The sequence below is a fragment of the Streptomyces sp. NPDC002138 genome (genome assembly GCF_040296485.1).
GTDB lineage: Bacteria > Actinomycetota > Actinomycetes > Streptomycetales > Streptomycetaceae > Streptomyces.
This window is the reverse complement of record NZ_JBEOXE010000067.1, coordinates 1-40,584: the sequence shown is the minus strand read 5'-3', so window position 1 is coordinate 40,584 and position 40,584 is coordinate 1. Positions and strand designations below refer to the sequence as shown.

31 protein-coding genes are annotated in these 40,584 nt (G+C 72.9%); 14 read left to right on the top strand and 17 right to left on the bottom strand.

Going from position 1 to position 40,584, the window contains the following annotated elements; all coding sequences use genetic code 11:
- Positions 1-607: 607 nt before the first annotated feature.
- Both ABT084_RS31250 and ABT084_RS31245 read left to right on the top strand, forming a co-directional pair.
- Complete coding sequence (locus tag ABT084_RS31250) at positions 608-1,321, top strand: DUF4232 domain-containing protein (protein ID WP_351051080.1); 714 nt, start codon at positions 608-610, stop codon at positions 1,319-1,321.
- Positions 1,318-1,920: an AAA family ATPase gene (locus tag ABT084_RS31245; protein WP_351051085.1), complete on the top strand. Its 603-nt coding sequence runs from the start codon at positions 1,318-1,320 to the stop codon at positions 1,918-1,920. Before ABT084_RS31250 ends, ABT084_RS31245 begins: the two co-directional genes overlap by 4 nt.
- Positions 1,921-1,949: 29 nt before the next feature.
- On the opposite strand, the gene ABT084_RS31240 is transcribed toward ABT084_RS31245, so the two are convergent.
- The 3 genes from ABT084_RS31240 to ABT084_RS31230 all read right to left on the bottom strand — a co-directional run bounded on the left by ABT084_RS31240 (position 1,950) and on the right by ABT084_RS31230 (position 6,610).
- Positions 1,950-4,409, bottom strand: coding sequence for an ABC transporter permease (locus tag ABT084_RS31240; protein WP_351051078.1), 2,460 nt, complete (start codon positions 4,407-4,409; stop codon positions 1,950-1,952).
- The gene (locus ABT084_RS31235; protein ID WP_351051076.1) at positions 4,409-5,353 is read right to left on the bottom strand and encodes an ABC transporter ATP-binding protein; all 945 of its coding nucleotides are present in this window, start codon (positions 5,351-5,353) and stop codon (positions 4,409-4,411) included. The genes ABT084_RS31240 and ABT084_RS31235 overlap by 1 nt, the downstream gene beginning before the upstream one ends.
- A gap of 129 nt (positions 5,354-5,482) precedes the next feature.
- Positions 5,483-6,610 carry a SpoIIE family protein phosphatase gene (locus ABT084_RS31230; RefSeq protein ID WP_351051073.1) on the bottom strand — a complete coding sequence of 376 codons (1,128 nt, stop codon included), beginning with the start codon at positions 6,608-6,610 and terminating at the stop codon, positions 5,483-5,485.
- Between the two features lie 131 nt (positions 6,611-6,741).
- Between ABT084_RS31230 and ABT084_RS31225 the strand changes: the two genes are divergently transcribed.
- A complete protein-coding gene (locus tag ABT084_RS31225) occupies positions 6,742-7,977 on the top strand; it encodes a GNAT family N-acetyltransferase (protein WP_351051072.1) in 1,236 nt (411 codons plus the stop codon).
- Between the two features lie 85 nt (positions 7,978-8,062).
- On the opposite strand, the gene ABT084_RS31220 is transcribed toward ABT084_RS31225, so the two are convergent.
- Together ABT084_RS31220 and ABT084_RS31215 are read right to left on the bottom strand one after the other, a co-directional pair.
- Positions 8,063-8,878, bottom strand: coding sequence for an Fpg/Nei family DNA glycosylase (locus ABT084_RS31220; protein WP_351051069.1), 816 nt, complete (start codon positions 8,876-8,878; stop codon positions 8,063-8,065).
- Positions 8,879-9,018: 140 nt separating this feature from the next.
- Complete coding sequence (locus tag ABT084_RS31215) at positions 9,019-9,504, bottom strand: ribose-5-phosphate isomerase (RefSeq protein ID WP_351051066.1); 486 nt, start codon at positions 9,502-9,504, stop codon at positions 9,019-9,021.
- A 241-nt stretch (positions 9,505-9,745) separates the two neighbouring features.
- On the opposite strand from ABT084_RS31215, the gene ABT084_RS31210 reads away from it, so the two are divergent.
- The gene (locus tag ABT084_RS31210) at positions 9,746-11,242 is read left to right on the top strand and encodes an amino acid permease (RefSeq protein ID WP_351051063.1); all 1,497 of its coding nucleotides are present in this window, start codon (positions 9,746-9,748) and stop codon (positions 11,240-11,242) included.
- A gap of 115 nt (positions 11,243-11,357) precedes the next feature.
- On the opposite strand, the gene ABT084_RS31205 is transcribed toward ABT084_RS31210, so the two are convergent.
- A complete protein-coding gene (locus ABT084_RS31205) occupies positions 11,358-11,948 on the bottom strand; it encodes a biotin transporter BioY (protein WP_351051061.1) in 591 nt (196 codons plus the stop codon).
- Between the two features lie 240 nt (positions 11,949-12,188).
- On the opposite strand from ABT084_RS31205, the gene ABT084_RS31200 reads away from it, so the two are divergent.
- From ABT084_RS31200 to ABT084_RS31190, 3 genes are all read left to right on the top strand, one after another.
- A complete protein-coding gene (locus ABT084_RS31200) occupies positions 12,189-13,580 on the top strand; it encodes an amino acid permease (RefSeq protein WP_351051058.1) in 1,392 nt (463 codons plus the stop codon).
- A gap of 114 nt (positions 13,581-13,694) precedes the next feature.
- Positions 13,695-15,149: an amino acid permease gene (locus tag ABT084_RS31195; RefSeq protein WP_502969235.1), complete on the top strand. Its 1,455-nt coding sequence runs from the start codon at positions 13,695-13,697 to the stop codon at positions 15,147-15,149.
- A gap of 176 nt (positions 15,150-15,325) precedes the next feature.
- A complete protein-coding gene (locus ABT084_RS31190) occupies positions 15,326-15,982 on the top strand; it encodes a superoxide dismutase (protein ID WP_351051055.1) in 657 nt (218 codons plus the stop codon).
- 120 nt (positions 15,983-16,102) lie between these two features.
- Here ABT084_RS31190 and ABT084_RS31185 read toward each other — a convergent pair whose 3' ends face one another.
- Entirely contained in the window at positions 16,103-16,750 is a 648-nt protein-coding gene (locus ABT084_RS31185) for a mycothiol-dependent nitroreductase Rv2466c family protein (RefSeq protein ID WP_351051053.1), read from the bottom strand.
- A 141-nt stretch (positions 16,751-16,891) separates the two neighbouring features.
- Between ABT084_RS31185 and pepN (ABT084_RS31180) the strand changes: the two genes are divergently transcribed.
- The gene (pepN, locus tag ABT084_RS31180) at positions 16,892-19,444 is read left to right on the top strand and encodes an aminopeptidase N (protein ID WP_351051050.1); all 2,553 of its coding nucleotides are present in this window, start codon (positions 16,892-16,894) and stop codon (positions 19,442-19,444) included.
- 423 nt (positions 19,445-19,867) lie between these two features.
- Positions 19,868-20,827: a putative endonuclease domain-containing protein gene (locus tag ABT084_RS31175; RefSeq protein ID WP_351051048.1), complete on the top strand. Its 960-nt coding sequence runs from the start codon at positions 19,868-19,870 to the stop codon at positions 20,825-20,827.
- On the opposite strand, the gene ABT084_RS31170 is transcribed toward ABT084_RS31175, so the two are convergent.
- A complete protein-coding gene (locus ABT084_RS31170) occupies positions 20,803-21,753 on the bottom strand; it encodes a pyridoxamine 5'-phosphate oxidase family protein (RefSeq protein WP_351051046.1) in 951 nt (316 codons plus the stop codon). The two genes, ABT084_RS31175 and ABT084_RS31170, sit on opposite strands and share 25 nt — an antisense overlap.
- A 14-nt stretch (positions 21,754-21,767) precedes the next feature.
- The gene (locus ABT084_RS31165; protein ID WP_351051043.1) at positions 21,768-22,235 is read right to left on the bottom strand and encodes a VOC family protein; all 468 of its coding nucleotides are present in this window, start codon (positions 22,233-22,235) and stop codon (positions 21,768-21,770) included.
- Positions 22,236-22,365: 130 nt separating this feature from the next.
- Between ABT084_RS31165 and ABT084_RS31160 the strand changes: the two genes are divergently transcribed.
- Both ABT084_RS31160 and ABT084_RS31155 read left to right on the top strand, forming a co-directional pair.
- Positions 22,366-22,932: a CGNR zinc finger domain-containing protein gene (locus ABT084_RS31160; RefSeq protein ID WP_351051042.1), complete on the top strand. Its 567-nt coding sequence runs from the start codon at positions 22,366-22,368 to the stop codon at positions 22,930-22,932.
- 274 nt (positions 22,933-23,206) lie between these two features.
- Complete coding sequence (locus tag ABT084_RS31155) at positions 23,207-26,530, top strand: S8 family serine peptidase (RefSeq protein ID WP_351051039.1); 3,324 nt, start codon at positions 23,207-23,209, stop codon at positions 26,528-26,530.
- 95 nt (positions 26,531-26,625) lie between these two features.
- On the opposite strand, the gene ABT084_RS31150 is transcribed toward ABT084_RS31155, so the two are convergent.
- The gene (locus ABT084_RS31150; RefSeq protein ID WP_351051036.1) at positions 26,626-28,110 is read right to left on the bottom strand and encodes a M28 family metallopeptidase; all 1,485 of its coding nucleotides are present in this window, start codon (positions 28,108-28,110) and stop codon (positions 26,626-26,628) included.
- Positions 28,111-28,409: 299 nt separating this feature from the next.
- On the opposite strand from ABT084_RS31150, the gene ABT084_RS31145 reads away from it, so the two are divergent.
- Both ABT084_RS31145 and pepN (ABT084_RS31140) read left to right on the top strand, forming a co-directional pair.
- The gene (locus ABT084_RS31145; RefSeq protein ID WP_351051033.1) at positions 28,410-29,438 is read left to right on the top strand and encodes an aspartate-semialdehyde dehydrogenase; all 1,029 of its coding nucleotides are present in this window, start codon (positions 28,410-28,412) and stop codon (positions 29,436-29,438) included.
- A gap of 151 nt (positions 29,439-29,589) precedes the next feature.
- Complete coding sequence (gene pepN, locus ABT084_RS31140; RefSeq protein WP_351051030.1) at positions 29,590-32,193, top strand: aminopeptidase N; 2,604 nt, start codon at positions 29,590-29,592, stop codon at positions 32,191-32,193.
- Positions 32,194-32,779: 586 nt separating this feature from the next.
- Here the strand turns inward: pepN (ABT084_RS31140) and ABT084_RS31135 are convergent.
- The 4 genes from ABT084_RS31135 to ABT084_RS31120 all read right to left on the bottom strand — a co-directional run bounded on the left by ABT084_RS31135 (position 32,780) and on the right by ABT084_RS31120 (position 37,008).
- On the bottom strand, positions 32,780-33,691 hold the full coding sequence (locus ABT084_RS31135; RefSeq protein WP_351051027.1) for a LysR family transcriptional regulator: 912 nt from the start codon (positions 33,689-33,691) through the stop codon (positions 32,780-32,782).
- A 10-nt stretch (positions 33,692-33,701) separates the two neighbouring features.
- Complete coding sequence (locus ABT084_RS31130; protein ID WP_351051024.1) at positions 33,702-34,616, bottom strand: DMT family transporter; 915 nt, start codon at positions 34,614-34,616, stop codon at positions 33,702-33,704.
- A 62-nt stretch (positions 34,617-34,678) separates the two neighbouring features.
- A complete protein-coding gene (locus ABT084_RS31125; RefSeq protein ID WP_351051021.1) occupies positions 34,679-35,629 on the bottom strand; it encodes an EamA family transporter in 951 nt (316 codons plus the stop codon).
- Positions 35,630-35,703: 74 nt separating this feature from the next.
- Positions 35,704-37,008, bottom strand: a complete 1,305-nt coding sequence (locus tag ABT084_RS31120; RefSeq protein ID WP_351051018.1) for an MFS transporter — start codon at positions 37,006-37,008, stop codon at positions 35,704-35,706.
- Between the two features lie 104 nt (positions 37,009-37,112).
- On the opposite strand from ABT084_RS31120, the gene ABT084_RS31115 reads away from it, so the two are divergent.
- Positions 37,113-37,601, top strand: a complete 489-nt coding sequence (locus ABT084_RS31115; RefSeq protein WP_351051015.1) for a MarR family winged helix-turn-helix transcriptional regulator — start codon at positions 37,113-37,115, stop codon at positions 37,599-37,601.
- Positions 37,602-37,749: 148 nt separating this feature from the next.
- Here the strand turns inward: ABT084_RS31115 and ABT084_RS31110 are convergent, their stop codons facing one another.
- The 3 genes from ABT084_RS31110 to ABT084_RS31100 are packed head-to-tail and all read right to left on the bottom strand — an operon-like array spanning position 37,750 to position 40,326.
- Positions 37,750-37,992, bottom strand: coding sequence for a hypothetical protein (locus tag ABT084_RS31110; RefSeq protein ID WP_351051013.1), 243 nt, complete (start codon positions 37,990-37,992; stop codon positions 37,750-37,752).
- A gap of 20 nt (positions 37,993-38,012) precedes the next feature.
- Positions 38,013-40,067, bottom strand: a complete 2,055-nt coding sequence (gene malQ / locus ABT084_RS31105) for a 4-alpha-glucanotransferase (RefSeq protein ID WP_351051010.1) — start codon at positions 40,065-40,067, stop codon at positions 38,013-38,015.
- A 13-nt stretch (positions 40,068-40,080) separates the two neighbouring features.
- Positions 40,081-40,326: a hypothetical protein gene (locus ABT084_RS31100; protein WP_351051008.1), complete on the bottom strand. Its 246-nt coding sequence runs from the start codon at positions 40,324-40,326 to the stop codon at positions 40,081-40,083.
- Positions 40,327-40,584 lie beyond the last annotated feature (258 nt).

Here is a 40,584-nt window from a genome sequence, read left to right as displayed (position 1 = left end):
TGGTTTTTTCTGTGTTTTGTGTTCTGTCGTGTGCTCTTCCGCCCCGGGGGGGGGGGGGGGGGGGGGGGGGCCCCGGCGGTGGCTGGTGTTGCCTCCGGCGGCGCCTCAAACGCCGGCGAGGCTGGATTCACCGGCGAAGCCGGAGGCGCAAGCGGGGCCGGCCGGGCCGGAGGCGGGGGCCGCCACGGGGCTGGAAGGGGTAGACACCGGCGCTGGCTGATGGTGCCTCCGGCCGCGCCTCAAACGCCGGCGAGGCTGGATTCACCGACGAAGCCGGAGGCGCAAGCGGGGCCGGCCGGGCCGAAGGAAAGGGCCGCCACGGGGCTGGATGGGGTAGCACCGGCGGTGGCTGGTGTTGCCTCCGGCGGCGCCTCAAACGCCGGCGAGGCTGGATTCACCGGCGAAGCCGGATGCGCGAGCGGGGCCGGATTTGCCGACGAAGCCGGAGGCGCAAGCGGGGCTGGCCGGGCCGGATGCGGGGGGCCGCCGCGGGGCCTCGGCGGAGGACGGCTGGGTGCCGTTCCGGCAGCGCCCCGGCGCCGGGCTGGGGAGTGGTCCGGGGGTGGGTCGGCGGCCGGGGTGGGGAGGGGCGTCGTAGGGTCGCGGGATGACGGGGAACGTGGGGCGGGGCATGGCGGGGTGGCAGTGGTGGGGACGGGGGGTGGTGCTGGCGGTCGGGATCGTGGGGGTACTGGGGGGCGGGCTGGTCGGGTGTGACACGCCTCCGCCGCCCGCGGCGGCGCCCGGGCCGACCGGGCGGCCGGTGCTGGAGGTGCCCCGGCCCGGCGGTACGCCCACGGGCCCGGGCCCGGAGGGGGCGACGCGGCGGCCGGACCGTGGTCCGACGGATGTCCCGCCGCCGGAGGCCGACCCCGGCGGGGCGTGCCCCGAGGGCGGGGTGCGGATCACCGAGGAGCCGGGTGACGCGGCGATGGGGCTGCGGGCCGGCGGCCTGCGGCTGGTCAACTGCTCCGCCGAGCCCTACCGGTTGGACGGCTACCCGGAGCTCCGGGTGCTCGACGCGCAGGCACGGCCCGTGCAGGTGGCGGTGGTGCACGGCGCGGACGGGATCACCACGGGCGTTCCGAACGTGGACCGGCCCCCGCAGCCCGTGACCCTGATGCCCGGGGATCCGGCGGTCTTCCCGCTGCTGTGGCGGAACACGGTCACGGACGGGCCCGCGGTGGAGGGCTGGTACGTCGAGGTGGTGCCGCGGCCGGGGGCCGCCCCCGTCCGGCTGCGGCTCGTGGAGTCCCTCGACCTCGGGACCACCGGGAAGCTCGCCATCGGCCCGTGGCAGACCCCGCGGACCGCGCCGTGATCATCTGGCTCAACGGCCCCTTCGGCGGCGGGAAGACGCAGACCGCGCACGAGCTGCTGCGGCGGCTGCCCGGCAGCGTGCTGTGCGATCCCGAGCACATCGGCTTCGGGCTGCACCGCACGCTGCCGCCCGCGCTGCGCGGGGACTTCCAGGACCTCCCCGCCTGGCGCCGGGGCGTCTTCGAGGTGCTGGACCTGGCCGCCACGCACCACCCGGGGGTGGTGCTGGTCCCGATGACCGTCACCGATCCGCGCTACTTCGCCGAGACGGTCGGCCGGCTGCGCGAACGCGGCCACGAGCTGCGGCACTTCGCCCTGCTAGCCGAGCGCGCGACCGTGCTCCGGCGGCTGCGCGAGCGCGGCCTGGGCCGCGGGCTGAAGCGCGAGAGCTTCGCCGTCTCGCGCCTCGACGGCGCCCTGGAGGCCCTGCGCGCACCGGAGTTCGCGGAGCACCTGTGGACGGACCGGCTGCCGGTGTCCGGGGTCGCCGACCGGATCGCGGCGAGCGCGGGCCTGACCCTGACCCCGGACACGGACGGTCCGCTGCGCGGACGGCTCCGGCGCGCGCTGGTCGGCGTACGGCACATCCGTTTCGACTAGCCCGACGCCACGCCCTACGACGCCACGCCCTACGGCCGCGCCGTGAAGCGGCTCAGAGCGTGCCGGGCCGGGAGGGCCGTGGCCGTCAGGGTGAGGGCGAGCGCGCCGGCCGCGAAGGAGCCGTAGACCAGCGGCGGGACGTACGGGCTCTCGCCGGTGAGCGCCTTCGCCATCGGGATCAGGGTGGCGGCGGCGATGGCGGAGCCGAGGACCAGGCCCGCTCCGCCGACCAGGAGGGCTTCCCAGCGGATCATGCGGAGCACCTGGCGGCGGGTGGAGCCGACCAGGCGCAGCAGGGTCAGTTCGCGACGCCGGTCCAGGACGGTCATGGCGAGGGTGTTCGCGGCGGCGAGGGCGGCGAATCCGCCGAGGACGGTCGCCATGACGTTGTTCGCCCAGGCGTTGAGCTTCCGGTCCAGGCCCTGGGCGGTGGCCCAGCCGCTCTTGTCGGTGACCGTGCCCCCGAGTCCGGCGAGGCCGGGCGAGGCGCCGCGGACGAGCAGTTCGGTGGCGGCGGGCGCCGTGCGGTGTCCGGCGAGGTCGGCGGCCGGGAGGGTGACCTCCCCGAAGCCGAGGCCCCGGGTGTAGACGGCGACGATCTCGGGGGTGACCCGGACTCCGTCGGGCAGCCGCAGTTCCATCCGGCCGCCCAGGCGCGCCCCGGTGGCTTCGGCGAGGCCCTGGTCGACGGCGATGGTGCCCGGCCGCAGCGCGGCGAGGGAGCCCGCGCGGACGCCGAGGTCCTGGACGGGGGTGAGGTCGGCGCCGGTGACCTGCGCCGGGGCGCTGCGCAGTTCGGCTCCGGCACCGGAGCCGGAGCCGGTGGGCACGAGGACGGAGGTGTGGCCGAGGGCGACGGCCGCGGTGACCCCGGGCAGGGCGGCGGCGCGGGCCGCCGCGTCGGAGGGGAGGCCGCCGGATCCGGCCGGGGCGATGACGACGTGGTCGGCGAGCAGACCCGCGGCCTGCTGGTGGCCGGTGGCCCGGTCCGCGGTGGTCTGCAGGAAGACCAGGGTGGAGGAGAAGGCGACGGCCAGCACGATGGGGGTGAGGGCGGAGGCCAGCCTGCGGGCGTGGGTACGGGAGTTGGCGGCGGCGAGCGCGCCCGCCGGGCCGGCGGCGCGCAGCGGGGCGCCGAGGACGGTGGCGCAGGCGCGGGCGATCAGCGGTCCGAGCAGGGCCACGGCGAGCATGAAGAGCATGACGACGCCGGGTCCGGCGGTGGCCGCGGCCGTCACGGAGCCGCCGGCGGCGAGGCCCGCGCAGGTGAATCCGCCCGCCAGGGCGAGGACGCCGAGCGGGGTGCGGATCCACCCCGGGCGCAGCCGTTCCACCGCGGCTTCGGCGAGGGCGGCGCCGGGGCGGATCTTCGCCGGGCGGCGGGCGGCGGACCAGCCCGCGAAGAGGGCGGTGGCGAGCCCGATGGCGACGGCGGAGACGAGCGGGATCCAGGAGACGGAGAGGGAGACGGGGTCCGGGACGGCGCCCTTCTCCTTGAGCGCGCCGAACCACCAGTTCGCCAGCGCGATGCCGGGTACGCAGCCCAGCGCGCCCGCGGCGGGGGCGACGAGCAGGGCCTCGGTGGCGACGGAGCGGCGGATCTGGCGCGGGGTGGCTCCGATGGCGCGCAGCAGGGCGTATTCGCGGGAGCGCTGGCCGACGGAGAGGGCGACGGATCCGGTGGCGGTGAAGACGGCGACCATGCCCGCGATGCCGCCGAAGGAGCCGCCGAGCCCGATCAGGACCTCCTTGGCCCGGGCGATGCCCGGGTCCTGGACGCGGGCGTCCCCGGTGAGGACGCGGGCCCGGTCGCCGACGGCGGCGCGGGCCCGGTCGGCCAGGGCGGCCCGGGCCGCGGCGTCCGCGCCGGGCGCCGGCAGCAGGGCGATGGCGTCGAGGGCCCGGGGGTGGCCCGAGAGGGCGCGGGCCTGGTCGTCGGAGAACCAGGCGCCGGGGGCGTCCGTACGTCCGGACACCCGGAATTCCCGCTTCCCGGCCGGGGTGTCGAGGGTGACCCGCTCGGGGCCGCCGGTGGCGCCGCCGAGGACGACCTCGCCGGCGCCGGGCGCACGGCCCGCGGCGAGCCGGGTGCCGGTGAAGGCCGAGGAGCCCCAGCCGTACGCCGTGACCTGGCCGGCGTCGGAGCGTACGGGGAACGCCACGTCGGGCACGGCCCGCCCCAGCGGGGCGAGCTTCGCCAGCAGTTCGGCGTCCACCCGGGCCAGGTCCGGGACCGGGACGGAGATCTCCTCGGCGTCTTCCCCGCGCCCGGCGGTCATGCGGATCCGCTGGTCGGCGGCGATGACGACGGGGGCGTCGGCGTACCGGGTGGGCGGGGCGGATGCGCGCAGGCCGGTCTCCAGCAGGATGCCGCAGGCGGAGACGATGGCGACGGTCATGAGCAGGGCGAGGAAGGTGCCCGCGAAGGCGGCGGGGCGGAAGCGCACCGCCGCCCGCGCGAGGCCGTTGGGCCGGGACGGGCGGAACATCAGGCGGCCGCTCCCGCGTACGCCGTGGCGGCGGGGACGGTCGGGCGGGCGGTGAGCGCGGCCATCCGGGCCGCGATGGCCCGGGGGGAGCTGCGCGGCAGCCGGTCGGCGATCAGGCCGTCGGCGAGGAAGAGCACCTGGTCGGCGTGGGCGGCGGCGGCCGGGTCGTGGGTGACCATGACCACGGTCGCGCCGAGGCTGTCCACCGCGCCCCGGAGCAGGCCGAGGACCTCGGTCGCGGTGGTGGTGTCCAGGGCGCCGGTGGGCTCGTCGGCGAAGACCACGTCGGGGCGGGTGACCAGGGCGCGGGCGATGGCGACGCGCTGCTGCTGGCCGCCGGAGAGTTCGCCGGGGCGGCGGTGGCCCTTGCCTTCGAGGCCGACCTGGGCGAGGAGGGCCGCGGCGCGGGCGGCGCCGCCCGCGCCCGCCCGGCCGCCGGCGAGGCGCAGCGGGAGCAGGACGTTCTGCTCGACGGTGAGCGAGGGCAGCAGGTTGAAGGCCTGGAAGATGAAGCCGAGTCGGCTGCGGCGCAGTTCGGTGAGCTGGTTCTCGTTCATGCCGGTGATCTCGGTGCCGCCGAGGCGGACGGAGCCGGAGCTGGGGTGGTCCAGTCCGGCGGCGCACTGCAGGAAGGTGGACTTGCCGGAGCCGGAGGGGCCCATCACGGCGGTGAAGCTGCCGCGCGGCAGGCTGAGGTCGATGCCGCGCAGGGCGTGGACGGTGGCCGCGCCCCGTCCGTAGGAGCGGCGTACGTCGCTCAGCTCGACGGCGGCGGTGGGCGCGGCGGCGCCGTGTCCCGGGCCGTGTCCCGGGCCGTGTCCCGGGCCGAGCCCGGAGCCGGGGCCGGTCGCGGTCCACGCGTCGCTCCCGCCGTGCCCGCCCTGCCCGCCCTGCCGGAGCTGCCGGAGCTGCTCCCGCTGCTGCTTGCCGCGCCCGAACCCCATGGTGTGCCGCCTTCCGCGTCGCCGTTCCTGCTCGTGACCTTGACGCTACGGAGGGGCCAGGGGCCCGGGCCATGGTGGAAACGGGCCGGTCAGGGGTGGGGTAAACCCCACCCGCGGTGTTCGGGACGGTCAGAGGGAGCGGCGGATCAGCAGCAGCGCGCGGTCGTCGTTGACGTCCTTGGCGACCTTCTCGATCAGGTGCCAGGTCGCGCCCTCCCAGCCGGAGGCGACGTAGCGGTCGGCCTCGCCGGTGAGCCGGTCGATGCCCTCGCTGATGTCGCGGTCGGCGGTCTCGACGAGCCCGTCGGTGAAGAGCATCAGGACGTCGCCGCGGCGGAGGTTGCCGTGCGCGGGCTCGAATTCGGCTCCGTCGTAGACGCCGAGGAGCGGTCCGTCGCCGCTCTTCTCCTGCCAGCGGCCGGTGCCCGCGGAGAGCTGGAGGGCGGGCAGGTGCCCGGCCGAGAGGAGGTCGTAGTCCCCGGTCTCCAGGTCGAGGACGAGGTGGATGGAGGTGGCGAAGCCCTCGTCCCAGTCCTGGCGCAGCAGGTAGCCGTTGGCGGCGGGCAGGAAGTCCCGCGGGGGCAGGGAGCCGAGCAGGCCGCCGAAGGCGCCGGAGAGGAGCAGGGCGCGCGAGCCCGCGTCCATGCCCTTGCCGGAGACGTCGGTGAGGACGACTTCGAGGGTGCGGCCGCCGTTGGTCCGGGCGGCCACCACGAAGTCGCCGGAGAAGGACTGGCCGCCCGCGGGGCGCAGGGCCATCTCGCGGTGCCAGCCGCGCGGCAGGGCGGGGAGCTTGCTCTGCACGCGGATGCGTTCGCGCAGGTCGAAGAGCATGGTGCCGCCGCGTCTCCAGGGCACGCCGACGCGGTTGCGGAACTGGGCGATGACCAGGCCGAAGAATCCGCAGGCGGCGACGACGAGGATGGTGCCGGGGGTGACCCGCGCGGGTCCCTGGGTATAGGGACCGAGGACCAGGGCCTCGACGATCAGCGCGGTCGCGGAGGCGGCGTAGAGGGCGAGCAGGCTGGCGGGGCGCAGCAGCAGGCCGCCCGCCACGATGGGCAGGACGAGCGCCGACGGCGAGAACCAGACGGGCAGCAGGAGCGTGCCCCAGGTGATGGCCGGGACGGTCAGGATCAGGCCGCCGAAGGCCAGCCAGTCGGAGGCGTCGCCGCGGAAGTAGTCGACGGCGGATTTGCGCAGGGCGGTGCGGACCCGGTGCGACGTCTTCCGCAGCCGTGCCGTGAGGGTCTCCATCCGTGCTCCGCCCATTGTCCGGGACCCTATCCATCCTGGCTGTGGGCGCGCAGGGGTACCCCCCGACCGCATGATGATTTCGGGATCAAATCCGGTCGACCGGCATGGATCACCCTGGTAGGCATGGCCTCATGGCTCATGACATACGGGTACTGCGGCCCGAAGAGTGGGATGTCTGGTACGACCTGCTGGAGCTGGCGTTCGGCGGTGCGCCCCAGGTCGCGGAGGCGCGCGCGCTCGAACGGTTTCTGACGGAGACCGAGCGTTCGCTGGGGGTGTGGGACGGGGAGAGCTGGGTCGGGGCGGCGAGTGCCTACAGCTTCCGGGTCTCGGTGCCCGGCGGGGCGCTGGTGCCCGCGGCGGGCGTGACCTTGGTGGGCGTGGCGCCGACGCACCGGCGCCGGGGCGTGCTCACCGCCCTCATGCGCCGGCAACTGGACGACATCCGGTCGGGTGGCGAGCCGGTCGCCGTGCTGACGGCCTCGGATCCCGCGATCTACGGGCGGTTCGGCTACGGCACCGCGACGTACGAGATGACCGTGGACGTCGACACGACGCGGGTCCGGCTCCGGCCACCGCCGGGGACGGAGAGCGTCCGGATCCGCCTGGTGGATCCGGAGCGGGCGCTGGCCGCCTGCGAGGCCGTGTACGCGGAGCTGGTGCCCTCGCGGCCCGGGATGACGGCGCGGCAGCCGGGCTGGGAGCGGCTTGCGCTGCTGGATCCGGAGTCGCGGCGCGCGGGCCGGTCGCCGCTGAAGTGCGTGCTGGCGGAGCGGGAGGCGGACGGGAAGGTGGTGGGGTACGCCCGCTACCGGGTGCGGCCGGAGTGGGAGCCGAGCGGTTCGGCCGGCGCGGTGGAGGTCCAGGACCTCGACGCGCTGGAGCCGGCGGCGTACGCGGCGCTGTGGGAGTACGTCTTCGGGATCGACCTGACCTGGTCGGTACGGGCGACCAGGCGACCGGTGGACGATCCGCTGCTGCACCTGGTCAGTGACGTGCGCCGGGCGCGGGCGCGCACCCGGGACTCGATGCACGTGCGCCTGGTGGAGCTCGGGGCGGCCCTGGAGGCCCGGACGTACGGGGCTCCGGTCGATGTGGTGTTCGAGGTGGAGGACGCCTTCTGTCCCTGGAACGCCGGGCGCTGGCGGCTGACCGGTGACACCGAGGGGGCGTCCTGCGTGCGGACCGGGGATCCGGCGGAGCTGGCCCTGTCGGTGGGCGAGCTGGGCTCTGCCTACCTGGGCGGGGTCACCCTGGCGTCACTCGCGGGCGCGGGCCGGATCACGGAGCTGCGCCCGGGCGCCCTGCGGGAGGCCAACCGGGCCTTCGCCTCGGACCTGGCGCCCTGGCTGCCGCACGGGTTCTAGTGCCGCGTCAGGCAACGTTTACCCGTCAAGGACCGGGCGTCGCGACGGGGCGAACATTGCCTGACGCGGCACTGGCGGCCGGGCCTCAGCGGGGCTGACAGCCCGGGCACCAGAAGAGGTTGCGGGCGGCGAGGTCCGCGGTGCGGATCTCGCCGCCGCACAGCAGGCAGGGCAGGTGCGCGCGGCGGTAGACGTAGACCTCGCCGCCGTGGTCGTCCACGCGCGGCGGGCGGCCCATGGCCTCGGGGGTGTGTTCCGGGCGGACGGTGTCGATGCGGCCCAGCCGGACCCCCTCGCGCATCAGCGCGGCGAGGTCGAGCCACATCGCGTCCCACTCGGCGCGCGTGACGTCCCGGCCGAGCCGGTAGGGGTCGATGCCGTGCCGGAAGAGGACCTCGGCGCGGTAGACGTTGCCGATGCCCGCCACGATCTTCTGGTCCATGAGGAGCGCCGCGATCGTGGTGCGGGAGCGGGAGATCCGCGCCCAGGCCCGGTCGGGGTCGTCGGCCGGGCGCAGCGGGTCGGGGCCGAGGCGCTCGTGTATCGCCCGCTTCTCGGCGCCGGTGATCAGCGCGCAGGTGGTGGGTCCGCGCAGGTCGGCGTACTGCTCCCGGCCGACGAGGCGCAGGCGCACGGTGTCCGTGGCGGGCGGGGCGGGGACGGGGCCGAAGCCGTACTTTCCGAAGAGGCCGAGGTGGATGTGGATCCAGTCCCCGGCGGGGCCGTCGAAGCCGAGGAAGAGGTGCTTGCCGTGGGCCTCGGCGGTGTCGAGTTCCCGGCCGTCCAGCAGGGCCGCGCTCTCGGCGAAGCGGCCCTGGGGGCTGCTGACGCGCAGGGGCCGGCCGGCGAAGCGCTCGGCGTGGTCCTGGGCGAGGCGGTGGATCGTATGCCCCTCGGGCACGGCGCTGCTCCTGGTGCGTTCGGGTCCGGTGGGTCCAAGGCCGGTGGGTCCGGGTCCGGGTCCGGCGGGTCCGGACGCGACGGTGCCGCCGGGGGGTCCCGGCGGCACGGTCGTACGGCGTCGCGTGCGGGGCGGGGGTGTCAGCCCTGCGGGTGGTGGGCCGGGATCGGCGGCAGTTCGCCGGTGGTCTCGTAGGCGGAGAGCATCTCGATCCGGCGGGTGTGGCGCGCCTCGTCGGAGTACGGGGTCGCCAGGAAGATCTCGACGAACTTCGTCGACTCCTCGACGCTGTGCATGCGCCCGCCGATGGAGATGACGTTGGCGTTGTTGTGCTCGCGGCCGAGGGCGGCGGTCTGCTCGCTCCAGGCCAGCGCGGCGCGGACGCCCTTGACCTTGTTGGCGGCGATGGCCTCGCCGTTGCCGGAGCCGCCGATCACGATGCCGAGGCCGTCCGGGTCCGCGGCGGTCTTCTCCGCGGCGCGCAGGCAGAACGGCGGGTAGTCGTCCTGGGCGTCGTAGATGTGGGGACCGCAGTCGACGACTTCGTGGCCCTGGGCCGTGAGCCACTCGACGAGGTGGTTCTTGAGTTCGTAGCCGGCATGGTCGGAGCCGAGGTAGACGCGCATGGGCACGAGTGTGACACGGGGGTCCCGGACGGCACGCAAGGGGTGCCGGTTCGATGTCGCGTAAGTCACTTCTAAAGCTCAAGTAAACCCAAAGGACGCAGTTGGGACGGGGTGAAACGGGTCGGGACCTTGGTCCGGTCCCTTCGTCCTCCGGACACGATCCGGATTCAGGTCTTCCGTCCTGCGTTCATCCCGGGTTTGAATGCCGGGGCTCGCAACCCGAGAACCTAAGGATTCGTCCATGAGCAGCACGACGACCCTTCAGAAGTCAGGCGGCCCCACCGGTGAACCCGGTGGCGCCCAGCCCTCCGACGGTCTGAAGGCCGGTCTCAAGAACCGCCACCTGTCCATGATCGCCATTGGCGGCGTCATCGGCGCCGGCCTGTTCGTCGGCTCCGGCGGCGGCATCGCCAAGGCCGGTCCCGCCATCCTGATCTCCTACGCGCTGGTCGGCGCGATGGTGGTCTTCGTGATGCGGATGCTCGGTGAGATGGCCGCGGCCAGCCCGAACTCCGGCTCCTTCTCCGCTTACGCCGACCGCGCGCTCGGCCGCTGGGCCGGTTTCTCCATCGGCTGGCTGTACTGGTTCTTCTGGGTCGTCGTCCTGGCCGTGGAGGCCACGGCCGGCGCGAGCATCCTCGAAAGCTGGGTCCCGGCCGTCCCGCAGTGGGCCTGGGCGCTGATCGTGATGGTCGTGCTGACCGTCACCAACCTCGGCTCCGTCGCCTCGTACGGCGAGTTCGAGTTCTGGTTCGCGGGCATCAAGGTCGTCGCCATCGGCGGCTTCGTGATCGTCGGCATGCTGGCCGTCTTCGGCGTGCTGCCGGGCTCGGACAACCCGGGCGCGGGCTTCGCGCACCTGACCGACACCGGCGGGTTCATGCCCAACGGCGTCGGGTCGGTCCTGACCGGTGTCCTGATGGTCGTCTTCTCCTTCATGGGCAGCGAGATCGTCACCCTCGCCGCCGGTGAGTCCGAGGACCCGCGCCGCGCGGTCACCAAGGCCACCAACTCGGTGATCTGGCGGATCGGCATCTTCTACCTCGGCTCGATCTTCATCGTGCTGACCCTGCTGCCGTGGAACGACAAGTCGATCACCGAGAAGGGCTCGTACGTCGCCGCCCTCGACTCGATCGGCATCGCCCACGCGGGCCAGATCATGAACGTGATCGTCCTGACGGCCGTGCTGTCCTGCCTGAACTCGGGCCTGTACACCGCTTCCCGCATGGCGTTCTCGCTGGGCGAGCGCGGTGACGCCCCCAAGGTCTTCGCGAAGGTCTCCAAGAACGGCGTCCCGGTCGCCGCGATCCTGGGCTCGGTGGTCTTCGGCTTCATCGCCGTCTACTTCAACTACGCCTTCAAGGACACCGTCTTCAACTTCCTCCTCAACTCCTCCGGCGCCATCGCGCTCTTCGTCTGGCTGGCGATCTGCTTCACCCAGCTGCGGATGCGCGCGATCCTGCTCCGCGAGGCGCCGGAGAAGCTGACGGTGAAGATGTGGTTCTTCCCGTACCTGACCTGGCTGACCGCCGCGATGATCAGCTTCGTCCTCGTCTACATGCTCTTCGACGACGACAACCGCGAGGTGGTCCTGCTCTCGCTGCTGGTCGCGGGCGTGGTCCTGGCCATCGGCACGGCGCTCGACGTCGTCCGCCGCAGGGACGCGCGCAAGAACGCGCTCACCGGCGCGGGCGAGGGTGAGGGCGACACCGTCCTCGAGGACGCCGCGAGCGTCTGACCGTACCGACACGCACGACCGGCACGCACGACCGATACGCACGGCGGCCCCGGACCACCCAGTGGTCCGGGGCCGCCGTGCGTCGCGTGCGGGTCAGCCGTGCCTCGCGCGGCGGTCAGCCGCGGCCGGCCAGCTTCCAGGCCGCCGGGAGCAGCCCCATCGCGAGGGCCGCCTTGAGCGCGTCACCGATCAGGAACGGGGTCAGGCCGGCGGCGACGGCCGCGCCGAGGGACATCCCGGTGGACAGGGCCAGGTACGGCACGCCCACCGCGTAGATCACCGCGGAGCCCGCCACCATCGTCAGGGCGGTGCGGGGCACCGAGCGGTCGGCGCCGCGGCGCGCGAGGGCTCCGACGACGGTCGCGGCGAGCAGCATGCCCAGCACGTAGCCGAAGGAGGCGCCGCCCGCCCCCGAGGTGCCGTTCGCGAACCAGGGCATCCCGGCCATGCCGACCAGGGCGTAGAGCGCGAGCGAGAGGAAGCCGCGGCGGGCGCCGAAGGCGGTGCCGACGAGCAGCGCCGCGAAGGTCTGCCCGGTGACCGGGACGGGCGAGCCGGGGACCGGTACGGCGATCTGCGCGGCGAGGCCGGTCAGCGCGGCTCCGCCGACGACGAGCGCGAGGTCGCGCACCCGGCTCGCGGGGAGCAGGTCGGCGAGGACGGCACCGGGCCGGAAGGCGGCGGTCGTGACGGAAGCGGTGCTCATCGGGACTCCGGAGGGGTCGGGTACTGCGGGAACGGCGGGACAAGGTGACGTTAGCCCCGGGACCCCGGGCCGTCCGGCGTCGCGCGGGGACAAAGCCGTGATCCCCCGCTTGGTGGGGAATCCACAAAGATCGGACTCCGGAACACCCCTCCACGGGGTGAAGTGACCTGGATCACCAAGGAATTTGGCCAGAAGTCAGCCGTTTTGCCTCGCCCCGCCCGGCTCGGGGACACTGTGGGGATGTCACAAGCACCCCTGCCGGATCTCGCTCAGGAGCCGGAACCTCTCGGCCACGGGCTCAAGCAGCGCCACCTGACCATGCTGGGCCTCGGCGGCGTGATCGGCGCCGGGCTCTTCGTCGGTTCGGGCGCGGGCATCACCATCGCGGGTCCCGCGATCGTCGTCTCGTACCTGCTCGCGGGCGCCCTCGCGATGCTGGTCATGCGGATGCTCGGCGAGATGTCGGCCGCCATGCCCGCCTCGGGTTCGTTCTCGGTGCACGCCGAGCGGGCGCTGGGCCGCTGGGCCGGCTTCTCCGTGGGCTGGCTGTACTGGTTCCTGCTGGTCGTGGTCCTGGCGGTGGAGGCGACCGCCGCGGCGAAGATCGCGAACGGCTGGGTGCCGGGGATCGCGCAGTGGGCCTGGGTGCTGATCTTCATGGTGGTCTTCACCGTGACCAACCTGGCGGCCGTGCGGAACTTCGGCGAGTTCGAGTTCTGGTTCGCCGCGCTCAAGGTCGGCGCGATCGTGCTGTTCCTGGTGCTGTCGACCCTGGCGGTCTTCGGCGTGCTGCCGGACACCGATCCGGTGGGCCTGGCCAATCTGACCGGCCAGGGCGGCTTCGCGCCCAACGGCTTCAGCGGGGTGGTCGCGGGCATGCTCGCCGTCGTCTTCGCCTTCGGCGGCCTGGAGGTCGTCACCATCGCCGCGGCCGAGTCCGACGACCCGGCCCGCTCGGTGGCGCGCGCGGTGCGCAGCGCGGTGTGGCGCATCCTCTTCTTCTACGTGGGCTCGATGCTGGTCATCGTGACCCTGCTGCCGTGGAGGTCGATGAAGGCGGGCGAGAGCCCGTACGTGGCCGTCCTCGACTCGATCGGCATCCCCGGGGCCGGGCAGATCATGAACATCGTGGTGTTCGTGGCGCTGCTGTCGGCGCTGAACGCCAACCTGTACGGCTCCTCCCGCATGGTGTTCTCGCTGGCCGAGCGCGGCGAGGCGCCGAAGTCGCTGCTCGCGGTGTCCGGTGGCGGGGTGCCGCGCCGCGCGGTGTTCGCGTCGGTGGCCTTCGGCTTCGTCTCGGTGCTGCTGAACCTGCTGTGGCCCGACACGGTCTTCCTCTACATGCTCAACGCGGTCGGCGCGGTGCTGCTGTTCGTGTGGGCGCTGATCGCCGTCTCGCAGCTGCGGCTGCGGCCCCGGATCGAGCGCGAGATGCCCGAGAAGCTGACGCTGCGGATGTGGTGCTTCCCGTACCTGACCTGGGTGGCGCTGGCCGGGATGGCGGCGGTGCTGGTGCTGATGCTCTTCGACGACTCGGCGCGCCCGCAGTTGCTGTGGTCGGGCGGTGCGGCGGTCGTGGTGCTGCTGGTGGCGTGGGTCCGGGAGCTGCGGTCCGCCCCTGCGGGCGGATGATCACTTCGCGTGAAGAAGTCGTCCGCATACTGGACGGGGAACGTCCGATAAACGGACGGTAGGCAAACTGGCACACCTCACCCCGTCCACCCGCACACCGGACAGGCACACCCCATGAGCCAGCACACCGCCACACCTTCCGAGCAGCAGGAGCAGCAGGAGCAGCAGCGGCCGCGCCGGCGGCAGGACCAGGAGCCCGCGGGCGACACCGGGTCCTCCCCCCTCGGCAACGGCCTCAAGCAGCGCCACCTCTCGATGATCGCCCTCGGCGGAGTCATCGGAGCCGGTCTCTTCGTGGGCTCCGGCGCGGGCATCGCCGCCGCCGGACCCTCGATCGTGCTCGCCTACGCGGTGTCCGGCCTGCTCGTGATGTTCGTGATGCGGATGCTCGGCGAGATGTCCGCGGCCAACCCCGCCTCCGGCTCCTTCTCGGTGCACGCCGAGCGCGCGATCGGCCCGTGGGCCGGTTTCACCGCGGGCTGGATGTTCTGGATCCTGCTGTGCGTCGGGGTGGCCATCGAGGCCATCGGCGCGGCGCACATCGTGACGGGCTGGCTGCCGGGCACCCCCTCGTGGATGTGGGTGCTGATCTTCATGGCGGTGTTCTGCGGCTCCAACCTGGGCGCCGTGGCGAATTTCGGCGAGTTCGAGTTCTGGTTCTCCGCGCTCAAGATCGGCGCCATCGCGCTGTTCCTGGGCCTTGGCGTGCTGGCCGTCCTCGGCGTGCTGCCCGGCACCTCCTCCCCCGGCGCGGCGAACCTGCTGCACGACGGCGGCTTCCTGCCCAACGGCGTGGACGGGCTGCTCGTCGGCCTGCTGGCCTCGGTCGTCGCCTACGGCGGCCTGGAGACGGTGACCATCGCCGCCGCCGAGTCCGAGGACCCGGTCCGGGGCGTCGCCAAGGCGGTCAGGACCACCATGTGGCGGATCGCGATCGTCTACGTCGGCTCGATGCTGGTCATCGTCACCCTGCTGCCGTGGAACGACCCGGCCGTCAGCGAGCAGGGGCCGTACGCCGCCACGCTGAACCACCTGGGCATCCCCGGCGCGGGCCAGATCATGAACGTGGTCATCCTGATCGCGCTGCTGTCCGCGATGAACGCCAACATCTACGGCTCCTCGCGCATGGCCTACTCCCTGGTCGCGCGCGGCCAGGGCCCCAAGGCGCTGGGCAAGCTGACCCGACGGGTGCCGCGCCGCGCGGTCCTCGCCTCCTCCGGCTTCGGCTTCGTCACCGTGCTGCTGTCCTACTGGTACCCGGAGACCCTGTTCGCCTGGCTGCTGAACATGGTCGGCGGAGTGATCCTCGTGGTCTGGGGCTTCATCGCCGTCTCCCAGTTCGCGCTGCGCCGCCGGATGGAGCGCGAGGAACCGCGGAAGCTCGTCGTCCGGATGTGGGGCTTCCCGTACCTGACCTGGGTGGCCCTGGCCGGGGTGGCCGGGGTCCTGGTGCTGATGGCCATGGACGGGGACACCCGCGTCCAGGTGCTCTTCACCGGCGGCCTGGCGGTCGCCCTCGCGGTCACCGGGTACGTCCGCCAGCGTGCGGCGGCGCGCGCGGCGGGGTGACGCACCCTCACACACCGCCCGGAGGCCGGGTCCCCGTACACACGGGGGCCCGGCCTCCGGCGCGTCCCGGTCCCGGACACGGCGAGGCGACCCTTGGCCGGCCACGGAAATAGATGCTGCTAGCGTGCAGTTGCGCAAGTGTTGCAATAAGAACGCTGAGGGGACCGGATACCCGCATGGCCATCTACACGCTTCCCGAGCTGCCCTACGACTACGCGGCGCTCGAGCCGGTGATCAACCCGCAGATCATCGAGCTGCACCACGACAAGCACCACGCCGCGTACGTCGCGGGCGCCAACACCACGCTGGAGCAGCTGGCGGAGGCGCGCGACAAGGAGAACTGGGGCGCGCTGAACGGGCTGGAGAAGAACCTCGCGTTCCACCTCTCCGGCCACATCCTGCACAGCATCTACTGGCACAACATGGCGAACCCGAAGACGGACGAGGGCGGCGGCGTCCCGGACGAGAAGGACGGCCTGGGCGAGCTCGCGGACGCCATCACCGAGTCCTTCGGTTCGTTCGAGAAGTTCCGCAAGCAGCTGACCTTCGCGGCCTCGGCCACGCAGGGCTCCGGCTGGGGCGTGCTCGCGTACGAGCCCGTCAGCGGCCGTCTGATCGTCGAGCAGGTCTACGACCACCAGGGCAACGTGGGCCAGGGCTCGGTGCCGATCCTGGTCTTCGACGCCTGGGAGCACGCCTTCTACCTGCAGTACAAGAACCAGAAGGTGGACTTCATCGAGGCAATGTGGAAGGTCGTCAACTGGCAGGACGTGGCCGCGCGCCACGCCGACGCCAAGGCCAACACGCCGCTGCTGATCCCCGCCAAGGGCTGATCGGCCACTGAGCCGCCCGCCTCGTGATCGTCTTCTCAGCCTTCACCTGCGGGCGTTCCACCGGAGGGCCCCCACGAGGACGTGACTCGCGGGGGCCCTCCGGCTCGTTGCGCGAACTCCTTATGCGAAGTTCGGGCCGACCGTACGGGTCCGCTTGATCTCGAAGAAGCCGGGCGTGGAGGCCACCAGCAGGGTGCCGTCCCACAGCCGGGCCGCGGCCTCGCCGCGCGGGGCCGGGGTGACGACCGGGCCGAAGAAGGCCACGTCCTCGCCGTCGGCGCCGGGCACCGAGATGACCGGGGTGCCGACCTCCTGGCCGACCCGGTCTATGCCGTTGTTGTGCGAGGCGCGCAGGATCTCGTCGAACTCGTCGGAGTCGGCGTACTCGATCAGCTCGGCGGGGAGGCCGACGTCGGCGAGGGCGGCGGCGATGGTCTCGCGGCCCGCGCCCTCGGCCTGGTTGTGGAAGCGGGTGCCCAGCGCCGTGTACAGCTTGCCGGTGACCTCGCTGCCGTGCTTCTGCTGCGCCGCGACGACGACGCGGACCGGCTCCAGGCCCTTGGGGCCGAGCAGGTCGCGGTAGCGCTCGGGCAGCTCCTCGAGCTTGTTCTCGTTCAGCACCGCGAGGCTCATGACGTGCCAGCGCACCTCGATGTCGCGGACCTTCTCGACCTCCAGCATCCAGCGGGAGGTCATCCAGGCCCAGGGGCACAGCGGGTCGAACCAGAAATCGACCGGGGTCTTCTCGGGCACCTGGGTGTCGGGCATGACTCTCCTCGCGGCAACGGGACTCGGGACACATGGGGGCGCACCGGGGGCGCGCACACGGTCGCCAACCGCCCGGTGGCCCCCCGCATTCCCCGTGGGAGGATTCGAACCGAAAACGTGAACACGCACGAAGGAGTGCCGGTGTCCGGTGAAAACCTGTCCCGCGACGAGGCCCGCGAGCGGGCCGAGCTGCTGTCCGTCCAGGGGTACGAGGTGGTCCTCGACCTGCGGTCCGCCGTGGACGAGAACGAACCGGACGAGGGGCCACGGACCTTCCGCTCGGTGACGACGATCCGCTTCCGCTCCGCCGTCCCGGGCGCCGCCACCTTCGCGGACCTGATCGCCCCCTCGGTGAACGCGGTCACGCTCAACGGCGCCGCGCTCGACCCGGCCGCCGTGTTCGACGGCTCGCGGATCGCGCTGGCGGACCTGGCCGCCGAGAACATCCTGGTCGTGGACGCGAACTGCGCGTACAGCCGGACCGGCGAGGGCATGCACCGCTTCGTCGACCCGGAGGACGGCGAGGTCTACCTCTACACCCAGTACGAGCCGGCCGACGCCCGGCGGGTGTACGCGAACTTCGAACAGCCCGACCTGAAGGCCCCGTACCGCTTCGAGGTGACGGCGCCCGAGGGCTGGCAGGTGTGGAGCAACGGCGTCGAGGAGTCCCGCGAGGGAGACACCCGCCGCTTCGCGGAGACCGCGCCGATCTCGACGTACATCACCTGCGTGGTCGCGGGCCCCTACCACTACGTCACGGACACCTACACCCGCGGCGACCTGACGATCCCGCTCGGCGCGATGTGCCGCAAGGGACTGGCCAAGCACTTCGACGCGGACGACGTCTTCCTCGTCACCAAGCAGGGTTTCGACTTCTTCCACGAGCACTTCGACTACCCGTACCCGTTCGGCAAGTACGACCAGGCCTTCGTGCCGGAGTACAACCTGGGCGCCATGGAGAACCCGGGGATGGTGACCTTCCGCGAGGAGTACATCTTCCGCGGCAAGGTCACCAAGGCCTCCTACGAGCGGCGCGCGAACGTCATCCTGCACGAGATGGCGCACATGTGGTTCGGCGACCTGGTCACCATGAAGTGGTGGGACGACCTGTGGCTGAAGGAGTCCTTCGCGGACTTCATGGGCACCTTCTCGATGGTCGAGGCGACCCGCTTCGACAACGGCTGGGTCACCTTCGCCAACAACCGCAAGGCCTGGGCCTACCGCGCCGACCAGCTGCCCTCCACGCACCCCATCACGGCCGACATCCGTGACCTGGAGGACGCGAAGCTCAACTTCGACGGCATCACCTACGCCAAGGGCGCGGCGGTGCTCAAGCAGCTCGTCGCCTACGTCGGGCGGGATGCGTTCCTGGAGGGCGCACGCCGCTACTTCAAGGCGAACGCGTACGGGAACACCACGCTCGACGACCTGCTCTCGGTCCTGGCCGAGGTCTCCGGCCGGGACATGGCCGAGTGGTCGCGGGCCTGGCTCCAGACGGCCGGCGTGAACGCGCTGACCCCGCTGGTGACCTACGACGCGGCCGGGCGGATCACCGAGCTCGCCGTGCTCCAGGAGGGCGACGAGCTGCGGCCGCACCGGGTGGCGGTCGGCCTGTACCGGCTGGAGGCCGGCGCACTGGTCCGCTACGCGCGCACCGAGGCCGATGTCGCGGGCGCGCGCACGGTCGTCCCGGAGCTGGCGGGGGGCGAGCGGCCCGATCTGGTCCTGGTCAACGACGACGACCTCACGTACTGCAAGATCCGCTTCGACGAGGGGTCGCTGGCCACGCTGCGCACGCACCTCGGTGAGCTGAAGGACCCGCTGGCGCGGGCGATGTGCTGGTCGGCGCTGTGGAACCTGACGCGCGACGCGCTGATGCCCGCGCGGGACTTCCTCGCGCTGGTGGTGGCCCACGCGGGCCGCGAGACGGACGTCGGCGTGCTCCAGATGCTGCACGCGCAGGCGCAGAGCGCGGTCACGCACTACGGCGCCCCGGAGTGGCGCGAGGAGGGCGGCCGGGTACTGGCGGCCTGCGCGCTGCGGGAGCTGCGGCTGGCCGAGCCGGGGTCCGAGCACCAGCTGACCTGGGCCCGCTTCTTCGCGGCGGGCGCGACCACCGAGGGCGACTTCCAGCTGCTGATGGGGCTGCTGGACGGGTCCGCCCGGATCGACGGCCTGGAGGTGGACCAGGAGCTGCGCTGGGACTTCCTGCTGCCGCTGAGCGCGCACGGCGCGGTGGACGAGGGCGTCCTGGCCGCCGAACTGGCCCGGGACGACACGGCGTCGGGCAGGCGGCACTCGGTGCGGTGCCTGGCGGCGCGGCCGTCGGAGGCCGTCAAGGCGCAGGCGTGGGCCGTGGTCGTGGAGTCGGACGCGCTGTCGAACGCGCTGGTGGAGGCGACGATCTCGGGGATGCAGCAGTCTTCGCAGCGGGAGTTGCTCGCGCCGTACGTTTCGCGGTACTTCGAGGCGATCGAGCGGGTGTGGAGCGAGCGGTCGATCCAGATCGGGATGGACGTGGTGCGGGGGCTGTTCCCCTCGCTGCAGGACTCCGACGCGACGCTGGCGGCCGCCGACGCGTGGCTGTCCGCTCGCGCGGACGCGGCGCCGGCGCTGCGGCGGCTGGTCCTGGAGTCCCGCGACGACCTGGCCCGAGCCCTCCGAGGCCAATCCTGCGACGCCACCTCCTCCTGACCCGGCCAGCACGCCTCAAACCCCGGCGAGGCTGAACCCGCTGCGTCGCAGCGGCACATCCAGCCTCGCCGGCGTTTGAGGCGCCACCGGAGGCAACACCCGCCCCGCGCCCCCCTCAAGACGCCCTCAAACGCCGGGCGGGCTGGAATCGTGCCCGGGGCCGCCGCGCAGCGGCACATCCAGCCTCGCCGGCGTTTGAGGCGCCACCGGAGGCAACACCCGCCCCGGGCTCCGCTCAGGACGCCCTCGGACACCGGGTCGGCTGGAGTTGGCCGGACCGGCTCAAGACGCGGGCGCCGAGCTCCGCTGGGCGGGGGCTCTATCGACAGTCGAACGCTCGTACTTTAGCCCGGGCTTGTCCCGGTTTGTCGACAGGCGTGTAACAGCGGTTAGCGCGGGCCCAGGATGCGGAATCCCCGGCTCATGAACCACAACACGCCCCTCCCCCTCCGCCACCTCACCGGCACCCGCCCCCGCGTCCTGACCCTCGCCCAGCTCCGCGAGCACGGCGTCACCGCCTCCGACGCCGCCGGCAAGCCCTGGCAGCAGATCCTGCCCGGGGTGTTCCTGCTCCACTCGGGGCCCGCGACCAGCGAGGAGCGACTGCACGCGGCGCTGCTGTACGCGGCCCGCCGCGGCGGCGAGGCCATGATCACGGGCCTGGCCGCGCTGGCCCTGTACCGGTTCACCTCCGCACCCACCCTCCTCGCACTGCCCCAGATCGACGTCCTGGTCCCCGGCACCCGCAGGCTCCGCTCCACCGGCTGCGTCCGCGTGGTCCGCGCGCACACCCCGCCCCGCTCCCAGGAGGTCACCGGGCTCCCGGTGGCGCCGGTGGCCCGCGCGGTGGCCGACGCCGTCGCGCAGCTCTCGGACGCCCAGACCGTACGGCGCCTGCTGAGTGAGGCCGTGCGCGCCGGCCACTGCGAACCGGCCGCGCTGGTGCGGGAGCTGACGGTGGCCCGGCTGCTGAACCGCCCGCACGTCGTGGACGCCGTGGAGTCGCTGCTGGCCGAGGGCCGGGCCATCGCCGAGGACCGGCTGTACGACCTCGTGCGCCTGCACGGCCTGCCCGAGCCGGTGTGGAACGTGGACCTGAGGGTCCCCGGCGGCCCGCACCTGGGCGGGGTCGACGCCTACTGGCCCGACCAGGCGGTCGCGGTGGAGCTGGACACCCGGGCCCCGCGCCAGGGCGAGGACGAGCAGTGGTCGGAGTGCGCGCGCAAGCGGGACGCCCTGGAGCGGCTCGGGGTGACCGTCCTGCACATCACCCCGCGCAAGCTGCGGGACTACGCCGAGCAGCAGGCGGCGGTCGTCCGGACCGCCCTGACGGCGTCCGGCGACCGCGAGCCCGCCGCCTACCTCGTCGTGCTCCCCCGGTGATCCCCGCCCGGCGCGGCGGCGACCGGAGGGTTGGCCGGGGAGTACTCCGGCCCGCTCCACCGCAGCCGGCCCGGGTGACGGCTCTCGATGACCGCCTCCACGGTGAACCGGACGGTCCGGCTCCCGTCGGCCGCGTACTCGGTCTGGGCCCGCCCGCTGAGCTGGAGGAGCGCGCCGCTCTCCCAGTGCGGGAAGAGCAGCCCGGCCCGCGGGTCGGTGGCGAGGTTGCCCAGGGTCAGGAACATCGCGTTGCCCGGATAGTCCGGCCAGGACAGCTCGTACGGCGAGCGCACCTCGACGAAACCCGGGAAGCCGCCCCGGTGACTGGCCTCGACCCCGCCGTCGGCGGTGGTGGCGATGAAGAAGGTGTCGGCGGCCCGGACGTACCCCTCCTGCCCGGGGGTGAGCGATCCCCCGCGCCGCACGACACCGGCGCCCTCCGGCTCCAGCGCCAGCGGCTGCCGCTTCTGGAGGTACTTGGGGCAGTTGGAGAACACCTGCTCGGCCTCGACGCTGAACCGGCCCGCCGCGCCCGACGCGCCCGCCGCGCTCCCCCCACCCCCTCCCGCGTCCACGACCCCGTTCAGCCGCATCCGGCGCCGCGTCCGCGGGTCCAGCGCGATGGTGCCCACGGCGGTCCCCGGGGCCGCGAGCACCCCGGCGAGCGGATCCCCCTCGGGCACCCCGCCGCTCACCGTGATCCGGTGGGCCCCGGTGGCCCGTACGAAGCCGGGCGGCCCGGTGAGCTGCGAGGCCCACAGCCGGCCCCCCTCGTCGGCCGCGCCGACCACCAGGAAGGGCTGCTGGGCCAGGAACGCGGCCGCGATGTCGCGGATGCCGCTGCCGACGGAGCGCCCGACATGCTCGGCGGCCTCCCGGACGCCGACGCGCCGCTGCACGGCCAGAGAACCTCGGCGGTACGTCACCTCGCCACCTCCCTCTAGAAGAAACCGCAGGTCGGAGCACCAGTGGTGGGCGCCGGAGCGCCCTCCGCACCGGTCGGGACGGAGATCTCCAGCCGGGTGCCGTCGGGGTCGTGGAAGAAGATCCCGCCGGAGGCCCCGCCCTCCCGGTGGGCGACGACCCCTTCGTAGGCGAACTCGACGCCGAGCGCGCGCAGCCGCTCCTCGTACGCCCGTACGTCCTCGATCGTCCCCGCCGACAGGGCCAGGTGGTGCAGCCCGGCGGCGGCCGGGGCGAAGGGGCCCGTCGCCTGCTCCCACAGCGTGAGGACGAGGGCGCCGTCCTGGCCGAGGAAGGCGTAGCGGCGGTCCGCTTCCTTGCCCTCGCCGAGCGGTTCGAAGCCGAGCACGTCCCGGTAGAAGCCGAGCGAGCGGCCCAGATCGGTGACGTTGAGGCCGATGTGGCCGGTGCTGAGCGTGCCGAGCGTGCTGCTGACCGTCGTCATGTGCTGACCCTTTCCAGTGGCTAACCTTCTAAATCAAAGTTAAAGGTTAGAGATCGAGGAGTCAACCGGTCACGTACTCTTGAGGGGTTAGCTCGTGAGCCCGGCATTCGAAAGTCCCCCTGGAGCAGGCATGACGACGACGGACCCGCGGCCGCTGACCGGGGAACCGATCGCCCTGGACCTGCTGAACACCCGCTGGATGCAGGACGGGGTGCTCACCGACCTCTTCGCCGGGGCCGGGGCGGCCGGACTGACCCGGGTGGAGGGCGTGGCCGTCTGGCTGCGGTCCGTCGGGCTCGACGACCGGTTCCGGGCGGACGCGCCGACCCTGATCCACCTGCTGACCGCGCGCGAGGCACTGGCCCGCGCCCTCTCCGACCCGGCCGACGAGGGGGCGCGCGCCCTGGTCGACGCGGTGCTCGAACACGGGCGGATCCGGGCGACACTGACCGCCGAGGGTCCCGGCGAGCGGGCCGAATTCGCCGACCCGGCCTGGGGGCCGGCCTGGACGGCCGCCCGCGGCTACCTCGACCTGCTGGCCTCCGGGCCCGACCGGATCCGTACCTGCGCCTCGGAGACCTGCGTGCTGCGCTTCTTCGACGTCTCGCGCAACGGCACCCGGCGCTGGTGCTCGATGACCGCCTGCGGCAACCGGGCGAAGGCTTCTCGTCATTACGCGCGCACGCGCGAGCGCTAGAAGCGCGAAAACTGTCACACCCGCGGCGCGGCGACATGGCCGCAGTGCGCTGACATCCAGTCAGCGAGTCTACAAATCGCCTCTTCGGCACCCTCCATTCACCCCCTCTTGCCCGGCTATGCACTCGATGGCGCATACCCCACGGTGGCGAATATCCGCCATGACAGGTCACGGTCAATGACAACCCTCCCCAAACAGCTGTCACTTGCGCCAAGCTGACCGGTCATCCGGCACCGAAATCCGGACCGTTTCTTTCACTTATCCAGGGATGCTGATGACCCTCGAATCCCCCGGCTCCATATCCGGCACGCGACGCGTCGCACGCGTCGCGGCCGCCGCGGGCCTGGTGGCCGCCCTCGCGGCCACCGGTGCAGTGCCCGTGTTCGCTGCGGGTGGCACCGTCGACCCGGCCGCTACCGCCGCGGTCAAGTCCGCAGACCAGAAGCTCGGTTCCGCGGACGCCGAGCTGCTGCAGCAGGCTCAGGCCAAGGGCGAGAAGACCGTCACCGTGATGGTGGCGACCGCGCCCGGCGAGACCAAGCAGGTGGCCCAGCAGCTGGACGCCGTACAGGGCGCCTCCGTGGGCCAGACGTACGACAAGCTCGGCTACGTGCGCGCCACCCTGCCGACCGACAAGGCGGACGCGGCCCTCAAGGCCGCCGCGAAGCTCTCGACCGTGCACGGCATCGACCTGCGGCACGAGATCGAGCTGCCGGACCCGCGTCCCGATGCCAAGCAGGAGAACGCGGCCGCGAAGAAGACGGCCGCCGAGACCTACCCGGGGCCCGGCAAGGACACCCCCGCGAAGAACCCGTACAACCCGTCCTTCGAGACGGGCGCGGTCGACTTCGTGCAGCAGAACCCGCAGGCCGACGGCCGCGGCGTGACCATCGGCATCCTGGACTCCGGCGTCGACCTCGGCCACCCGGCGCTCCAGAAGACCACCACCGGCGAGCGCAAGATCGTCGACTGGGTGACGGCGACCGACCCGATCGCGGACAACGACGCGACCTGGCGTCCGCAGATCACCCCGGTCACCGCCACCGGCGGCACCTTCACCGCGGGCGGCCAGAGCTGGAAGGCCCCCGAGGGTTCCTTCCAGTGGAGCCGTTTCAGCGAGTCGATCACCGCTTCCGGTGACGAGAAGGGTGACGTCAACCGCGACGGCGACACCACCGACAAGTTCGGCATGCTGTACGACCCGGTGGCCGGCACCGTCCGCGTCGACACCGACCAGGACGGCGACTTCACCAACAACGAGCCGATGAAGCCGTACAAGGACGGCTACCAGGTCGGCTACTTCGGCACGGACAACCCGGCGACCGACGTGGTGGAGCGGATCCCGTTCACCATCGAGATCCGCAAGGACGTCCCGATGGACCCGTACGGCGGGGACTGGGTCGGCAAGAAGGCCGACTTCGTCAACATCGGCATCATCGAGTCCGAGCACGGCACCCACGTCGCGGGCATCACCGCGGCGAACAGCCTGTTCGGCGGCAAGATGAACGGTGAGGCCCCCGGCGCGAAGCTCGTCTCCTCGCGCGCCTGCTCCTGGTCCGGCGGCTGCACCAACATCGCGCTGACCGAGGGCATGATCGACCTCGTCGTCAACCGCCACGTGGACATCGTCAACATGTCCATCGGTGGTCTCCCGGCGCTGAACGACGGCAACAACGCGCGTTCGGAGCTGTACGGCCGCCTGATCGACACCTACGGCGTCCAGCTCGTCATCTCGGCGGGCAACGAGGGCCCGGGCGTCAACACCATCGGTGACCCCGGCCTCGCCGACAAGGTCGTCAGCGTGGGTGCCGCGGTCTCCAAGGAGACCTGGGCCGCCAACTACGGCTCCGGCGTGACCAAGAAGTACGCGCTCTTCCCGTTCTCCTCGCGCGGTCCGCGTGAGGACGGCGGCCTGACGCCGACCATCACCGCCCCGGGTGCGGCCATCAACACCACCCAGACGTGGCTGCCCGGCTCCCCGGTGAAGGAGGCCGGCTACACCCTGCCGGCCGGTTACTCGATGCTCCAGGGCACCTCGATGTCCTCGCCGCAGGCGACGGGCGCCAGCGCCCTGCTGATCTCGGCCGCCAAGCAGCAGAACATCGCGCTGACCCCGGCGAGCCTGCGCATCGCGCTCTCCAGCACCGCCAAGAAGATCGACGGAGCCTCCGCGATCGACCAGGGTGCCGGTCTGATCAACATCGGCGAGGCGTGGGAGTCCATCCAGCGCGGCCCGAAGGCCAACGACTTCACCGTCAAGGCTCCGGTCGACACCGCGATCGACCAGCTCCTGAAGACCCCGGGCTTCGGCACCGGCCTCTATGACCGCGAGGGCGGCATCAAGGTCGGCCAGAAGAAGGTCTACGACGTCGTCGTCACCCGCACCACCGGCGTCAAGTACGGCACCCGCCACAACCTGAGCTGGCGCAACAACGACGGCACCTTCAAGGTGGTCGGCGGCTACGACTACGTCACCCTGCCGCTGAACAAGCCCGTCACCATCAAGGTCGAGGCCAACCCGAAGACGGCCGGCGCGCACAGCGGCATCCTGCAGCTGGACGACGAGACCACCGAGGGCATCGACAAGCAGATCATGACGACCGTCGTCGCGGCGACCCCGCTGGCGAAGCCGTCCTTCGGCCTCTCGGACACCTCTTCGGTGCAGCGCAACAGCACCAAGTCGTACTTCGTCACCGTGCCGCAGGGCGCGAAGACCCTCGAGGTCGCCCTCGGCGGTCTCGCGGCGGGCAGCCAGACGCGCTTCATCTCGATCCACCCGTACGGTGTGGGCGTCGAGGACAGCGCGACCACCCAGTGCTACCCGAACTACGACAACCCGGCCAACAAGTGCCGTCCCGACGTGCGTTCGTACGCGGCCCCGACGCCCGGCGTCTGGGAGATCGAGGTCGAGGCGCGCCGTACGTCGCCGCTGCTCGACAACCCGTTCAAGCTGGACGTCAGCGTCCTGGGCGCGGGCTTCGACCCGGCGGTCAAGGTCCTCCCCGAGGTCAAGCAGGGCACCCCGGCCCCGGTCCAGTGGACCATCAAGAACGAGGCCGCGGCCATCACCGGCGGCAACCTCAAGGGCGGCCCGCTCGGTTCCGCGAAGGTCGCCAAGCCGACCATCAAGGCCGGCGAGACCCAGACCTCGACCGTCACCATCGGTGAGGGCGTCTCCCGTCTGGACATCGCCATCGGCAACGTCTCCGACGCGGCCGCCGACCTGGACCTCGAAGTCCAGCTGGGCGGCGTCAAGGTCGGCTCCTCCGCCGACGGTGACTCCGAGGAGTCGGTGAGCCTGGCCAACCCGGCCGCCGGTACCTACACGATCATCGTCACCGGTTACGCCGTTCCGTCCGGCACCACGACGTACGACTACCGCGACGTGTTCTTCTCCTCCGCCCTGGGCTCGGTCCAGGTCGACGAGGCCGCCAAGGTGAACCTCGCCACCGGCGCCTCGGCGAACGTCTCGGCGAACGTCCTGGTCTCCGCCGCGGCCCCCGAGGGCCGTCAGTTCTTCGGCCAGGTCCAGCTGCTGAACGCCCGCGGCACCGCCGCCGGCACCGGCAGCGTGCAGATCGAGAAGGTCCTCCCGTAAGGGTCGGCCTGATCGCCTGATCACGGCATGACGGAGGGGCGGTGCTCATCGAGCACCGCCCCTCCCCCGTTCCCCCGGTCACGGCTTCCCGTCGGTCACTTGCCGATCGGGCGCAGGTCCTGGGCGTAGGTGCCCACCGCGTACGCGATGACGTCCAGGTTGGTGTCGAAGGCCTTCAGGTCCAGGTTCTTCAGGGTGTCCCCGGCCGCGTGGTAGTTGGGGTCGTACGGGGCCCCGGCCGTCCCCCCGTACCGCTTGGCCTGCTCGGCGGTCTTGATGCCCTCGGCCCCCGTGAAGGTGCCGCCCGCCGGGATGCCGTTCGCGATGAACGGGCCGTAGTCGGAGCGGCCGTCGAAGTCGCTGCCCTCGTGGGGCTGCTTCTTCTTGTCGAGGAAGCCGTTGATGAGTGCCTCGATCTGTGCGGACCCGGCCGGGCCCGCGCCCTCGCCGGTCTTGTCGGAGTCGTCGCCGTCGTAGACGAACTGGACCGGGTTCGGCGAGGCGATCATGTCGAAGTTCAGATAGAGCGCGATGTCCTTCTTCTGCTTCTCGGACAGCTGCGCCACGTAGTGCTCGGAGCCCAGCAGGCCCAGCTCCTCCGCGGACCACCAGGTGAAGCGGACCTTGTTCGCGGTCCCCTTGCCCTTCTTGTTGGCGCCCTCGTCCGCCAGCTTGAGCGCGACCTCCAGCAGACCGGCCGAGCCGGAGCCGTTGTCGTTGATGCCCGGGCCCTCGGGGACCGAGTCCAGGTGGGAGCCGACGGTGACCACCTTGTCGGCGCGGCCGCCGCGGGTCTCGGCGATCACATTGCGGGTGGTCTTCTTCACGTGCTCCTGGTCGAGGTCCAGGCGCACCGACACCTCGCCCTTGGCGGCGGCCGCGGCCAGCGCCTCGCCGTCGGCGAGGGTGATGCCCGCGCTCGGGATGACGCCCTCGGCGGGCGAGGAGAACCCGCCGCGGACCGGGGTGGTGCCGCTGTGGTTGTAGACGATGACGCCGATCGCACCGGCCGCGGCGGCGGCCTTCTGCTTCTCGACGAAGGTGCAGCTGCCCCGCTTGACCAGGGCGATCTTCCCGGTGAAGGCCCCGGCCGGGTAGTCGGCCGCGTCACAGCCGGGGGTCTCGTCGACCCGCGCGAGGGCCAGCGGGGCGCTCAGGCCGCCCGCCGGGGTGGACGTGGTGAAGGTGAAGGCGGCGGTGGCCAGCTCGCGGGTGTCCGGGCCGAGGACGGTGGTCCGCTCGGTCCTGGTGTGCGCCTCGAAGATGTCGAAGTCCTGGTAGGAGACCTGGTACCCGGCCTTCTTCAGGGTGTCGTGGACGTAGGCGGCGGAGGCCGCGTGGCCCGGCGAGCCCGCGGCCCGGTTGCCGCCGTTGGCGTCGGCGATCTGCTGGAACTTCGCCAGGTGGCGGTAGGCCCCGCGGGCGGTGACCTCCTCGACCAGTTCCCTGGCGAGCTTCCCGTCCCGCGAGGGGGCGGCGTCGGCCGGGGCGGCGGCCAGCAGGAGCGGAGCGGCGACGGCGGCGGCCGCGAGGGCGGCGAGCGCCGGTATGGACCGGCGGCGGTGGCGGTGGGCGCGCACGGGGGTTCCTCCCGGGTGTGGGGCGAGGGGCCGCGGACGATCCGCGGCAGGTCCGCGGCGCGTCCGCGGTACGGACGGACGTGTCCGGATATCGGTCACGACAGACCGGACCGTAGTCACTCGGGATCCGGCGAAACGGACACCGGAGGGCTCCGCAACACAGCCGCCACGCACTCGTCACGGGGGTACACATTCCGGACACCGTCCGTTCCTCGGACAATGGATTGGACAAGGCTCGTGGGGTCGAACGCATGATGGCTTCACGCGCGCCCGCGTCGTACGTACCAAGAGGAGTCACCGTGAGGGTCGGAATCGTCGGAGCCACCGGACAGGTCGGCGGAGTCATGCGCGGCATCCTCGCCGAGCGGAAGTTCCCGGTGGACGAGCTGCGGCTGTTCGCCTCGGCCCGCTCCGCGGGCACGGTCCTGGAGTGGGAGGGCCGGGAGATCACCATCGAGGACGCCTCCACGGCCGACTACAGCGGCCTGGACATCGTGCTGTTCTCGGCGGGCGGCTCGACCTCCAGGGCCCTGGCCGAGAAGGTCGCCTCGCAGGGCGCCGTCGTGATCGACAACTCCTCCGCCTGGCGCCGTGACCCCGAGGTCCCGCTCGTGGTGTCCGAGGTCAACCCGCACGCGATCAAGAACCGCCCCAAGGGCATCATCGCGAACCCGAACTGCACCACGATGGCCGCCATGCCGGTGCTGCGCCCGCTGCACGACGAGGCCGGTCTGACCGCGCTGATCGCCACGACCTACCAGGCCGTGTCCGGCTCCGGCCTGGCCGGTGTCGCCGAGCTGCGCACCCAGGCGTGCGCGGTCGCCGAGCACGCCGACCAGCTCGCGTTCGACGGCGACGCGGTCGAGTTCCCCGCCCCGGCGGTCTACCAGCGCCCGATCGCCTTCAACGTGGTCCCCCTCGCGGGCTCGATCGTCGACGACGGCTCCTTCGAGACCGACGAGGAGCAGAAGCTCCGCCACGAGTCCCGCAAGATCCTGGAGATCCCGGAGCTCAAGGTCTCCGGCACCTGCGTGCGCGTCCCGGTCTTCTCGGGCCACTCCCTCCAGGTCAACGTCCGCTTCGCGCGTCCGATCAGCGTCGAGCGCGCCTACGAGCTGCTCAAGGACGCCCCGGGCGTCGAGCTCTCGGAGATCCCGACCCCGCTCCAGGCGGCCGGCAAGGACGCCTCGTACGTCGGCCGCATCCGCGCCGACGAGACCGTGGACAACGGCCTCGCGCTCTTCCTCTCGAACGACAACCTCCGCAAGGGCGCCGCGCTGAACGCGATCCAGATCGCCGAGCTGGTGGCCGAGGAGCTGCGCGGCTGATCCCGGCCGGACACCCGGGGGCGGCGCCGCGCGGGTGCCGCCCCCGGGTGCGTCGCGGGCCCGTGGATTTCGCCCGTGGATTACTCCGACGCGGTGGCGCGGCCCGCATGGAAGGATGGCCGGGCAACGTCACCATCAAAGGAGATGCCGCGTGCCTGGCACGAATCTGACCCGTGAAGAGGCGCAGCAGCGCGCGAAGCTGCTGACCGTCGACGCGTACGAGATCGACCTCGACCTGAGCGGCGCACAGGAGGGCGGCACCTTCCGGTCCGCGACCACCGTGCGCTTCCAGGCCTCCGAGGCCGGCGCGGAGACCTTCATCGACCTGGTCGCTCCGGCCGTGCACGAGGTGGTCCTGAACGGCAAGGCCGTGGACGTCGCCTCCGCCTTCCGGGATTCCCGGATCGCGCTGACGCACCTGCAGGCCGGGGCGAACGAGCTGCTGGTCGTCGCCGACTGCGCCTACACCAACACCGGTGAGGGCCTGCACCGCTTCGTCGACCCGGTCGACGAGCAGGCTTACCTGTACACCCAGTTCGAGGTCCCGGACGCCCGCCGCGTCTTCGCGAGCTTCGAGCAGCCCGACCTGAAGGCGACCTTCCAGTTCACCGTGACTGCCCCCGAGGGCTGGACCGTGATCTCGAACTCCCCGCGGGACATTTCCGAGGGGGCCGAGGCCGCGGACGTCAAGGACAACGTCTGGCGCTTCGAGCCGACCCCGCGGATCTCCACCTACATCACCGCGCTGATCGTCGGCCCGTACCACGCGGTCCACAGCTCCTACGAGGGCGCCGACGGCCAGTCCGTCCCGCTCGGCATCTACTGCCGCCCCTCGCTCGCCGAGTTCCTGGACGCGGACGCGATCTTCGACGTGACCCGGCAGGGCTTCCGCTGGTTCCAGGAGAAGTTCGCCTACGACTACCCCTTCGCGAAGTACGACCAGCTCTTCGTGCCGGAGTTCAACGCGGGCGCGATGGAGAACGCGGGCGCGGTCACCATCCGCGACCAGTACGTCTTCCGCTCGAAGGTGACGGACGCGGCGTACGAGCTGCGCGCCGAGACGATCCTGCACGAGCTGGCGCACATGTGGTTCGGCGACCTGGTCACCATGGAGTGGTGGAACGACCTGTGGCTGAACGAGTCGTTCGCGACCTACACCTCGATCGCCTGCCAGGCCTACGCCGAGGACTCGAAGTGGCCGCACGCCTGGACGTCCTTCGCGAACTCGATGAAGACCTGGGCGTACCGGCAGGACCAGCTGCCCTCGACGCACCCGATCATGGCCGACATCCGTGACCTGGACGACGTGCTCGTCAACTTCGACGGGATCACCTACGCCAAGGGCGCCTCGGTGCTCAAGCAGCTCGTCGCCTACGTCGGCATGGACGAGTTCTTCAAGGGCGTGCAGGCGTACTTCAAGGCGCACGCCTTCGGCAACACGCGCCTGTCCGACCTGCTGGGCGCCCTGGAGGAGACCTCCGGCCGCGACCTGACGACCTGGTCGAAGGCGTGGCTGGAGACGGCCGGCATCAACGTCCTGCGCCCGCACATCGAGACGGACGAGCAGGGCGTCATCACCGCCTTCGCGGTGCGCCAGGAGGCCCCGGCACTGCCCGCGGGCGCCAAGGGCGAGCCGGTCCTGCGCCCGCACCGGATCGCGGTCGGCTTCTACTCGATCGACGAGGCCAGCGGGAAGCTGCTGCGCGAGCGGCGCGTGGAGCTGGACGTGGCCGCCGCCGAGCTGACGGACGTACCGGAACTGACCGGACAGCGGCGTCCCGACGTCATCCTGCTCAACGACGACGACCTGTCGTACGCCAAGGTCCGCCTCGACGAGCACTCGCTCGCCACGGTCACCGCGCACCTCGGTGACTTCGAGGCGTCGCTGCCGCGCGCGCTGTGCTGGTCCGCGGCCTGGGACATGACACGTGACGGCGAGCTGGCCACCCGCGACTACCTCTCCCTCGTCCTGTCGGGCATCGGCAAGGAGTCGGACATCGGCGTCGTGCAGTCGCTGCACCGCCAGGTGAAGCTGGCCATCGACCTGTACGCCGACCCGGCGTGGCGCGAGGAGGGCCTGGCGGCCTGGACCGAGGCCACCCTGGAGCACCTGCGCGCGGCCCCGGCCGGCAGCGACCACCAGCTCGCGTGGGCCCGCGCCTTCGCGGCGACGGCCCGCACCGAGGGCCAGCTGACCTTCCTGGCCGCGCTGCTGGACGGCACGGCGGAGATCGGCGGCCTGGAGGTCGACACCGAGCTGCGCTGGGCGTTCCTGGAGCGGCTGGTCGTGACGGGCGTCCTCGGCGAGGCGGCCATCGCGGCGGAGCTGGAGCGGGACAAGACGGCGGCGGGCGAGCGCCACGCGGCGACCGCGCGGGCCGCGCGTCCCACCGCCGAGGCGAAGGCCGAGGCCTGGGCCTCGGTCGTGGAGTCCGGGGACCTGCCGAACGCGGTGCAGGAGGCCGTGATCGGGGGCTTCGTGCAGACGGACCAGCGGGAGCTGCTGGCGCCGTACGCCGAGAAGTACTTCGCGGCGGTCAAGGGCGTGTGGGACTCCCGCAGCCACGAGATCGCGCAGCAGATCGCGGTGGGGCTGTACCCGGCGCTCCTCGTCTCCCAGCAGACGCTGGACGCGACGGACGCGTGGCTCGGATCGGCCGAGCCGAACGCTGCGCTGCGGCGGCTGGTGTCGGAGTCGCGCTCCGGTGTGGAGCGCGCCCTCCGCGCCCAGGCGGCCGACGCGGCCTCGGCCTGACCCTCCTCCCGGGGCTCCGCCCCGGCCCCCCGCGCCTCAAACGCCGGCGAGGCTGTCTCCCAGCCCACCCGGCCTTTGAGGCGCGGGCCACCCACCAACCGCCGCCTCCGGCGGGCCCTCAATCGCCGGGCAGGCTGAAATCGACCCCCGCCTCAGCCGCACGGGCAGCCCTCTCCCCCCGGGGACGGCAATCTCAGCCCGCCGGCGATGAGCCGCCGGCCCGGGCAGGATTCGACCCCGGGAACGGCAACCTCAGCCCCGCCGGCAATCGAGCCGCGGGCCCGAGCAGGATTCGACCCCGGGAACGGCAATCTCAGCCCCGCCGGCGATTGAGGCGCGGGTCCGGGCAGAGCCCGGGACGACCGGCCGAGTCCGCCGAACAACCGCCGCCTCCGGCGGGCCCTCAATCGCCGGGCAGGCTGAAATCGACCCCCGCCTCAGCCGCACGGGCAGCCCTCTCCCCCCGGGGACGGCAATCTCAGCCCGCCAGCGATGAGGCGCGGGTCCGGGCAGGATTCGGCCCCGGGAACGGCAACCCCAGCCCCGCCGGCGATTGAGGCGCGGGGCGGGGCGGAGCCCGGGACGGTCAGCCGCGCACCGGCTGTGGGGCCGCCTCGCGGAGGGCCGTGAGGACGCGGGCCACCGCGGGGGTGGCTTCCGCACCGCGGCGGAGGGCCGCGATCACGTGCCGCGCGGGCCGGTCGGCCTCCAGCACCCGCACCGCGACCTCGTACGCCCGCCGGGTCACCGCCATCCTCGGCACCAGCGCCACCCCCATGCCCGCCTCCACCATGGCGAGGATCGCCGTCCACCCGGCGGCCGAGTGGGCCTGTTCCGGCACGAAGCCCGCCGCCTCGCACGCGGTGCGGGTGATCTCCGACCAGGGCCCGCTGCCGCCGAAGATCCACCGCTCGCCCGAGAGGTCCGCGAGCCGCAGCCCCGGCGCGCCGGCCAGCGGGTGGTCCGCGGGGAGGGCCACGTCCAGGGGGTCCGCGAAGAGCGGGATCCGGGTGAAGCGCGGGTCGCGGGCGGTCGGGGCGTGCGCCGCCAGGGACAGGGCCAGGTCCACCGACCCGGCGGAGAGCAGCTCGTACGCCTCCGCGGCCTCCGCCTCCCGCACCCGGACCTCGATCCCCGGATGACTGGTCCGCAGCGCGGCGACGGCCGGGACCACGAGCGCGGGGACGGCGGTGGAGAAGGCGCCCACGCGGACCTCGCCCGCCTCCCCCGCGAGGTAGCCGGCCAGCTCGGCGTCGGCCCGTTCCAGCTGGGCGAAGACGGCCTCGGTGTGCCGCAGGACCAGGTGCGCGGCGTCGGTGAGCCGCACCCGGCGCCCCTGCGCCTCCAGCAGGACCACACCGAGCTGCTTGGCGAGGTTGGTCAGCTGCTGCGAAACGGCCGAGGGCGTCATGGTCAGCGCCTCGGCCGTCGCGGTCACGGTCCCCTGTTCGGCCAGGGTCCGCAGGATCCGCAGCTTCTTGATGTCCCAGTCGTGCATGGGACCGAACCTACCGGCGGGCACCCAGGGTCACACCGCCCAGGATCAGGCCCATGCACAGCAGCTTGGTCGGGCCGGTCTGTTCGCCGATGAGCAGGAAGCCGAGGATCGCGACGAAGACCGGCTGGAGGTAGTAGACGATGCCCGCGCGGGCCGCGCCGATCATCGAGACGGCCTTGTTCCAGGCGAAGAAGGCGACGGCGGAGGAGAAGATCCCGGCGTAGAGCAGCGGGCCGACCGTGCCGACGCCGACCTCGAAGCCGCCCTGGACGCAGACGGAGACCGCGTAGACCGGGGCGAGCATCAGGGCGCCCAGCACGAAGGTGGTCAGCAGGAAGGCGGGCCCGCTGATCTCGGCGGGCTTGCGGCGCAGCAGGGCGCTGTACGAGGCGAAGGACAGGGCGGCGGCGAACATCCACAGGTCACCGGCGGCGAAGGCGAAGCCGAGCGAGCCGTCGCCGACGAGGAGCAGCACGCCGAAGGCGGCGAGCAGCAGGCCGCCGGTGCGGCGCGGGCCGAGCTTCTCGCCGCCGATGCGGGAGTAGACGGCCATGACGACCGGGGAGGCCGCCATGATCATGCCCATGGTGCCGGCCGGGGTGGTCAGTCCGGCCTGGTGGACCAGGGTGTTGTACATCGCGATGCCGAGCAGCGAGGCGAGCGAGACGTAGCCGAGGTGGCCGCGGATCAGGGCCCGCTGCTGCCAGGCCTGGCGGGCGGCGAAGGGGGCGACGGCGAGGATCGCGATGAGCCAGCGCCAGAAGACGGCCTGGACGGGCGGGACGGATCCCGCCATGTCGCGGGTGGCGACGAAGCTGCCGGACCAGACGACCGTGGCGGTCAGGGCGAGGAGCACGCCGAGCCCGGCGGCGCCCTTCGTGCCGCTGCTCTGCCGGGCCTTCGAAGCGGTGCGGACGCGGTCCATGACGGCCACTGTGTGTCTCCCCCTGGGTGTGTGTTCCGGATGCTCCGGTGAGTGTCGTGGTGCTACCGTCGCACCTGGCCATTGCCCAGGTCCATCGAAAAGTTTCGATCGTTTCGTTCAGTATTAGTGAACGATCCGGCGCCCTTGCGCGGGCCGCGCGGCGGCCGGGCCGGAAGCTGTCCCGCGACCGTCGCCGTGAAGGCGATCGCCATCCCGGCCACCTGCACCGGCGAGAGCGCCTGTCCCAGGGCGGCCCAGCCGATGACGGCGGCGGTGAGCGGGGACAGCGGGCCGAGCAGGGTCACGGAGGTGGCGGTGAGGCGGCCGATCCCGCGGAACCAGAGCCAGTACGCGATGCCCGTGTTGATCAGCATCATGTAGCCGTAGCCGAGGAAGGCCTTGCCGTCGAGGGCCGGCGGGGTGCCTTCGACCAGCGCGGCGACGGGCAGGAGCAGCAGCCCGCCCGCGGTCAGCTGCCAGCCCGTCAGGGCCAGCGGGCCGACGCCCTCGGGGCGGCCCCAGCGCTTGGTCATGACCGTGCCGGCCGCCATCGAGGCGGAGGAGGCGAGGCCGGCGAGTACGCCGATCAGGTCGAGCGCGGCTCCCGCCTTGAGCACGACCATGCTGACCCCGAAGGCGCCCACGATCGCGGCGAGCAGGGCCTTGGTACTGGCCCGCTCGCCCAGCAGCAGGGCGGAGAGCCCGATGACCACCAGCGGCCCCATCGACCCCAGGACGGCGGCGACGCCGCCGGGCAGCCGGTAGGCGGTGAGGAACAGCAGCGGGAAGAAGGCGCCGATGTTCAGCGCGCCCAGCACGGCGGACTTCCACCACCACTCCCCCTTGGGCAGCACCCGGGCGACGGCTATGAGCAGCAGCCCGGCGGGCAGGGCCCGCATGACCCCGGTGAACAGGGGCCGGTCGGGGGGCAGTAGTTCGGTGGCGACGGCGTAGGTGGAGCCCCAGGAGATCGGGGCGAGGGCGGTCAGGGCGACGGTGGCGAGGCGCTTCATGGCAGGACTCCTCGGGCGAGGTGCGGGGTGGGGACGTACGGGCGTACGGGCGTCGGGCGGGCGGGGTGCGGGGCTCAGGCGGCGACGGGCGCGGAGGCCGGCGCGTCGGCGGCGGGGGCCGGGACCGGGGGCTCGGCGTACACGGCTTCGGCGGGCAGGTGCCGCTCCAGGCGGAGCAGGGCTGCGGCGGCGCCGAGCGCGGCGACGGCGAGGACGGCCCACGGCAGCCGGCCGTCGACGTCCAGCAGGGCGGTGAAGAGCGACGGCGCCAGGGCGCCGGCGAGGGAGTACGACAGCTGGTAGGTGGCGAGGTAGCGGCCGCGCACGGCCTCCGGGGCGGCGGAGACCGAGAGGGCGCCGCCGGAGGGGCTGTGGACCAGCTCGCCCACGGTGTAGACGACCACGATCGCCATGAGGGCGATCAGCAGGCCGGTCGAGCCGGGGCGGACGGTACCGAGCACGATCTGGCCGGTGAAGGCGGCGGCGAAGAGCAGGGCCCCGAGGGCGGCGGAGCGGGTCCGGCGGGCGCCGGAGCGGCGCACCCGGCTCGCGATCAGGACACCCGCCCCGGCGCACAGCACGGTGTTGAGGGTGAAGGCGGCGCCGGTGAGCGAGTCGGGGCCGCGCAGCCAGGTGGCGATGTACAGCGGGAAGAGGACCGAGAGGGCCGAGTAGCCGAGCGCGGTCAGGAAGTTGGCGGCGGTCAGGCCGAGGAAGGGGCGGTCGCGCAGCACCATCCGGTACCCGGCGGCCGGGCGCCCCGCGGCCCGCTCGGGCGCCGCGCCGAGGCCGCGGACCGGGCGGACCCGGCTGACGAGCAGTCCGGCCACCGCGAAGGCGAAGGCGTTGGCCCAGGCGGTCCAGGAGAAGCCGCCCGCGCCCCACAGGGCCAGCACGCCGGAGACGATCATCGCTCCGGCGCCCATCCCGGCGTTCTGCAGGGCCCGCAGGGAGGCCTGGAGCCGGTCCCGGGCCCCGCCGCGCGCCACCTCGCCGATCAGCGACTGCTGGACGAGGGCGAAGGAGCGGTCGGCGAGGGCGGTGAACAGGGCGACGGCGGCGAAGGCGGACAGGGAGGTCGCGAGGGGGTAGAGCAGGAAGCCGAGCGTGCGGACCGCGTAGAGGACCAGGACGACCGGCTTGGCGCCGAACCGGTCGACGGCCACGCCCGCCAGCGGCATCAGGGCCAGCCCCGCGAGACCGGTGACGGTGAGCACCATCCCGACGGCGGCGAAGGAGAGGCCGGTGACGTGACGGAAGAAGACCAGCGTGAACGGTATGTACATACCGATCCCGACCGCGTTGATCCCCGCCGCCACGAGCAGCTCCCGCTCTCCCGCGATCCGCTCCACCGCCACCCGCTGCCGCTTCGCCGACATGTCCGCTCCCCCAAGTAGGTTGATAGGAAGTAGCTTACCCCTAAGCTACTTTCCGTCAAGCAACTTTCTTGCGATCTACCGACAGGACTCGGGATACTCCGCACATGAGCGAAAAGGACGCGGTCGACGCAATAACCGACCAGTGGCACGCGGTCCGCCCGGAGCTGGACACGACCCCCATGGCCGTCTTCGGCCGGATCTACCGGATCAGCAAGGCGATGGGCGACGCCATGGACCGGACGTACGCCCGCTACGGCATCTCCCGCGGGGAGTTCGACGTCGTCGCCACCCTGCGCCGGTCCGGCGAGCCCTACACCCTCTCGCCGCGCCAGCTCTCGGCCACGCTCATGCTCACCACGGGCGGCATGACCGGGCGGCTGGACAAGCTGGAGAAGGCCGGGCTGCTGCGCCGCAGCCCCGACCCGCACGACCGGCGGGGGCTCCAGGTGACCGTCACCGAGCGCGGCCTCGCCCTCATCGACGAGGCGGTCACCGCCGGGCTGGAGGTCCAGCGCGCGGGACTGGGCGGGCTGGACGAGGAAGAGGTCACCCTCCTCACGGCGCTGCTGCGCAAGCTGCTCGGCGGCCTCTGAGGGGCCGCCGGGAGAAACGCGCGCGCCGGACACGCGAAAAGGGCGCCGGAGGTCCGCGTCACGACCGGTACGTCACGCATCACGCGTCATGTACCGGTCTGCGGACCTCCGGCGCCCCGGAAGTCGTGAGGGGTCCGACCCCGCGGGGTCAGCCCCGCTGGTCCTGCGGCTTGCGCGACTTGTCGCCGACCATCACGAGACCGGCGATGACCAGGAACAGCACGATCGGCGCGCCCACGAACAGGCCCAGCGTCTGGGCAATGCTCAGGCCCTTGCCCGGGTCGTCACCGTCGTCGCGGGCCGCCGCGAGCGCGGGAGACGTCATCAGCAGCATCATCAGCGTCGTTCCGGCCGTGACGGCGCCGGCGCGCAGAGCGTTCTTCTTGTCCACGGTGCAAACGTAGCGAACACCTAAACAGGGCGCGCGCCCGGGGGTGCCGTTCGGGGGTGCGCGCCCTCCCGCACCGCGCTCAGCAGGGCGTTCGCCCGCGGCGAGGCGGTCAGCCGCTCCAGCGTCAGCGGCCGCCCGGCCGCGTCGGCCACCGGCAGCCGCCAGTTGGGGTACTGGTCCCAGGTCCCGGGGAGGTTCTGCGGCCGCCGGTCCCCGACCGCGTCCGGCAGCCATACGCCGACCAGCCGGGCCGGGGTGCGCAGCAGGAACCCGTACAGGGCCCGGACGGCGGCCTCCTCGCCCTTGGTGTCCAGGCCGAGCCGGTCCAGCACGGCCAGCCACTCCTCCGTGTCGGCCGCGTCCTCGGCCCGCTCCCGCTCCGCCGGGCGGGTCAGCAGGCCCAGCCGGTCGCGCAGTTCGACGTGGGCGCCGGCCAGTTTGGCGGCGGTGGGCGGCAGATCGTGGGTGGTGGCCGTGGCCAGGCAGTCCGCGCGCCACCGCGCCGGGGGCAACGGCGCCCCGGTGCCCGACCAGTCCCGCTCGAACCACAGCACCGAGGTGCCGAGCACCCCGCGCCGGGCGAGCGCCTCGCGGACCCCGGGCTCCACGGTCCCGAGGTCCTCGCCGATGACCAGCGCCCCGGCCCGGTGGGCCTCCAGGACCAGGACCGCGAGCATGGCCTCGCCGTCGTACGAGACGTACGTGCCCTCCGCGGGCGGGGTGTCCCGGGGGATCCACCACAGCCGGAACAGGCCCATGACGTGGTCGATCCGCAGCGCCCCGGCATAGCGGAACACCCCGCGCAGCAGGTCCCGCAGGGGGGCGTAACCGGACGCGGCGAGCCGGTCCGGGCGCCAGGGGGGCAGCCCCCAGTCCTGCCCGCGCGCGTTGAACGCGTCGGGCGGGGCGCCGACGCAGGCGCCGGTGGCGTACGTACCGGGCGCGGCCCAGACGTCGGCGCCCTCGGGGTGCGCCCCGACGGCGAGGTCGTGCACGATGCCCACGGCCATGCCCGCCTCGCGCGCGCCCCGCTGGGCGGCGGCGAGCTGAGCGTCGGTCAGCCAGGCGAGCCAGCAGTGGAACGCGAGGTCCGCGGGCGCCGCCTCGGCTCCCTCGGGCCAGGCCGCGGCGTCGGCCCCGTACCGCTCGGCCAGCGCGCACCAGGCGGTGTGCCGGGCCAGCGCGGGCCCCCCGGCGGCGCGGAACGCGGCGAGGGCCGCCTCGCGGTCCGGGGTGCGCGGGACGGCGTACAGCAGCTCCAGGGCCTCCCGCTTCAGGGCCCAGACCGCGTCCCGGTCGATCAGCGCGTCCTTCTCCAGCACCCCGCGGCGCAGCTCCGCGCCCCGGGCGGCCAGCGCGGCCAGGGCCGCCGGGTCCGGGTGCGCGGCGTATTCGGGTACGTCCTCGATCCGCAGGTGGACCGGGTCCGGGAAGCGGCGCGAGGAGGGGCGGTAGGGCGAGGGGTCGGTCGGGGTGCCGGGGACGGCCGCGTGCAGCGGGTTGACCTGGATGAATCCGGCGCCGTGGGTCCGCCCGGCCCAGCGCGCGAGTCCCGCGAGGTCACCGAGGTCGCCCATGCCCCAGGAGTCCCGCGACAGCAGGGAGTAGAGCTGCACCAGGAGTCCGTGGGTGCGCTCCGGCGCCGCCGGGGCCCGGTCCGGGGCCACGATCAGGGTGGCTTCGCCGGTCCGGCCGTCGGGCCGGGTCACCGTGATCCGGTGCACTCCGAGCGGCAGTCCGGCGGCCGGGAGCGGTCCCCGCGGGCCGGTCTCCCACGCCACGGGGTCGCCTTCCTCCGGAACCAGCCGGATCCCGGTGCCCGGCGGCAGCGCGGCGAGGGCCGGGGGCGGCGCCGAGCCCGCCCAGTGGACCAGGGTGACCGGCAGCAGCCGCTCGGCCGCCTCCCGTTCGGCGCGCGCGAGCTGGTCCCGTACGTCCTGCGGGGTGCCCGCGGCCACGCCCAGCAGGGCGAGCACGGCCACGACGGTCCGCTCCGGCACCGGGACGGTCACGCCCGCCGAGGGGTGGTAGGCGGTGGCGACTCCGTGGTGGGCGGCGAGCCGGGCCAGGTCCATGCGTATCCCTCGGCTAACCCGCGGCGGCGGCGGGGGTGGTCGGCTCGCTGGTCAGCGGAGCCTCGTCGGTGAGCGGCGGTTCACTGGTGAGCGGTGCGTGGGCGGTGTCGGCGAGCGGGGACTCGCTGGTGAGCGGGCCCGCGGCAGCGCCTTCGGTGACGGAGAGCCGCCGGGGCAGGTGGGCGAGCAGCGGTACGGCGCGGGCGGCGGCCTGTTTGGAGCGGGCGGGGTGGGCGGGACGGGCGGTGGGGGTGTTCACGGCGGTACTCCTCATGTGCTGATGCTGACGACGCGCGAGCCGGGCTCGTTACGGGGAACACCGCAGCCCTACCCATCCGGCGGTGCCGCATTCCTGGCCGTTCCGGGTCAGAACGCCCGGCTCCGGCGGAACCCGAGCCTCCGCACGCCGCGCGGCACTCGTGCGCGGGCACGGCGCACGGCGCACGGCGCACGGCGCACGGCGCACGAAAGCCGCGCGCCCGGGTCCCGGGCGCGCGGTGGTGGCCGCGACGGGCGG

Excerpts from the sequence above, each read along its gene's own strand:
- ABT084_RS31250 (WP_351051080.1), top strand. The coding sequence starts at position 608 with ATGACGGGGAACGTGGGGCGGGGCATGGCGGGGTGGCAGTGGTGGGGA.
- ABT084_RS31240 (WP_351051078.1), bottom strand. The coding sequence starts at position 4,409 with ATGTTCCGCCCGTCCCGGCCCAACGGCCTCGCGCGGGCGGCGGTGCGC.
- ABT084_RS31235 (WP_351051076.1), bottom strand. The coding sequence starts at position 5,353 with ATGGGGTTCGGGCGCGGCAAGCAGCAGCGGGAGCAGCTCCGGCAGCTC.
- ABT084_RS31230 (WP_351051073.1), bottom strand. The coding sequence starts at position 6,610 with ATGGAGACCCTCACGGCACGGCTGCGGAAGACGTCGCACCGGGTCCGC.
- ABT084_RS31225 (WP_351051072.1), top strand. The coding sequence starts at position 6,742 with ATGGCTCATGACATACGGGTACTGCGGCCCGAAGAGTGGGATGTCTGG.
- ABT084_RS31215 (WP_351051066.1), bottom strand. The coding sequence starts at position 9,504 with ATGCGCGTCTACCTCGGCTCCGACCATGCCGGCTACGAACTCAAGAAC.
- ABT084_RS31210 (WP_351051063.1), top strand. The coding sequence starts at position 9,746 with ATGAGCAGCACGACGACCCTTCAGAAGTCAGGCGGCCCCACCGGTGAA.
- ABT084_RS31205 (WP_351051061.1), bottom strand. The coding sequence starts at position 11,948 with ATGAGCACCGCTTCCGTCACGACCGCCGCCTTCCGGCCCGGTGCCGTC.
- ABT084_RS31200 (WP_351051058.1), top strand. The coding sequence starts at position 12,189 with ATGTCACAAGCACCCCTGCCGGATCTCGCTCAGGAGCCGGAACCTCTC.
- ABT084_RS31195 (WP_502969235.1), top strand. The coding sequence starts at position 13,695 with ATGAGCCAGCACACCGCCACACCTTCCGAGCAGCAGGAGCAGCAGGAG.
- ABT084_RS31190 (WP_351051055.1), top strand. The coding sequence starts at position 15,326 with ATGGCCATCTACACGCTTCCCGAGCTGCCCTACGACTACGCGGCGCTC.
- ABT084_RS31185 (WP_351051053.1), bottom strand. The coding sequence starts at position 16,750 with ATGCCCGACACCCAGGTGCCCGAGAAGACCCCGGTCGATTTCTGGTTC.
- ABT084_RS31175 (WP_351051048.1), top strand. The coding sequence starts at position 19,868 with ATGAACCACAACACGCCCCTCCCCCTCCGCCACCTCACCGGCACCCGC.
- ABT084_RS31165 (WP_351051043.1), bottom strand. The coding sequence starts at position 22,235 with ATGACGACGGTCAGCAGCACGCTCGGCACGCTCAGCACCGGCCACATC.
- ABT084_RS31160 (WP_351051042.1), top strand. The coding sequence starts at position 22,366 with ATGACGACGACGGACCCGCGGCCGCTGACCGGGGAACCGATCGCCCTG.
- ABT084_RS31155 (WP_351051039.1), top strand. The coding sequence starts at position 23,207 with ATGACCCTCGAATCCCCCGGCTCCATATCCGGCACGCGACGCGTCGCA.
- ABT084_RS31135 (WP_351051027.1), bottom strand. The coding sequence starts at position 33,691 with ATGCACGACTGGGACATCAAGAAGCTGCGGATCCTGCGGACCCTGGCC.
- ABT084_RS31130 (WP_351051024.1), bottom strand. The coding sequence starts at position 34,616 with ATGGACCGCGTCCGCACCGCTTCGAAGGCCCGGCAGAGCAGCGGCACG.
- ABT084_RS31125 (WP_351051021.1), bottom strand. The coding sequence starts at position 35,629 with ATGAAGCGCCTCGCCACCGTCGCCCTGACCGCCCTCGCCCCGATCTCC.
- ABT084_RS31120 (WP_351051018.1), bottom strand. The coding sequence starts at position 37,008 with ATGTCGGCGAAGCGGCAGCGGGTGGCGGTGGAGCGGATCGCGGGAGAG.
- ABT084_RS31115 (WP_351051015.1), top strand. The coding sequence starts at position 37,113 with ATGAGCGAAAAGGACGCGGTCGACGCAATAACCGACCAGTGGCACGCG.
- malQ (WP_351051010.1), bottom strand. The coding sequence starts at position 40,067 with ATGGACCTGGCCCGGCTCGCCGCCCACCACGGAGTCGCCACCGCCTAC.